Origin of the sequence: Sulfitobacter sediminilitoris (assembly GCF_010667575.1) — a bacterium.
In the GTDB taxonomy this organism is placed as follows: domain Bacteria; phylum Pseudomonadota; class Alphaproteobacteria; order Rhodobacterales; family Rhodobacteraceae; genus Sulfitobacter; species Sulfitobacter sediminilitoris.
Window position 1 is genome coordinate 111,122 of sequence record NZ_JAABNT010000005.1, and the last position, 56,058, is coordinate 167,179.

The 56,058-nt window shown below is 59.6% G+C and carries 55 protein-coding genes and 1 tRNA gene (2 of these 56 only partly in view); 33 read left to right on the plus strand and 23 right to left on the minus strand.

All coding sequences use genetic code 11. The annotated features are described in order from the left end of the window. From GV827_RS10005 to rbfA, 4 genes are all read right to left on the minus strand, one after another. A protein-coding gene (locus GV827_RS10005) for a DUF1643 domain-containing protein (protein ID WP_164353668.1) crosses the window boundary here: on the minus strand, positions 1-464 show its 5' portion. 61 nt of this gene lie to the left of the window's left edge; 464 of the gene's 525 nt are visible here — the first part of the coding sequence; the start codon lies at positions 462-464; its stop codon lies beyond the left edge, outside the window. Positions 465-579: 115 nt separating this feature from the next. Continuing rightward, positions 580-1,482 carry a tRNA pseudouridine(55) synthase TruB gene (truB, locus tag GV827_RS10010; RefSeq protein ID WP_164353669.1) on the minus strand — a complete coding sequence of 301 codons (903 nt, stop codon included), beginning with the start codon at positions 1,480-1,482 and terminating at the stop codon, positions 580-582. 78 nt (positions 1,483-1,560) lie between these two features. Then, positions 1,561-2,298: a phosphodiester glycosidase family protein gene (locus GV827_RS10015; protein ID WP_164353670.1), complete on the minus strand. Its 738-nt coding sequence runs from the start codon at positions 2,296-2,298 to the stop codon at positions 1,561-1,563. After that, complete coding sequence (rbfA, locus tag GV827_RS10020) at positions 2,295-2,711, minus strand: 30S ribosome-binding factor RbfA (protein WP_164353671.1); 417 nt, start codon at positions 2,709-2,711, stop codon at positions 2,295-2,297. The genes GV827_RS10015 and rbfA overlap by 4 nt, the downstream gene beginning before the upstream one ends. Before the next feature lie 87 nt (positions 2,712-2,798). Between rbfA and dapB the strand changes: the two genes are divergently transcribed. Next, complete coding sequence (dapB, locus tag GV827_RS10025; RefSeq protein ID WP_164353672.1) at positions 2,799-3,620, plus strand: 4-hydroxy-tetrahydrodipicolinate reductase; 822 nt, start codon at positions 2,799-2,801, stop codon at positions 3,618-3,620. 77 nt (positions 3,621-3,697) lie between these two features. Continuing rightward, positions 3,698-4,054 (plus strand): dihydrodipicolinate reductase, encoded by a 357-nt coding sequence (locus GV827_RS10030; RefSeq protein WP_164353673.1) that lies wholly within the window; start codon positions 3,698-3,700, stop codon positions 4,052-4,054. A gap of 15 nt (positions 4,055-4,069) precedes the next feature. On the opposite strand, the gene GV827_RS10035 is transcribed toward GV827_RS10030, so the two are convergent. Continuing rightward, the gene (locus GV827_RS10035; RefSeq protein ID WP_164353846.1) at positions 4,070-4,225 is read right to left on the minus strand and encodes a DUF1674 domain-containing protein; all 156 of its coding nucleotides are present in this window, start codon (positions 4,223-4,225) and stop codon (positions 4,070-4,072) included. Between the two features lie 251 nt (positions 4,226-4,476). Here GV827_RS10035 and GV827_RS10040 point away from each other — a divergent pair, with 251 nt between their 5' ends. Beyond that, positions 4,477-5,751: an RsmB/NOP family class I SAM-dependent RNA methyltransferase gene (locus GV827_RS10040; RefSeq protein WP_164353674.1), complete on the plus strand. Its 1,275-nt coding sequence runs from the start codon at positions 4,477-4,479 to the stop codon at positions 5,749-5,751. On the opposite strand, the gene GV827_RS10045 is transcribed toward GV827_RS10040, so the two are convergent. Further along, a complete protein-coding gene (locus tag GV827_RS10045; RefSeq protein WP_164353675.1) occupies positions 5,752-6,504 on the minus strand; it encodes a phosphate/phosphite/phosphonate ABC transporter substrate-binding protein in 753 nt (250 codons plus the stop codon). A gap of 175 nt (positions 6,505-6,679) precedes the next feature. Between GV827_RS10045 and GV827_RS10050 the strand changes: the two genes are divergently transcribed. From GV827_RS10050 to GV827_RS10075, 6 genes are all read left to right on the plus strand, one after another. Next, positions 6,680-8,428, plus strand: coding sequence for a heparinase II/III family protein (locus tag GV827_RS10050; RefSeq protein ID WP_164353676.1), 1,749 nt, complete (start codon positions 6,680-6,682; stop codon positions 8,426-8,428). 16 nt (positions 8,429-8,444) lie between these two features. Then, entirely contained in the window at positions 8,445-10,031 is a 1,587-nt protein-coding gene (purH, locus tag GV827_RS10055) for a bifunctional phosphoribosylaminoimidazolecarboxamide formyltransferase/IMP cyclohydrolase (protein ID WP_164353677.1), read from the plus strand. An 8-nt stretch (positions 10,032-10,039) separates the two neighbouring features. After that, positions 10,040-10,528: a signal peptidase II gene (gene lspA / locus GV827_RS10060; RefSeq protein WP_164353678.1), complete on the plus strand. Its 489-nt coding sequence runs from the start codon at positions 10,040-10,042 to the stop codon at positions 10,526-10,528. A 52-nt stretch (positions 10,529-10,580) separates the two neighbouring features. Then, the gene (locus GV827_RS10065; protein ID WP_164353679.1) at positions 10,581-11,084 is read left to right on the plus strand and encodes a DUF3035 domain-containing protein; all 504 of its coding nucleotides are present in this window, start codon (positions 10,581-10,583) and stop codon (positions 11,082-11,084) included. Between the two features lie 102 nt (positions 11,085-11,186). Further along, positions 11,187-12,530, plus strand: a complete 1,344-nt coding sequence (locus tag GV827_RS10070) for a M16 family metallopeptidase (protein ID WP_164353680.1) — start codon at positions 11,187-11,189, stop codon at positions 12,528-12,530. Beyond that, complete coding sequence (locus GV827_RS10075; protein WP_164353681.1) at positions 12,527-13,843, plus strand: M16 family metallopeptidase; 1,317 nt, start codon at positions 12,527-12,529, stop codon at positions 13,841-13,843. Before GV827_RS10070 ends, GV827_RS10075 begins: the two co-directional genes overlap by 4 nt. A 167-nt stretch (positions 13,844-14,010) precedes the next feature. Here GV827_RS10075 and GV827_RS10080 read toward each other — a convergent pair whose 3' ends face one another. Next, on the minus strand, positions 14,011-16,353 hold the full coding sequence (locus GV827_RS10080; RefSeq protein ID WP_164353682.1) for an aldehyde dehydrogenase family protein: 2,343 nt from the start codon (positions 16,351-16,353) through the stop codon (positions 14,011-14,013). 51 nt (positions 16,354-16,404) lie between these two features. Further along, a complete protein-coding gene (gene deoC, locus GV827_RS10085) occupies positions 16,405-17,418 on the minus strand; it encodes a deoxyribose-phosphate aldolase (RefSeq protein WP_164353683.1) in 1,014 nt (337 codons plus the stop codon). A gap of 405 nt (positions 17,419-17,823) precedes the next feature. Here deoC and GV827_RS10090 point away from each other — a divergent pair, with 405 nt between their 5' ends. The 4 genes from GV827_RS10090 (at position 17,824) to GV827_RS10105 (ending at position 22,638) form a co-directional block, all read left to right on the plus strand. Continuing rightward, a complete protein-coding gene (locus tag GV827_RS10090) occupies positions 17,824-18,444 on the plus strand; it encodes a rhodanese-like domain-containing protein (protein WP_164353684.1) in 621 nt (206 codons plus the stop codon). Beyond that, a complete protein-coding gene (locus GV827_RS23370; RefSeq protein WP_204325827.1) occupies positions 18,441-19,412 on the plus strand; it encodes a LysM peptidoglycan-binding domain-containing protein in 972 nt (323 codons plus the stop codon). The genes GV827_RS10090 and GV827_RS23370 overlap by 4 nt, the downstream gene beginning before the upstream one ends. 146 nt (positions 19,413-19,558) lie before the next feature. Beyond that, positions 19,559-21,400, plus strand: coding sequence for a DNA mismatch repair endonuclease MutL (gene mutL, locus GV827_RS10100; RefSeq protein ID WP_164353685.1), 1,842 nt, complete (start codon positions 19,559-19,561; stop codon positions 21,398-21,400). After that, positions 21,397-22,638, plus strand: coding sequence for a DNA recombination protein RmuC (locus GV827_RS10105; RefSeq protein ID WP_164353686.1), 1,242 nt, complete (start codon positions 21,397-21,399; stop codon positions 22,636-22,638). Before mutL ends, GV827_RS10105 begins: the two co-directional genes overlap by 4 nt. Before the next feature lie 40 nt (positions 22,639-22,678). On the opposite strand, the gene GV827_RS10110 is transcribed toward GV827_RS10105, so the two are convergent. Together GV827_RS10110 and GV827_RS10115 are read right to left on the minus strand one after the other, a co-directional pair. Beyond that, positions 22,679-23,317, minus strand: a complete 639-nt coding sequence (locus tag GV827_RS10110; RefSeq protein ID WP_164353687.1) for a ChrR family anti-sigma-E factor — start codon at positions 23,315-23,317, stop codon at positions 22,679-22,681. A gap of 9 nt (positions 23,318-23,326) precedes the next feature. Beyond that, positions 23,327-23,833 (minus strand): sigma-70 family RNA polymerase sigma factor, encoded by a 507-nt coding sequence (locus tag GV827_RS10115; protein WP_386331319.1) that lies wholly within the window; start codon positions 23,831-23,833, stop codon positions 23,327-23,329. Positions 23,834-24,106: 273 nt separating this feature from the next. Here GV827_RS10115 and GV827_RS10120 point away from each other — a divergent pair, with 273 nt between their 5' ends. The 5 genes from GV827_RS10120 to GV827_RS10140 are packed head-to-tail and all read left to right on the plus strand — an operon-like array spanning position 24,107 to position 28,704. Beyond that, complete coding sequence (locus tag GV827_RS10120) at positions 24,107-25,423, plus strand: NAD(P)/FAD-dependent oxidoreductase (RefSeq protein WP_164353689.1); 1,317 nt, start codon at positions 24,107-24,109, stop codon at positions 25,421-25,423. Then, positions 25,423-26,178 carry a DUF1365 domain-containing protein gene (locus GV827_RS10125; RefSeq protein WP_164353690.1) on the plus strand — a complete coding sequence of 252 codons (756 nt, stop codon included), beginning with the start codon at positions 25,423-25,425 and terminating at the stop codon, positions 26,176-26,178. Before GV827_RS10120 ends, GV827_RS10125 begins: the two co-directional genes overlap by 1 nt. Beyond that, positions 26,175-27,413 (plus strand): MFS transporter, encoded by a 1,239-nt coding sequence (locus GV827_RS10130; RefSeq protein ID WP_235930315.1) that lies wholly within the window; start codon positions 26,175-26,177, stop codon positions 27,411-27,413. Before GV827_RS10125 ends, GV827_RS10130 begins: the two co-directional genes overlap by 4 nt. Next, positions 27,413-27,976 carry a DUF3833 family protein gene (locus GV827_RS10135; RefSeq protein WP_164353692.1) on the plus strand — a complete coding sequence of 188 codons (564 nt, stop codon included), beginning with the start codon at positions 27,413-27,415 and terminating at the stop codon, positions 27,974-27,976. The genes GV827_RS10130 and GV827_RS10135 overlap by 1 nt, the downstream gene beginning before the upstream one ends. After that, positions 27,973-28,704: an SDR family NAD(P)-dependent oxidoreductase gene (locus GV827_RS10140; RefSeq protein WP_164353693.1), complete on the plus strand. Its 732-nt coding sequence runs from the start codon at positions 27,973-27,975 to the stop codon at positions 28,702-28,704. The genes GV827_RS10135 and GV827_RS10140 overlap by 4 nt, the downstream gene beginning before the upstream one ends. On the opposite strand, the gene GV827_RS10145 is transcribed toward GV827_RS10140, so the two are convergent. From GV827_RS10145 to GV827_RS10155, 3 genes are read right to left on the minus strand one after another with little or no spacing between them, the layout of a single operon-like run. Next, positions 28,697-29,767: a saccharopine dehydrogenase gene (locus tag GV827_RS10145; protein ID WP_164353694.1), complete on the minus strand. Its 1,071-nt coding sequence runs from the start codon at positions 29,765-29,767 to the stop codon at positions 28,697-28,699. The two genes, GV827_RS10140 and GV827_RS10145, sit on opposite strands and share 8 nt — an antisense overlap. Continuing rightward, a complete protein-coding gene (locus GV827_RS10150) occupies positions 29,764-30,381 on the minus strand; it encodes a glutathione S-transferase family protein (RefSeq protein ID WP_164353695.1) in 618 nt (205 codons plus the stop codon). Before GV827_RS10150 ends, GV827_RS10145 begins: the two co-directional genes overlap by 4 nt. A 14-nt stretch (positions 30,382-30,395) precedes the next feature. Beyond that, a complete protein-coding gene (locus GV827_RS10155) occupies positions 30,396-31,049 on the minus strand; it encodes a histidine phosphatase family protein (protein ID WP_164353696.1) in 654 nt (217 codons plus the stop codon). Between the two features lie 210 nt (positions 31,050-31,259). On the opposite strand from GV827_RS10155, the gene fdhF reads away from it, so the two are divergent. Together fdhF and GV827_RS10165 are read left to right on the plus strand one after the other, a co-directional pair. Then, a complete protein-coding gene (gene fdhF, locus GV827_RS10160; protein ID WP_164353697.1) occupies positions 31,260-34,028 on the plus strand; it encodes a formate dehydrogenase subunit alpha in 2,769 nt (922 codons plus the stop codon). A gap of 107 nt (positions 34,029-34,135) precedes the next feature. Next, positions 34,136-35,335, plus strand: a complete 1,200-nt coding sequence (locus GV827_RS10165; RefSeq protein ID WP_164353698.1) for a Zn-dependent hydrolase — start codon at positions 34,136-34,138, stop codon at positions 35,333-35,335. Here GV827_RS10165 and GV827_RS10170 read toward each other — a convergent pair. Genes GV827_RS10170 through GV827_RS10180 form a run of 3 tightly spaced genes read right to left on the minus strand, consistent with a single transcriptional unit; the run spans position 35,324 to position 38,393 of the window. Further along, a complete protein-coding gene (locus tag GV827_RS10170; RefSeq protein ID WP_164353699.1) occupies positions 35,324-35,794 on the minus strand; it encodes a GNAT family N-acetyltransferase in 471 nt (156 codons plus the stop codon). The genes GV827_RS10165 and GV827_RS10170 overlap by 12 nt on opposite strands. Further along, complete coding sequence (locus GV827_RS10175; protein WP_164353700.1) at positions 35,785-36,486, minus strand: response regulator transcription factor; 702 nt, start codon at positions 36,484-36,486, stop codon at positions 35,785-35,787. The genes GV827_RS10170 and GV827_RS10175 overlap by 10 nt, the downstream gene beginning before the upstream one ends. Then, positions 36,483-38,393 carry a hybrid sensor histidine kinase/response regulator gene (locus GV827_RS10180; protein ID WP_164353701.1) on the minus strand — a complete coding sequence of 637 codons (1,911 nt, stop codon included), beginning with the start codon at positions 38,391-38,393 and terminating at the stop codon, positions 36,483-36,485. Before GV827_RS10180 ends, GV827_RS10175 begins: the two co-directional genes overlap by 4 nt. A gap of 213 nt (positions 38,394-38,606) precedes the next feature. On the opposite strand from GV827_RS10180, the gene GV827_RS10185 reads away from it, so the two are divergent. From GV827_RS10185 to GV827_RS10225, 9 genes are all read left to right on the plus strand, one after another. Further along, a complete protein-coding gene (locus tag GV827_RS10185; protein WP_164353848.1) occupies positions 38,607-40,565 on the plus strand; it encodes an AMP-binding protein in 1,959 nt (652 codons plus the stop codon). A gap of 79 nt (positions 40,566-40,644) precedes the next feature. After that, entirely contained in the window at positions 40,645-41,463 is an 819-nt protein-coding gene (locus tag GV827_RS10190; protein ID WP_164353702.1) for an ABC transporter ATP-binding protein, read from the plus strand. Positions 41,464-41,553: 90 nt separating this feature from the next. Then, positions 41,554-42,561 carry a branched-chain amino acid ABC transporter permease gene (locus tag GV827_RS10195; protein ID WP_164353849.1) on the plus strand — a complete coding sequence of 336 codons (1,008 nt, stop codon included), beginning with the start codon at positions 41,554-41,556 and terminating at the stop codon, positions 42,559-42,561. After that, positions 42,558-42,782: a hypothetical protein gene (locus tag GV827_RS10200; protein WP_164353703.1), complete on the plus strand. Its 225-nt coding sequence runs from the start codon at positions 42,558-42,560 to the stop codon at positions 42,780-42,782. Before GV827_RS10195 ends, GV827_RS10200 begins: the two co-directional genes overlap by 4 nt. A 20-nt stretch (positions 42,783-42,802) precedes the next feature. Next, on the plus strand, positions 42,803-43,915 hold the full coding sequence (locus GV827_RS10205; protein ID WP_164353704.1) for a branched-chain amino acid ABC transporter permease: 1,113 nt from the start codon (positions 42,803-42,805) through the stop codon (positions 43,913-43,915). 74 nt (positions 43,916-43,989) lie between these two features. After that, complete coding sequence (locus tag GV827_RS10210) at positions 43,990-45,273, plus strand: ABC transporter substrate-binding protein (protein ID WP_164353705.1); 1,284 nt, start codon at positions 43,990-43,992, stop codon at positions 45,271-45,273. A 74-nt stretch (positions 45,274-45,347) separates the two neighbouring features. Next, a complete protein-coding gene (locus GV827_RS10215) occupies positions 45,348-46,184 on the plus strand; it encodes an ABC transporter ATP-binding protein (protein ID WP_164353706.1) in 837 nt (278 codons plus the stop codon). 1 nt (position 46,185) lies between these two features. After that, positions 46,186-46,887: a VIT1/CCC1 transporter family protein gene (locus GV827_RS10220; RefSeq protein WP_164353707.1), complete on the plus strand. Its 702-nt coding sequence runs from the start codon at positions 46,186-46,188 to the stop codon at positions 46,885-46,887. A gap of 54 nt (positions 46,888-46,941) precedes the next feature. After that, on the plus strand, positions 46,942-48,114 hold the full coding sequence (locus GV827_RS10225) for a phenylacetate--CoA ligase family protein (RefSeq protein ID WP_204325829.1): 1,173 nt from the start codon (positions 46,942-46,944) through the stop codon (positions 48,112-48,114). Between the two features lie 238 nt (positions 48,115-48,352). On the opposite strand, the gene GV827_RS10230 is transcribed toward GV827_RS10225, so the two are convergent. Continuing rightward, the gene (locus GV827_RS10230; RefSeq protein WP_164353709.1) at positions 48,353-48,820 is read right to left on the minus strand and encodes a DUF305 domain-containing protein; all 468 of its coding nucleotides are present in this window, start codon (positions 48,818-48,820) and stop codon (positions 48,353-48,355) included. 128 nt (positions 48,821-48,948) lie between these two features. Here GV827_RS10230 and GV827_RS10235 point away from each other — a divergent pair, with 128 nt between their 5' ends. After that, positions 48,949-50,613, plus strand: coding sequence for an ABC transporter permease (locus GV827_RS10235; RefSeq protein WP_164353710.1), 1,665 nt, complete (start codon positions 48,949-48,951; stop codon positions 50,611-50,613). Between the two features lie 20 nt (positions 50,614-50,633). On the opposite strand, the gene GV827_RS10240 is transcribed toward GV827_RS10235, so the two are convergent. Together GV827_RS10240 and yghU are read right to left on the minus strand one after the other, a co-directional pair. Beyond that, positions 50,634-51,197 (minus strand): GNAT family N-acetyltransferase, encoded by a 564-nt coding sequence (locus tag GV827_RS10240; RefSeq protein ID WP_164353711.1) that lies wholly within the window; start codon positions 51,195-51,197, stop codon positions 50,634-50,636. Between the two features lie 70 nt (positions 51,198-51,267). Continuing rightward, positions 51,268-52,155 (minus strand): glutathione-dependent disulfide-bond oxidoreductase, encoded by an 888-nt coding sequence (yghU, locus tag GV827_RS10245; RefSeq protein WP_164353712.1) that lies wholly within the window; start codon positions 52,153-52,155, stop codon positions 51,268-51,270. A gap of 276 nt (positions 52,156-52,431) precedes the next feature. Between yghU and GV827_RS10250 the strand changes: the two genes are divergently transcribed. Beyond that, the gene (locus GV827_RS10250; protein WP_204325830.1) at positions 52,432-53,169 is read left to right on the plus strand and encodes a hypothetical protein; all 738 of its coding nucleotides are present in this window, start codon (positions 52,432-52,434) and stop codon (positions 53,167-53,169) included. Positions 53,170-53,224: 55 nt separating this feature from the next. Here GV827_RS10250 and ykgO read toward each other — a convergent pair whose 3' ends face one another. Both ykgO and GV827_RS10260 read right to left on the minus strand, forming a co-directional pair. Further along, entirely contained in the window at positions 53,225-53,350 is a 126-nt protein-coding gene (ykgO, locus tag GV827_RS10255; RefSeq protein WP_005850168.1) for a type B 50S ribosomal protein L36, read from the minus strand. A gap of 93 nt (positions 53,351-53,443) precedes the next feature. After that, a tRNA-Val gene (locus GV827_RS10260) sits at positions 53,444-53,518 on the minus strand. 150 nt (positions 53,519-53,668) lie between these two features. On the opposite strand from GV827_RS10260, the gene GV827_RS10265 reads away from it, so the two are divergent. Continuing rightward, positions 53,669-54,529, plus strand: a complete 861-nt coding sequence (locus GV827_RS10265; protein ID WP_164353714.1) for an N-formylglutamate amidohydrolase — start codon at positions 53,669-53,671, stop codon at positions 54,527-54,529. Between the two features lie 2 nt (positions 54,530-54,531). Here GV827_RS10265 and GV827_RS10270 read toward each other — a convergent pair whose 3' ends face one another. Beyond that, positions 54,532-55,029 (minus strand): anthrone oxygenase family protein, encoded by a 498-nt coding sequence (locus GV827_RS10270; RefSeq protein ID WP_164353715.1) that lies wholly within the window; start codon positions 55,027-55,029, stop codon positions 54,532-54,534. 118 nt (positions 55,030-55,147) lie between these two features. On the opposite strand from GV827_RS10270, the gene GV827_RS10275 reads away from it, so the two are divergent. Next, complete coding sequence (locus tag GV827_RS10275) at positions 55,148-55,720, plus strand: TetR/AcrR family transcriptional regulator (RefSeq protein ID WP_235930316.1); 573 nt, start codon at positions 55,148-55,150, stop codon at positions 55,718-55,720. A 70-nt stretch (positions 55,721-55,790) separates the two neighbouring features. On the opposite strand, the gene GV827_RS10280 is transcribed toward GV827_RS10275, so the two are convergent. Then, positions 55,791-56,058: the 3' end of a DNA polymerase IV gene (locus tag GV827_RS10280; RefSeq protein ID WP_164353717.1), read on the minus strand. It continues 986 nt past the right edge of the window; only the last 268 of its 1,254 coding nucleotides appear in the window; its start codon lies off the right edge, out of view; its stop codon occupies positions 55,791-55,793.

Consider the following 56,058-nt stretch of genomic DNA (forward strand, 5'->3'; position numbering starts at 1 on the left):
GGGTGTTTCGGATGGCCTGCTTTGGACAGGCCAAGGTGAAAGACGGGCATATCCAGACTTTCAAGCAATTGCGCGACCTCTGGTCCGCGCCCTTTATGCGCCCCATGCACACCCCACGCGGCAATGATCTCATCCGCCCAATCTGCCGCTTCCGTTAAGGCCGCGTCATTCTCTGGCCCTACCGGATCATCTGCGGCCCGCATGTCACGGGGGTCGGTTGCGCGCCACGCAAAGATATTGGTCACGCGAAACGCGCCGAACCCCAGATGCCTTGCTCGACGCTCACAGCGTTCGACCGTGGGGTCGTTTTCCACCTCTGTCGCGGTCGATGGGTTCAGCATGACAAACAGCACCCGCTTGCCCGCCGGGTTCCATACCCGTGTCAGGCTATAGCGATATCGCTCACACTCCGAATAAACGGCAGTTGATGGCGCATCGCCCTTTGTATGGCTCCGGGTGATCATGCGCTGCTGTCTGCCAGTGCAGGTGATGCGGTGCAATTGGAAAAGCCGTCAGCGGCCAGTCCTGCGGAAGGTACCTTGCTTGCGGCTCAACATCGTCACCAAACCGTATGAGGTATCAGTTGAACACCCGACTTGGATGCAACTCGCCTGCCTTGAAACGCCCGACAGCGACCGCTTGCCCGTCAAACGACGCCCAGCATTCATCGCCGTATTCCACATCATGGCCGATCACCATGCCGGGGTTCCCGTTGCGCAGCCGCGTTGCCCCTTCTGCGGTCGCCTTGACCTCTGGCAAGTCCGCCAGCCCCTGCTCCAATGGCAACACATGGGCGTCCAGTTCAGGCGTCCGCGCCAGCGCGTCGATCTGATCCAGCGTCAGCCCGTCGGCGGCGTCGAAGGGTCCCGACCAGATCCGGCGCAGTTCCCGCACATGCCCGAAACACCCCAAAGCGCGCCCCAAATCCCGCGCGATTGACCGCACGTAGCCGCCCTTGCCACAAACCATCTCAAGCGTGACGTGATCTGCATCGGGCCGGTCGACCAGCAACAGGCTTTCGACATACAAAGGCCGCGCTGCCAACTCCATTTCCTCGCCATCCCGTGCGCGTTTATAGGCGCGTTCGCCGTCAATCTTGACGGCTGAGAATTGCGGCGGCACCTGTTCAATGTCGCCGATGAACTGCGCCAGCGCGGCTTTGATTTCGTCGTCATCGGGCCGCAGGTCAGAGGTTTCCAGAACCTCGCCTTCCGCATCGTCCGTATTGGTGGCGATCCCAAGCCGGACCGTGAATTCGTAGGCTTTCAGGGCGTCGGTGATGTAAGGCACCGTTTTGGTTGCTTCGCCCAGTGCCACCGCCAAAACTCCTGTCGCCTCCGGATCAAGTGTGCCCGCGTGCCCGGCTTTCTTGGCATCCAGCGCCCAACGGACCTTGTTCACGACCGCGGTTGAGGTCGGCCCGGCGGGTTTGTCCACCACCAGCCACCCCGATATATCCCGCCCCTTGCGTTTGCGACCCATGTCAGCCTCTTTGATAAATTCCGCCCGCGCTATACTGTGATGCGCCCCGACTGCCCAGAGCGTTCTTGGCCTTCGGCGCTACTCGGCGGGTTCAACCACGCCGATGATCGGCCCCAAAGTGGTAAAGCCAGACCCGCTCCGGCCCAGATCCGGCGCGCGCATGCGCGAGATATTGCCGTCGAAATACAATGCATTCTTCAGCCCCAGATGGTCGCGGAACAGCGATCCGAATTCGTGAAAGGTGACGGTGGTATCGGAAATTGCAAAGACGGCGCGGGTGCCGTCCTCAGAGGTGCCAACGCCATTTCGGATGTACCTCGATGTGCTGTCCACCAAGAATCTTGGGTGTAGCTCCCCACCGATCACCAGCATCGGCCCGGATTGCGTGGCATCGCGGCATGCAGGCGCTTGATCCAGATAGTCTGTTGTTTCAAACACATCGGCCCTGCCATCCCGCAGACACAGGACACCGTTAGGTAGCAATCCAAAGTTGCCGGGGCCTGCGTTCGGTATCACCCGCTGCACTTCGATACCGTCCTCGATGTAGTGGCCCACCGGACGGCGATCCTCATGGTACATCCCCGCGTTCGTCGCAAAGCCAAGCCGCTGGCCGTTTTTCGCCAAAGCGGCATCGATGTTGCCGAAATGACCAAAAACCGCGCCATTCTCATCCGCCAGAAAAAGCTCAAGCCGCTCGTACATCGCATCAACTTCGCAGATTGCGTAGACATTGTTCTGATACGTTTCTTGCCGACATTCCGTCGCTGCCGCTGGCAGGGCCAGCAGTGCCAAGCAGACAGCAAGGCTTCGCATCATCCCTCGGTTGCTCCGTCCGGAGCTTCGGCGTCACGGCGCACGCGGTCCTCTGACAGCATCCGCCGTGTCTCGTCCATCTGGTCAAACGTCTCGTCCAGCCGGAATCGCAGATCGGGCGCAAACTTCAGCGTTAGCTTTTTGGCTACCAGCCGCCGCAGCTCGCCCTTGTTGCGCGCAAGCAACTCAATCACCTCGTCCTGACCCTGACCGCCCAAGGGCAGCACGTAGGCCGTGGCGATCTTGAGATCGGGAGAGGTGCGGACCTCGCCTACGGTGATCGACATGCGATTGAGATCGGGATCGTGCACATCGCCACGCGCCAATACCTCGGACAGCGCCCGCCGGATTGTCTCGCCCACGCGCAGCTGGCGTTGCGACGGGCCTGCGCCCTCATGAAACTTGTTCTTAGCCATAACCCCTACCTAAGCGCTCCCATTCTCTTTGCCAAGCGGGGGCGCGCGGGGTAAAGCAGGCGGAACTTTGTTGAAGGAGAGCCCCGGATGTCCCAATCCATACGCGTTGCCGTGACCGGCGCTTCAGGCCGCATGGGCCAGACACTGATATCGCTGGTAAACGCCTCTGACCGCATGCACCTCAGCGGCGCGATTGAACGTCCGGGCCATGACTGGATCGGCCGTGATGTGGGCGAGGCGATGGGGGGCTCTGCCTTGGGAATCAGCGTAACCGACGACGCGCAAGCCGCGATCGCAGGGGCGGACGCCGTGATCGACTTTACCGCCCCTGTGGCCACGATTCAGTTTGCCGAATTTGCGGCTAGCGCGGGCATCGTGCATGTGATCGGCACCACGGGTATGACGGATGATGAAATTGCGGCACTTGATCCCTTTACCTCCAAAGCGACCATCATCCGCGCCGGTAACATGAGCCTTGGCGTCAACCTGCTGACCCAGCTGACCAAGCGGGTCGCCGCCGCCCTCGACGATGACTACGACATCGAGGTGATCGAAGCGCATCACAACCAAAAGGTCGACGCCCCCTCAGGCACGGCTCTGATGCTGGGAGAGGCCGCTGCCGAGGGGCGCGGCGTCAAACTGTCCGACGTGGCGGACCGGGGCCGGGACGGCATCACGGGCGCACGCAAGAAGGGCGACATCGGTTTCACTGCCATCCGGGGCGGCGACATCATCGGAGAACATGATGTGATGTTTGCCGCCGCAGGCGAGCGGATCATCCTGCGCCATGTTGCGTCGGACCGAACTGTCTTTGCACGCGGCGCGCTCAAGGCGGCACTTTGGGGGCAGGGTCGCGCGCCGGGGCACTACGACATGCTGGATGTGCTGGGTCTTTCTGACCCTGCGTAACTTTTTTTCAGGTGTGCTGAAACCAAAACGGCACTTCGTGCGTATATCTTTGTAATCGTCCGCAAAGGAGACTCACGATGACACGTGTTGCAATGACTATCTTTGCTGCCACTCTTGCGTTCGCAACGCCCGCATTTGCAGAGTTTCAACAGGTGACGTCCCGCAATGATTTCGTGGCGCTGGTCGGAGGCAAGACGCTGACCCGACCTCTCGTGAAAATTCAGGTCTTGCCGGATGGTCGGATCGCCGGCAAAGGCGCGGCATGGGAAGTGACCGGCAAATGGTCGTGGGAAAACGGCTATCTCTGCCGCAGCCTCGAATGGGGCGGCGACGATCTGGGCTACAACTGTCAGGAAGTGAAAACAGACGGCGCGCGCGTGCGCATCACGTCTGACAAGGGTACCGGACAGTCCGCAGACTTCCGCCTTCAATAAGCCGTCCGGCAACGCCTAGAAATCGACGGCGATGCCCTTCTTCTCCCAATCTCCATAGCGCACGGGCTCTGGCCCGTCCCTGCCGCCCAGTTCGGGCGGCAGCTCTAGTTTCGCAGCTTTTTTACGTCGCTCTTCCGCCTCGGCCAGCGCACGCTGTGCAGCAGGTGGAATGGGGTTGGGGTCCGGCCCCGGATCAGGTGCCGGATCGGGAAGCGGGCGCGGAGCCGGATCAGGGCTCGGTGTGCCCGGCAGATCAGGTTGCGGCGTCGGTGCGGGTTGTCCGGGTGTGTCGGGGATCGGCCTTGGTCCCGGTGCGCCGCTCGGGGTGTTCTGCGTCTCTTCGGTCATTGCGTCCTCTTGAGGCATTGTTGCCTTTGATATACGTCGCTTCTCATTGCGGGCAACCCGGATAGGAACTTCAGATGTCACAAACCGGCGTTCAGGCGCGCAGGGGGGCTGTGTCCCTTCTTGATCAGATCTTGGGTGATGAACCACGCCTGATGTCGGAATTGCTGGCTGGTGGGGTGCTTGAAAAACTGCCCCCTGATGACCGCGCCCGCGCCCAGCGTTTGGCGACAGAAACCCTGCGTGGTCTGGAACGTGCCGACCGTCTGCTGCAAAAACACCTCAAGAAATATCCACCGCTGACTATTCACAATGTTCTACGCGTCGGCACCATTGAGCTGTGCCAAGGCGGTGCGGCACATGGTGTCGTCAACGCGATGGTCAATCTCGTGGCCCAGCATCCGCGCCTCAGCCATCTGAAGGGTCTGACCAACGCGGTTCTGCGGAAAATCGCCGCCGAAGGACCCGATGCGTGGGATGCTCTCCGCGCGCCGCGTCTGCCCAAATGGCTGCGCGGCCCGCTGATTGAAGCATGGGGTGCTGACGCGATGGCCGCAATGGAGATTGCGCATTTCAAAGGTGCGCCGCTGGACCTCACCGCCAAGACCGATCCGCAGGCTGTCGCTGAGGCGACCGGCGGCACACTTCTGCCCACAGGAACGGTGCGCATCACCAACCCCGGTCAGGTCTCCACCATGCCCGGCTATGAGGCAGGCGACTGGTGGGTGCAGGATGCGGCCGCAGCCTTGCCCGTGCGCATCCTTGACCCCAAGCCCGGTGAAGCGATCCTTGATCTCTGCGCCGCACCAGGCGGCAAAACGATGCAACTTGCCGCTGCGGGGGCCGATGTGACGGCGGTGGACGATTCCATTCCGCGCATGGTCCGCGTGAAAGAGAACCTGTCGCGCACCGGCCTTGCCGCCAAGACGCTGACCAAGGACGCGCGCGCCGTCAAAGGCAGCTTTGATGCCATCCTTCTGGACGCGCCATGCTCAGCCACTGGTACGATCCGTCGCCACCCTGACCTGCCCTATGCCAAGGATGGATCCGAATTCGGCGCGCTGATCGAACTGCAGACCGAGTTGATTGACCATGCCTGGACATTGCTGAAACCCGGTGGCCGCATGGTCTTTTGCACCTGTAGCCTGCTCCCGGACGAGGGCGAAGTGCAGGTGGACGAGGCGCTTGAAAAACATCAGGACATGCAGGTGGACAGCAGCGTCCTTAGCCTGCCGGGCATAGACAGCAGCTGGATCACCACCGAAGGTGGGCTGCGCCTGCGCCCAGACTACTGGTCAGACTTTGGCGGGATGGACGGCTTTTACATCGCCTGTTTGCGCAAGGCAGGTTGATCAGTTGTCGCGCATTGGCGGGTTTGCGATGGCAAGGTAGTCTGCCGCCTCAATGCTCACCAAGCCCCGCAGGGACAGGGTTTCCCTGTCGTCCGTAGCCAGTTGGGCAATCGCGTCAGAGACAGCGTCGAAAATCCGTGCCGCGTTCATGTTCAGTGCGGTGATATAAGGCAGACCCGGCGTGGCCGGTGTCCATTCCAGAACCCGCAGATGTCTTGCAAAATCGTCATACCGCTCGATGAACCGCCACGTCACAGCGTCAATCGCAGCGATGTCCGCGTGCCCCTCGGCCACAGCCTTGGCCGACTTGATGTGCCCGCCGCTCTGTTCCCGGTTGGCGAACCAGAACCCATGCCTTTGCGCGACCGCATAAGGTGCTGCGTATCCGGATTGCGAGATTGTCTGATTATATGCAAACCGCGCATCCCGAAACGCCGCCAGATCAAGGCGCGCATCATCTGCCCGCACCACAATTGCGCTTCGATAATACCCCTGCGGGCATCCTTCGACGCCGAAATCAGGGGTGCCGACCAACTGAACCTTGCCATGCAGGCTCAAGCGGTAGGGCATCCCACAGGTTTGGCTCAGGATCAGATCGGGCGCCTCCCACACCGCGAACTCTTCAATGTCGTTCGACAGGGTCTCATGCGCATCAATCCCGCGTGCGGCCAATGAGTGCCGGATCAGCGCCCAATACCGCCTGTGGGCGGCCTCAAGCTCTGGTCTGGCGTACATCATCAGGCTGGCGATCATCCGGGCCTCATCGGTTTCACTGCGTCGAAACCTAGCTTCAGGCGGGGTCAGACAACAGACGCAATACGACCAATCCCGCCGATTCTGTTTCTGGTCACCAAAAACCGGTGACTCCCACTTGCACCCGGTCTATGATCCCGCCAAACGCCAAAAGAGCGTCAAGGGCAGTCGATTTATGGTCAACCTAACCACCCTGAAAGCGCGCCAGGCGCGGATTTTGAACGCGGTCCACGCGCGTCTTGCGACGCGTGCCAAGGCCAGCGTCAAGGGTTTCGTCTCGTCGCCAGAGCCGCGCACAATCGGATCTTTTGCACGTGGTCGGCAGCTGATTGCGGGCAATTATCTGTTTGCTGGCACGCTTATCAACGCACCCGGCCACAGTCTGTGGGACGTGACCCCGCCTGACACTGCCTATGCGGCTGAATTGCAGGGGTTTGCATGGCTCGATGACCTCGCCGCCGTGGGTGACATTGCCGCAAGACAGGCGGCACAGACATGGCTCTGGGAATGGATCGACCGCTTTGGCAAAGGGCGCGGACCGGGGTGGAGCCCGGATCTGACCGGTCGCCGTCTCATCCGGTGGATCAATCACGCGATTTTTGTACTGCGCGGTCAGGAATCCGAACAAAGCAGAGCCTTCTATCGTTCGCTGGAACAGCAAACCCTTTTCCTGTCGCGCCGCTGGCGGGGCGCGGCCCCGGGGTTGCCACGTTTCGAGGCGCTGACGGGATTGATCTACGCGGGCCTTTCCCTTGAGGGACAAGAAGCGCTTGCCGGCCCCGCGATCAGGGCATTGGCCCGCGAATGCAAAAGCCAGATTGACGCGCAGGGCGGTTTGCCTACACGCAACCCCGAAGAACTGCTGGCGGTTTTCACGCTGCTGACCTGGGCGGCGGCGGCGCTTAGTGACGCAGGGCGCGGCACGCCCACCGAGCACCTTGAAGCCATTGAGCGCATCGCGCCCACCCTGCGCTCCCTGCGGCACTCGGATGGGGCGCTGGCCCGTTTCCACGGTGGCGGACGCGGCATCGAAGGGTGGCTGGATCACGCGTTGGCAGCCAGCGGCGTCAAGGGCGGTCAACCCAGCGGGCTGGCGATGGGATATGCGCGCCTGTCGGGGGGGCGTACCAGCATCGTCGTTGATGCCGCTGCTCCTCCGACCGGGCCCGCCTCTGCAAACGCCCACGCCTCGACGCTCGCGTTTGAACTGACGTCCGGTCGTCGTCCGCTGATCGTGAACTGCGGCTCAGGCTCTTCTTTTGGTCTGGACTGGCGCAGGGCAGGGCGCGCCACCCCGTCGCACTCCACGCTCAGCCTTGGCGGCTATTCCAGCGCCCGGCTGGCTGACCCGGACCCGGCAACCGGCTATGAGGCGTTGATCAACACGCCAAAACACGTGCCTGTGGAAATATCGCCCATCACGGACGGCATTCGCTTTCAGGGCGGGCATGACGGCTACGTTCCTTCCCATGGCCTGACCCACGCGCGTACCTTGGAACTGACGCTTGATGGCCGGGGCCTCGCGGGCGAAGACATGCTGTTTGCCATGGAAGATGCCGACAAACGCCGTTTTGACGCGGCGCTTGACGCGGGCAAGCTCAAGGGAATCCGGTTCGATATCCGCTTTCATCTGCACCCGGACGTGGACGCAACACTGGACCTTGGCGGCGCGGCCGTCTCGATGGCGCTCAAAAGCGGTGAGGTCTGGGTGTTTCGCCACGACGGTGTCCACAACCTGACTCTTGAACCGGGCGCCTATCTTGAGACGACACGTCTGAAACCCCGAGCCGCGCAGCAGATCGTGCTGTCTGGCATGGCCTTTACCTATGCCACCCGTGTCCGGTGGTCCTTGTCCAAAGCGCAGGAAACTGCGATTGGCGTGCGTGACTTGTCCATGGACGAGCCGTACCTGGAAGAAATCTGACCGAAGGACCCGAAAAATGCCCGATCTCGTAGCCGTCAAACGCGCCCTGCTTTCCGTTTCCGACAAGACCGGACTGGAGGGTCTGGGCAAGGCGCTGGCCGGTCACGGCGTCGAATTGCTGAGCACCGGGGGCACGGCAAAGGCACTGCGCGACGCAGGGCTTGAGGTCAAGGACGTGGCCGAGGTCACAGGTTTTCCCGAGATGATGGATGGTCGCGTGAAAACGCTGCATCCGGTCGTCCATGGCGGTTTGCTGGCGTTGCGTGACAACGATGACCACGTGGCGGCGATGAACGAACATAACATCGGTGGCATCGACCTTGTTGTGGTCAATCTCTATCCCTTCGAGGCGACGGTGGCCAAAGGTGCGGCATACGACGAGGTGATCGAAAACATCGACATCGGCGGTCCGGCCATGATCCGCTCAGCAGCCAAGAACCACGGTTTCGTCAACGTTGTTGTTGACGTCGAAGACTATGCCGCCGTGATCGAGGAAATGTCCGCCAACGATGGCGCGACAGCCTATGCCCTGCGCCAGCGCCTTGCCCAAACCGCCTATGCCCGGACCACGGCCTATGACACCGCTGTCAGCACCTGGATGGCGGGGCAGGTCGATGGCACACCGCGCCGCCGCACCTTTGGCGGCACGCTGGCGCAAACGCTCCGCTACGGCGAGAACCCGCATCAGTCTGCTGCCTTCTACACCGATGGCTCGAACCGCCCCGGCGTGGCCACAGCAAGGCAGCATCAGGGCAAGGAACTCAGCTACAACAACATCAACGACACCGACGCGGCCTTTGAACTGGTCAGTGAATTCGCCCCCGATGCTGGTCCCGCCTGCGCGATTATCAAACACGCCAACCCCTGCGGTGTGGCAACAGGCAAGACCCTGACCGAGGCCTATACCCGCGCCTTCGACTGCGACCGCACCTCCGCCTTCGGTGGCATCATCGCATTGAACCAACCCCTTGACGGTGAAACCGCCGAGGCCATCTCGGGCATCTTTACCGAAGTCGTCATCGCTCCCGGTGCGGACGCCGACGCGATCGAAGTCTTCTCCAAAAAGAAAAATCTCCGCCTGCTGACCACCGACGGTCTGGCCGACCCCACCGCCGCGCAGCTGACAGCGCGGCAGGTGTCCGGCGGCTGGCTGGTGCAGGACAAGGACGTGGGCCGCATCACCCGCGACGATCTCAGGGTCGTGACCAAGCGCGCGCCTTCCGAGCAGGAACTGAACGACATGCTGTTCGCATGGACCGTCGCCAAACACGTCAAATCCAACGCCATCATCTACGTCAAGGATGGTGCCACCGTCGGCGTCGGTGCCGGACAGATGAGCCGCGTGGACAGCACCCGCATCGCCGCCCGCAAGGCACAGGACATGGCCGAAGCGATGGGCCTGCCCGCACCGCTGACCCAAGGGTCCGTTGTCGCGTCTGACGCGTTCTTCCCCTTTGCCGATGGCCTGATCACCGCTGCCAAGGCCGGGGCGACCGCGCTGATCCAACCGGGCGGCTCCATGCGCGACGACGAAGTGATCGCCGCGGCAGATGAGGCAGGACTGGCGATGGTCTTTACCGGCATGCGCCATTTCCGGCACTGATCACCGCGATGCGTCTTCTTACCATCTCAGCCATTGCGGCCTTTCTGATCGACCAGATCAGCAAATATGTGGTGATCCACATGTGGCAGCTTTGGCGGGTGCGCGAGATCGACGTTCTGCCCCCGGTTCTGAATTTTCGCTACGGCGAGAATCGGGGCATCAACTTTGGGCTCGGTGACGGCATCAGCGTCTGGGTGTTGATCATCCTTGCCGTCGTCATCTCACTTGGCGTGCTGATCTGGGCGTGGCGCGCCAAGCTGCGCCGCATCGCGATGATTTCTGCCGGTTTGCTGATCGGCGGTGCGATTGCCAACGTGCTTGACCGTCTGATCTATGGCTACGTGCTCGACTTTCTCAACAACTCCTGCTGCGGGTTCAACAACCCGTTTGTCTACAATGTTGCCGATGTCTTTATCTTCGCCGGAGCAATCGGTCTGATCTTCTTTGGCGATGACACCCGAAAGCCCGCCAAAGCAGGTGGCAAAAAACCTAAGTGACATTGCCCGTCCGACTGCGATATCACGGGGGCAACCGGAACGGAGACGATACATGCGCCGCACCCTTTTGCTTCTCCTGATCCCGCTGGTCCTTGGGGCCTGCGCCAACAAGGGTCTGCGGGACTTGCAGAACACTTCGGACGGGCCGGATGAATTCATGATCCAGCCGTCCAAGCCGCTTGAAGCACCGCCCAGCTACAAGGAATTGCCGACCCCTACACCGGGACAGGCAAACCTGACTGATCGCTCCGCGCTAAACGAAGGCATCACGGCATTCGGTGGCCGGGTTGAGGCGGCAAATGGGGGTATCCCTGCAAGTGACGGCGCGCTGGTGCAGCACGTCAGCCGTCTGGGGGTCGCGGCCAACATCCGCGAGGAACTCGCTGAACGCGACGCACTGTTCCGCAAGCGCAAGGCGCGTTTCACACAGATCCGGATCGTGCCCGTGGACCGCTACAATCAGGCTTACCGCCGCGAAGCATTGGATGCCGACCTCGAAGCGGCGCGCTGGCGCCGTGCAGGGGCACGCACACCTTCGGCACCTCCGGCGCAGTAGGGGCGGGACGCAATACCGCACCTTACAAATTTGTCATTTGCCTTGAATGTCGCGGGCCTGCACGTACCTCTTTGCAAGATGCGACAACCTAAAGGACGAACCATGTTCAGATTGCCGAAACTGACGGCCCTTTTGGCGTTCCTGCTTGCGCCCGTTGCGGCGCTTGCCAGCGATAACGAAGCGGTTACGTACTTCAAGCTAGATAACGGCATGGAAGTCGTCGTGGTCGAAGACCACCGCGCGCCTGCCGTACAGCAAATGGTCTGGTATCGTGCCGGATCAGCGGATGAGCCCAAGGGATCGTCCGGCGTGGCGCATTTTCTTGAGCACCTGCTGTTCAAAGCCACCGACAAGATGGAAGCCGGTGAATTCTCGGCCACTGTTGCCCTGAATGGCGGACGCGATAACGCATTCACCAGCTATGACTACACCGCCTATTTTCAGCGTGTCGCCGCCGACCGGCTTGAGCTGATGATGGAAATGGAAGCGGACAGGATGAAAAACATCCGCCTGACGCCAGAGAATATCCGAACCGAACGCGATGTGATCCTTGAAGAGCGCAACCAACGGACCGACAATTCCCCCGGTGCCCTGTTTAACGAACAGGTGAACGCGGCGCAGTACCTGAACCATCGTTATGGCACGCCGGTCATCGGCTGGCGGCACGAGATGGAGGAACTTGACCTGGACGACGCGCTGTCGTTCTACGAGACCTACTATTCACCAAACAACGCGATCCTTGTTGTTTCTGGCGATGTGGACCCCGAAGAGGTCCGCACACTGGCAGAAAAGTATTACGGCGTGATCCCGGCAAACCCCGACTTGCCAGAACGCATTCGCACGCAAGAGCCACCTCAGACCGCTGAGCGTCGCTTGGTTTTCCGTGATGCGCGGGTCGCTCAACCCTATGTGACGCGGTCTTACCTCGCGCCAGAGCGTGATCCGGGCGATCAGGAAAAAGCTGCGGCGCTCACGATCCTTTCGGAGATACTGGGCGGCGGCACCACGTCATACCTTGCTGAAAAGCTTCAGTTTGACACCCAGATCGCGACCTATACCGGTGCGTTCTACAACGGCGGGTCGCTTGACGACACGACGTTTGATTTTGCGGTCGTCCCTGCCGCTGGCGTGACGCTGCAAGAGGCCGAAGATGCGCTGGACGCCGCCTTGCAAAGCTTCCTCGAAACCGGCGTTGATGCCGACCAGCTTGCCCGTATCAAACTGCAAATACGTGCAGACCAGATCTATGCCCGTGACGATGCGGAACGTGTTGCCAACCGCTATGGCCGCGCGCTTGCCATCGGGCTGACGGTGGCGGACGTGCAGGCATGGCCGGGTATTCTGGATGCGGTCACAGCGGACGACATCATGCAGGCTGCGCGTGATGTTTTTGACAGGCGCACGTCCGTTACCGGATGGCTGATGAAAGAGGAGGTCACGCAATGAGACTGATCTACGCCCTTATCCTGACATGCCTTGCCAGCCTGCCTGCGCGGGCCGAGGTCGACATTCAGGAAGTCACCAGCCCCGGCGGCCTGACCGCATGGTTGGTCGAAGAACCGTCGATCCCGTTTGTTGCCCTCGAAATCCGCTTTCGCGGCGGCGCATCGCTGGATGATCCTGAAAAGCGTGGCGCCATCAACCTGATGACTGCGTTATTGGAAGAAGGGGCCGCCGATATGGACGCACGCGCCTTTGCCCAAGCGCAAGAGGAACTGGCGACCAGCTTCGGCTTTGACGTTGACCGCGACGCGGTTTCGATCTCTGCCCGTTTTCTGACCGAAAACCGCGATGCATCCATCGACCTGCTGCGCGATGCGCTGACGCAACCGCGCTTTGACGCCGAAGCCATCGAACGTGTGCGCGGGCAGGTGCTGTCGATCATTCAATCCGACCAGAAAGACCCCAACGACATCGCCAGCGAGACCTTTGCCAGGATCGCCTATGGCGATCATCCTTACGCCTATTCGATAAATGGAACGATCGACAGTGTCACTGCGCTGACCCGTGACGATTTGATCGCGGCGCACAAGGCAGTCTTGGCACGCGACCGCATCTACATTGGCGCGGTTGGTGACATTACCCCCGAAGAACTCGGGCCGCTGCTGGATGACTTGTTAGGTGCATTGCCGGAAACCGGCGCGCCGATGCCACCGCAGGCCAATGTCACCATTCCGGCAGGTATTACAGTCGTGGATTTCCCCACGCCGCAGTCCGTCGCGCTCTTCGGACAGCCTGGCATTGCGCAGGACGACCCTGATTTCTTTACCGCTCTGGTCCTGAATCAAGTCCTGGGCGGCGGTGGGTTCGAAAGCCGCCTTATGGATGAGGTTCGCGAAAAGCGTGGCCTGACCTACGGCGTGTATTCCTATCTGGCGAGCCGCGATCTGGCGAATGTCTACATGGGGTCGGTCAGTTCTTCGAACGACCGCATCGCCGAAGCCATCTCCGTGATCCGCGAAGAATGGGAAAAGGCGGCGGCCGAAGGCCTGTCAGAGAAGGAACTGCAGGACGCCACGACCTATATCACCGGGGCCTATCCGCTGCGGTTTGACGGAAATGGTCCGATTGCCAACATCCTTGTCGGAATGCAGATGCTGGGCCTGCCCATCGACTATATCGCCACCCGCAATGACAAGGTCGAAGCGGTGACGCTGGACGACGTAAAGCGGGTCGCGGATGAACTGCTTGACCCCGAAGGTCTGCATTTCGTGGTCGTGGGTCAGCCCGTGGGCCTAGAGACAACTGTGGGTGAATAGAAGGTAAATGGGTCCATCAAGACCTTGAGAAGTAACAAGTTAGAAGGGCTGTCCCCGCAGGGACAGCCCTTTTTTGATTGTCTTTCAAAGAAACGGAAGCGACGCAGCGGCGGTTGTCCAAGTGGTCCATCGGCAAGCGTGATAACGCCCAGACGGCCCCTTGTCCGTCATTCGCCATAAGGCACCCAGATATTCTTGACCTCTGTTGCTGCCTGCAGAAACGCATGTCCCTCGCCAGCCGCGCCCATCCAGTCGCGGGCGTGTCCGTTGTTCACCCAAGTCCGCTTGAGATTTGTGGCCGATCCCTTTTCGATCACTGCGCTCAACGCGCTCGCCCCGAAAGACCAGACTGCGTCAACGTCCATGTGCCGCGCCAGCGGATCGGCAATATCGGACTGCGGTCCGGTCAGGATGTTCACCACGCCCGCAGGCACGTCCGAGGTTTCCAGCACCTGAATAAAGTCAGTTGCGGCCAGCGGAAACGGCTCAGACGCAGACAGGATCACGCGGTTGCCCATCGCGATGGCAGGCGCCATGCAGGAGATCAACCCCAGCAGGGGTGCCTCTGCAGGGCACAGCGCACCGATGACGCCCACGGGTTCCTTCATCGCAATGGCCACGCCGCGGATCGGCACACCATGGACCTGACCGTCGTATTTGTCGGCCCAAGCCGCATAGGTGAACAAACGTTTGACGCACGCCGCCACCTCTTTCGCACCGGTCTTGCCGCCCTGCATGGCGTCGAGCCGTGCTGCGAATTCATCTGCCCGCGCATCAAGGTTCTCTGCAATATAATAGAGGATCTGCGCACGCAGGTGTCCCGTTGTCTTTGACCATCCTTTTGCGGCATGTGCTGCTTCGACAGCGTTGCGCAGGTCCTTGCGGTTTGCGATGCTGGCGTGCCCCAACAGCTTGCCTGCCTTGCCGTAGACCGGCGCGGAATAGCCGCCGTCGGGGCGCGCTTGCTTGCCGCCGATATACAGCTTGGCAGTGCGGTCGACGCCATCTGCCGGTCCACCCTCGCCAGTGAACGGTTCAATTTCCTTGAGCGGCTTGGTGGTCCCTTTTGGCTTGGTATAAGCCGCCAGTCCTTCCCAGCCCCCTTCACGTCCAAAGCCGCTTTCGCGAACGCCGCCAAACCCGGCAGCGGCGTCCATCATGTTGGTCCCGTTGACCCAGACCACGCCCGCCGCCAGCTTGGGCGCGATATCAAGGGCGAGGTTCACGTTCTCGGACCAAACGGTCGCCGCCAGCCCGTAGCGCGAGTTATTGGCAAGCTCTACGGCCTCGGCCGGAGTGCGGAAGGTGGTTGCGACGAGGACGGGACCGAAGATTTCTTCCTGCATCAGCGTATCGGCAGGGTTCAGACCGGTGATCAGCGTCGGCGGATAAAAGCACCCCTGCTCGGGCAGGGGCGTGTCGGCAACATGGGTATGCCCCGCCGTGTTTGCCGCCACCATTTCCGTGACGCTCTGCAATTGCACAGGATCGACCAGCGTGCCGACGTCAATGCTCTTGTCCAGCGGTGAGCCCATGCGCAGCTTGTCCATCCGGTGCCGCAGCTTGGCGTAGAACAGATCGGCCACCGGTTCCTGCACCAGAAGGCGCGAGCCTGCGCAACAGACCTGTCCTTGGTTAAACCAGATCGCGTCGACCAGCCCCTCGACAGCTGAATCCAGATCGGCATCGTCGAAAACGATGTAAGGAGATTTGCCGCCCAGCTCCAAGGTCAGCGCCTTGCCTGAGCCTGCGGTCGCCTCGCGGATACGCCGCCCGACTTCGGTCGAGCCGGTAAAGGCGATCTTGTCCACCTCCGATGCCACGATCATTTCGCCAACGGAACCATCGCCGGTGACGATGTTGACCACCCCTTTTGGCACACCTGCCTGCTGGCAAATGTCGGCAAACAAAAGCGCAGTCAGAGAGGTGTATTCGGCAGGCTTCAACACCACAGTATTGCCCATGGCGAGCGCGGGAGCGACCTTCCATGCCAGCATCAGCAGCGGGAAGTTCCACGGGATGATCTGCCCGCAGACGCCCAGTGCCTGCGCGTCCGGCAGTTCGCTTTCCATCAGTTGCGCCATCCCGGCATGATAATAGAAATGCCGCTGCGCCAGCGGCACGTCGATGTCCCGCGCTTCGCGGATCGGCTTGCCGTTGTCGAGCACTTCGAGCACCGCGAAAAGGCGGCTGTGTTTCTGCAACAGCCGCGCGATGGCATAAAGCACCTTGGCCCGCCCGTGACCGCCCAGCTTCTCCCACCTCGGCTGCGCCTTGCACGCCGCTTTCACGGCGGCGTCCACATCGGCCTGTGTCGCCTGCGTCAATGTCGCCAGAACTTCACCCGTCGCCGGATTGCGGCTCTCGAACCCGTCCCCCGGCGCGGTGAAGGCACCATCGATGAAATGGCCGAACCGGTCCCCCTGATCGACCAGCCAGGCCAGCGCCTCGGCGGCGGATTCAGGGGCGGGGCCATAGTCCATGCTGTCGAAAATATCCGCGATGCTCATCTCTTCATCTTTCCAATACAATTCATATTCCGACGGTCTCCACCACGCACCTCAATGCGCGGCATGGCGATACCCCGCCGAATAGGCCCCGGTGACATGATGCTCCAACTGCCGCTCGATATCGCCCAAAAGCGATGACGCGCCAAAGCGGAAGAGGTCCGGCTGCAGCCAGCGGTCGCCAAGTTCCTCTTTGACAAGCGCGAGATAGGTCAGCGCGTCTTTTGCCTTGGAAATGCCGCCTGCCGGTTTGTAGCCAACGCGGATCCCCGTGCGGTCATAGTAGTCCCGGATCGCGCGGATCATCACAAGGCTGACGGGCAGGGTGGCATTCACACTTTCCTTACCGGTCGAGGTCTTGATGAAATCCGCGCCCGCCATCATGCACACCAGCGAAGCGCGCGCGACGTTGCGCAGGCTGCCAAGCTCACCCGTGGCAAGGATGGCCTTCACATGAGCCTCGCCGCAGGCCGCACGCATCTGGGCCATCTCATCATAAAGCGCCTGCCAGTTGCCGGACAGGACATGGCGGCGCGAAATCACGATGTCGATTTCGGTGGCACCGGCGGCCACGCTCATCTCGATCTCCTTGAGGCGAAGCTCGAACGGGGAAAGCCCCGCCGGAAAGCCGGTAGAGACAGCGGCGATCGGGATGTTGGTCCCTTTCAGCGCATTGACCGCGGCAGGGATCATCTCATGATAGACACAGACGGCCCCGGTGGTGATCGGGCCTACGCCCAGCGCTTCCAGAATGGCTGGTGCGACAGGTTGCCGTGCCTTGGCGCAGAGACGCTCGACCCGGCGTGACGTATCATCGCCCGACAGTGTCGTAAGGTCGATGCAGGTCACGGCCTTCAAAAGCCATGCCGCCTGATAGGCCTTCTTGACCGACCGGCGCGCACCGATGGTGCCTGCGAGACGCTCAATCGCCGAGGTGTTGGCTTGCGCGCTCAGCACCCAGTTAAGATCAAGCGGCATGCCCGGATTGCGCGGCTCCGTCACCTGCGGCAGGTGTGCGTCGTCGGTTTGCGGCGTGCGGGCGTGGACGTGGGGTGAGGGGGTAGCCATCGGCATCTCCGGTCAGGTCAGAGCGCACAAAGTGCCATGCGCGTGACTGTTTTGGCAAGCGGGGCTGACGTGGGGTGATTGGAGGCTATGATCGTGTTCGGCAAAATCTGCACCGATCATCGCTGCGACCGGAGTGAGGAGATTACGACGGCCAGCAATCTTTGAACGCAGGTGGCGCTGCCCTTGGATATATGCGCCACTATTTATGAGGCAGTCGGGTTCTGAACCCTGATGAAAACCGCAAAAGCGAATCAATCTCGCACCGATTCGCAGGTTTTTTGAAAAGTGATTCGTTTTTGCTTTGACATGGGCGAATCATCCTTTGCATATATGGACAAAACACCCAATGCGTGTGGAGCCTGCCAGCCAAACACACTAAATCGGGTATGATGTCTGGGGGACAATATGCGAAGGTGGACCGCTCAAGCGGCGATAGTCCTTTTCCTTGCGGCGACGGCAAGCAGTGCCGAAGAGCGTGCAGTCGCGATGAAGGCATCCTTCATCTTTGACGGCGAACGCGTTGAGATACGCCGCGACAACCGTGATGCACTCCGCTTTGTGACCCATTTCGTCTCGGCCTCAGAACTATGTCTGAACGCATGTATTGCCCCCATGAAGGCGGCTGATGGTGTTGATACGGTGGATGAGGCGCAGGTGCTGGCGTTTCTGGAGACCAAGGTCGGCACCAACATCGGGTTGGCGCTGGATGCGCGTGCATCACAGGACCGCGTCGGAGGTTTCATTCCCGGCTCCGTTATGTTGCCGCCCCGCGTGGTCGATCCCCGAAACCTTGGCCGAGATGACGTACTTCGCGCACTTGGCGCGCGGGAATTCGACGGTGTCTTCAATTATGCGGATGCAAAGCACCTGCTGATCTATGATCAGGGTCCGGCAACCGACGATGCAGGGCTATTGGTCCGCCATCTGATTGCGGCAGGCTATCCACCTGAAAAAATCAAATACTATCGTGGGGGCATGCAGGTTTGGTCTGTTCTGGGCTTCACGATTGAAGAGGGATTGGGATGAGTACCAAGAACCTTCAAGATCCGGTGCAGCCACATGTGACATTCGACAGTTATGTCTTGCCTGAAACCGTCCAGTACCACACCGCGCAGAGCACCGGCTTGACGGTCAATGGGACAATCCTTGCAGTGGCATCTATTGGCACGCTGACTTTTGTTTTGGGTATCCTGGTTGCCCTGCAGCTTGCGGGCCCGCAACAGGTTGAGACGGTTGCAAAGGTCTCATCAGAAACGCAGCAGGCAATGCCGGTGTCGGTGACAGAAGGGATGGACGATCAGACGGTAACGCGCCTTCGTCCTGCGGACCTTCTGACTCCTGTCTCTGGTGGTCAGTCTGCCTCCGAAGACATTGAGGCGCTACAGGCAGCAGTGCTCAAAGGACTTCAACCCAAGCGCACTGTTGGCAAGCTGACAGAGCAGGAGTTGGCCGAAAAAGCCCGCGAGGCACAAGCCATCGTCAACCGCAACAAGTTGCGCATGTTGCGCGAGGGCGTGTTGGCAGGTGTCTATACCGTCAAGGCCAGGGACGACGGTAACGGCAAACGGCTGGTGCTTGAGATGATCAACGCGGAAATGACTCGCCAGAGCATGGGTAATCTGCTGCTTGAGGCCGCGCGGAAGGGCGAGCTTGAGATTCCAGCCTCACTCAACACGGCGGATGGCAACGTTGACCTTGATACGCTGCTGTTCAACCTGATCCAGACGTCATTGGCCGAAGACGGCACGCCCGAAGGGGCCGAAGCCGCCCGCGAGATGAGCCGCCGTGCCTTTGCCGCGTCAGATGCCAATACCCAACAGGTGAAGGGTGACCGCATCTATACCGTAGAGCCGGGCGACAGCCTTGCCTACATTTCCCTACAATTCTATGGCCGCCCAAATGCGTACTTGCGCATTTTCGAGGCCAACCGGGAGAAACTGCGTTCTCCTGACCTGATAAAGATTGGCCAGCGTCTAATAATTCCGAAAGCATAACAATAAACACAGTCGCCGCAGTCAATCTGGCAACGGGCCGTCTCCCCAGTGACGGCCCGTTCGCTTTTCTGCAAGCTGGTACGCTTGCACGTCTTGCCGTCCGAATCGGGTTCAGTCTTGGTCCGCCGCATGCTAGGTTTTGCGGCATGGCTTACCCGCACCCCAACATAGGCGATAATCGCCCTGTCATTCGACAACTGGACGAGGCCGCGATCAACCGGATTGCGGCGGGCGAAGTGGTCGAGCGGCCAGCCTCGGCAGTCAAGGAACTGGTCGAGAACGCCATCGACGCCGGTGCGCGGCGTATCACGGTGGAATACGCGGATGGCGGCAAGACCCTGATCCGGGTGACGGATGATGGCTGTGGCATCGCGCCGGATGATTTGCCGCTTGCCCTGTCACGGCACGCGACCTCCAAGATCGACGGCACGGACCTGCTGAACATTCACACCTTCGGTTTTCGCGGTGAAGCTTTGCCGTCTTTGGGGGCGGTGGGACGACTGACCATTGCCAGTCGCTGCGCGGGGCAGGGCGGGGCAGAGATTATCGTCAGCGGCGGCAAGGCCGAAGCGGTACGGCCCGCCGCGCTGAATGGCGGAACGGTCGTCAGCCTGCGTGATCTGTTCTATGCGACGCCTGCGCGGCTGAAGTTCCTGCGCACGGACCGGGCCGAGGCGCAGGCGATCGGCGACGTCATCAAGCGGCTGGCCATGGCCGAACCTTTCGTCAGTTTCACGCTGCGCGATGTCTCGGGTGACGGTCCGGGGCGTGAGGTGTTTGGCGTCGGTGCCGAACAGGGCGATCTCTTTGATGCGCTGCATGGCCGTCTGGCGCAGGTACTGGGCCGCGAGTTTGCCGAGAACGCCCTGGCCATCGACGCCACGCGCGAGGGGCTTCATCTGACCGGTTTTGCGGCCTTGCCCACCTATTCGCGGGGCTCTGCCGTGGCGCAGTACCTTTTCGTCAATGGGCGTCCGGTTCGCGACAAGCTGTTGGTCGGCGCGTTGCGCGGTGCATATTTCGATTTCCTCAGCCGGGACCGGCATCCGGCAGCGGCATTGTTTCTGGACTGTGACCCCAATCTGGTGGACGTGAACGTCCATCCGGCGAAATCAGAGGTGCGGTTCCGTGATCCGGGTCTGGCGCGGGGGCTGATCGTTTCGGCCCTGCGCCACGCGCTGGCAGAGGCGGGACACAGAGCATCAACAACGGTGGCGGGCGCGACCCTGGGCGCGATGCGGCCGGAACCTTCCGGCGCAAGGGTCTACCAGATGGACCGCCCCTCGGCCGGGGCACGCACCGCGTCTTATCAGGCGCAATCACCGGGGTTTGCAGAAACGGCGGGCATGTGGGGGCGTGTCGATGTACCGGCGGAGCAGGTCGTTGAGACAAGCGAAGAGCCGCAAGACTATCCATTGGGCACCGCCCGCGGGCAGGTGCATGAGAATTACATCATCGCCCAGACAGCAACGGGGATGGTCATCGTCGATCAGCATGCCGCGCATGAACGGTTGGTGTACGAAAAACTCAAGCGCCAGATGGCAAAGAACGGCGTGGCCGCGCAGGCCCTGCTGATCCCCGAGATCGTGGAGTTGTCAGCCTCAGATTGTGCGCGGCTGCTGGAGCTGGCGGATGAGATGGCCCGCTTTGGGCTGGGAATCGAAGCCTTTGGCGGAAGCGCGATTGCGGTGCGCGAGACACCGGCGATATTGGGTGAGGTGAACGCGCGAGCCCTGCTTTTGGATATTCTGGATGAACTTTCCGATCAGAACGACAGCAACCTTTTGCAGGCCAAGATCGAGGCAATCCTCAGCCGGATCGCCTGTCACGGGTCGATCCGATCAGGCCGCTGGATGCGCGCCGAGGAAATGAACGCGCTTTTGCGCGAGATGGAGGCGACGCCGCATTCGGGGCAGTGTAACCACGGGCGGCCCACTTACGTTGAACTCAAGCTGGCCGATATCGAGCGGCTCTTCGGGCGCACATGATCGAAATCGGCGGCGTGACATATCAACTGAATGATCCCATCGTGATCGCAACGCTTGTCGCGGGGGCGGTCGTGCTGCTGATACTGGTCCTGCTTATCATGGCGGTGCGCGGGGCGGGGCGTTCGGCGCAAATGGTCGCGCCGCTGGGCCAGCAGATGCAAATGCTGGGAGGGCAGGTTCAGCAGTTGGGTGCCAATCAGGCGCAGTTGCAGGGCAGCATTCAGGTGGTCTCGGACACGCAGGCGACTGCGCAGGCGCAGATGATCCAGACCGTTGAGGCGCGGCTGGCGCATGTGCAACAGCAGATGCAGGACCGGCTGGCCGATAATGCGGTGAAATCAGCGCGGTCCTTATCCGAGATGCAAGAGCGGATGAACCAGACGCTGCACGGCACCTCCAAACAGACGACAACCAGTCTGACCCAGTTACAGGAACGGCTGGCGGCCATCGACAAGGCACAGGACAATATCACCAAGCTGAGTGGCGACGTGTTGAGCTTGCAGGACATTCTGAGCAACAAGCAGACGCGCGGGTCCTTCGGTGAAATCCAGTTGCACGATATCGTGTCAAAAGCGCTGCCCGCGAACAGCTATTCGCTGCAATCCACCTTGAGCAATGGCAAACGGCCGGATTGTCTGATCCACCTGCCGAACCCGCCCGGCCCCATCGTGATCGACAGCAAATTTCCGTTGGAAGCCTACGAGGCGTTACGGCGGGCCGAAACGGAGCATGCTTTGAAAGAAGCGGCGCGGGCGATGCGGATCGCGGTCAGAGCGCACATCGACGCGATTTCTGACAAATACATCATCGAGGGTGAGACGGCAGACGGTGCGCTGATGTTTCTGCCATCCGAAGCCGTCTATGCCGAATTGCACTCGAACTTTGGCGAACTGACGCGATACGGATTTGAAAAGCGGGTGTGGATCGTATCCCCGACAACCTGCATGGCAACATTGAACACCATGCGCGCCATCCTCAAGGACGCGCGGATGCGTGAGCAGGCAGGCGCCATCCGCAAGGAATTGAGCGCCCTGCACGGGGACGTTGAGCGGATGGTCACAAGGGTGGGCAATCTGGATCGCCACTTTGGACAGGCCCGCAAGGATGTGGACGAGATCATGATCTCGTCCGAGAAAGCAGCAAAGCGTGCCGGACGTCTGCACAACTTTGATTTCGAGGAACTGGAGGCGGACAAAGCGACCTCGACGGTCGTGCCTTTGACCAAGCCGGAGGGCTGAAACGGTCCCCCCGTTGGCGAGATGGGACCGTCCTTCGTATTTAGATCCGCACGAGTTTCTGGACCACTTTCGGCAGGAACCCTTTGAACTTCAGGGGGGCTTCGGTCACGGCAAGGCAGATGCAGTCTTCGCCAATGTCCGCGACGGGCGTATGTGACACGGACCCATCCGCAACCTCGATATCACCACGGGCAAAGCGGTCATCCTCGTCTTGAAATGCGCCTTTCAGGACCAGCGTCATTTCGGTGCCCTCGTGGCTGTGATCCGGAATGGCGACGCCCGCAGGGATCATCAAAAGCCGTGCCGAGGCGGTATCCGATGTCGACAGGATCGCCTGTTTTACGCCCATGCCAACAGGGCGCCAGCGCACCGCATCAAGATCGCCGCCGATGTAGTTCTGGACAGGCGCAGGCAATGTGCCGGGCCGCGGCGTACTGCGGGGTTCACGCGTTACAGTATCGAGACGCGCGAGTGTCTGCGCGAGACTGTCGGCTGACACATCGGCGACTTCGGTATTGTCGATGATTGCACCGCCAATGCTGTCGTAGCTTTCGACAACGGCGCGGCATTCGTCGCACAGCGACACATGCGCTGCAACGATCAGATTAAACGCTTCGGGCAGGTTGCCTGCGGCGTAGGCCAAAAGCGTGTCGTCTTGGAGATGATGTTTGATATTCATGTCAGGTCGTCACTTCATAAGATGGCGCAGGCGGTCCAGCGCCAGTCGGATACGGGATTTGATCGTGCCTAGGGGCAGACCGGTGAGGCTGGCAATCTCGGATTGGGTGAGATCACCGAAGTAGGCTTTTTCAATAAGGTCGCGCTGTTGCGCAGGCAGGGTCTTGAGCGCCTCTGTCAGCAAGACGCTGTCCTGCTGCAACGCAATGACGTCAGCCTGATCAGGCTCGGGCTCCGGGCCCCAGGGCAGTTCTTCCGGTTCTGGCCGGTTCTGGCGGCGCAACATGTCAATGCGGCGGTTTCGGGCGATGGTGAAAATCCAAGTCGCAACCGAAGCGCGGGTCGGGTCGAACTGGTCTGCCTTGCGCCAGAGCGTCGTCATGACGTCCTGCGCACATTCCTCTGCCATCGTGGCATCGGCACCGGATTTGATCAGAAACCCTTTGATACGTGGCGCGAAATGCGTGAACAGATCACTGAATGCGGCGCGGTCCTGATGATCCCGGACACGCTGCATCAGCGCAACCCAGTCAGGGTCTGATCCAGACAACGTTTTTTGGATTGGTCTTTGCTTATCCATCGCAATATTGAGAACAATACTTTCGCTGCCAACACGGTTTCGTGTCGGTCTGATCGAGCTTTCGCGTGATTGTATCTCAGTTAGCATAAAGATGTTACGAGGCAAATTTCGCACTGGATCAAAATTTCTTTGAGCCTTTTTTAAATCTGGCCTCGTGGTTGCATCGTATTACCTCCACAAGGAAGTAAATCTACAGGACCCTAAGCCCCTATGCCCTTCGAAGAACCGACCCTCGCACCGCGAGGCAACATCATGCGCCGCAACATTGCCGTCATTGGCGCAGGCATTTCCGGAATGGGCGCCGCCCACAAACTCGCAAGCAATCATGCCGTTACGCTATTCGAAGCTGGCAAACGGATTGGTGGTCATGCCCGCACGGTGATTGCCGGCAAGAACGCTGATCAGCCTGTGGATACCGGGTTCATTGTCTTCAACTACGCCAACTATCCCCATCTGGCCGAATTGTTCAAAGAGCTGGATGTGCCGGTGGTCAAATCCAACATGAGCTTTGGTGCGTCAATTGACGGAGGGCGGCTGGAATATGCGCTGCACGACGCCGATGCGTTTTTTGCTCAGCGTAAGAACGCGCTGAACCCGGCCTTTGTGCGGATGCTGCGCGACATCTTCAAATTCAACAAAAATGCGCTGAAGGTTGCAGAGGACAAGTCTCTGACGATTGCCGAATTCCTCGATGTGCTGGGGACGGGGCGGTATTTTCGCGACTACTATCTGTCGCCGCTCTCTGGCGCGATCTGGTCAACGCCCACGGAAAAGATCATGGATTTCCCGGCCCATGCGATGGTGCAGTTCTTTGAGAACCACGCCCTGCTGAATTATTCGGGCCAGCATCAGTGGTATACTGTGAAAGGCGGCTCTCAGTCGTATGTCACCCGGCTTGAGGCGGCGATGGTGCGCAATGGCGTTGATATTCGTTTGAACGCTGCGGTGCAGGGCGTGCGCCGGACCGCGCTGGGCGTTGAGATCAAGACATGGGGTGGTGAGTGGGAAAGCTTTGACGAAGTTGTGTTCGCCACCCATTCCGACGACAGCCTTGCCATGCTGACAGACGCGGATTCGGTCGAGAAAAAAGCACTGGGTGCCATCAAGTACCAACCCAATGATATCACGCTTCATGCGGATACGCGGATGATGCCGAAACGGCGCAAAACGTGGGCGTCTTGGGTGTATACCGAAGATCGCGATGCCGCGACTGATCGCATTGACCTGACCTATTGGATGAATTCGCTTCAGCCCATTCCGATGGATGACATGCATTTTGTCACGCTCAACACCAAGCGGACAATCCGCGAAGAGCTGATCTATGATCAGGTCACGCTGCGCCACCCGGTCTACGATCTGGCGGCCCTGGCGGCACAGAAGGACGTGGCGGTCCATAACGGCACGCGCAACACGTGGTTCTGCGGTGCGTGGATGCGGCATGGTTTCCACGAGGACGGTTTAGCCAGTGCTGTAAATGTCGTCGAACAGATTGAGGCGGCATGTTCCATGCCGATCGCGGCCGAGTAATGGAAACAATCGATCATATCGCGGGGCATACGTTTCACGGACGCAAGGGCGCCGTGCAAAACGCCTTTCGCTATTCGATCGACTACGTGCTGTGCGATGCGGAAGCGCCGCTGAAGACGCCCAGGTTGTTCGGGCGCAACAAGGCGGGTCTCAGCTCTCTTCAGGATGTGGACCATGGCGGGGCTCCGAAAGAGGGGACAGGCGCCGCTTGGGTGCGGAGGGTGCTATCAGAACATCAGATCACCGGCGTTGATAAGATTGAGCTTCTGGCGCAGCCACGGGTGCTGGGACATGTGTTCAATCCGGTGAGCTTTTGGCTTTGTCGGGATGTGGATGGTGGGCTGATCACGGTTATCGCCGAGGTGACGAACACCTATGGCGACCGCCACTGTTACCTGTGCAATCACTCTGATTTGCGGCCCATCGGCCCCCAGGATCAGCTGCACGCGACAAAGATCTTTCACGTCTCTCCGTTTCAACCGGTCGAAGGCGCCTACACGTTCCGTTTTGACATAAACGACGACCGTGTTGGTGTCTGGATTGACTATACTGCTGGCAACGGCGGCTTGATCGCGACGCTGACGGGCAAGCGCAAGGCGTTGACCAACGGCGGTATCCTGCGGGCCATGCTGCGCCGTCCGTTCGGGGCGCGTCGGGTGCTGGCGCTTATTCACTGGCAGGCGCTGAAGCTATGGTGGAAGGGGGCGACATTCAGACACCGCCCGGAACCTCCGCAAGAAGAAGTCTCCCGTTGAGTTCCGCGTGGGCGCAGCGGCTTCCGGCCTATGCGCTTTTTGCGGCCCTGCTGTCAGCGGCGGGGCTGCCCATATATATTCACGCGCCCAAGTTCTACGTCGATGAGTATAGCGTTTCGCTGGCCGCCTTGGGAGCGGTCCTTTTCGGGTTACGGTTGCTTGACGTAGTGCAAGACCCGCTGCTGGGCCGTCTGTCAGAAAAACTGCGCCATCAGCGTGGTAAGGCAGTGGCGATTGGCGCGGGCATCATGGCGGCAGCAATGATCGGGTTGTTTGCGGTGCAGCCGCCCGTGCATCCCTTGATCTGGTTTGGTGCGATGCTGACGCTTGTATTCTCGGGCTTCAGTTTTCTCACGATCTGTTTTTACGCCCAAGGTGTCGCCAAAGCCGATGCGATGCGTGGCAAAGGGCATCTGTTGCTGGCACGCTGGCGCGAGACAGGTGCGCTGCTGGGTGTTTGCGTAGCTTCGGTCGCGCCTGTGGCGCTGGGCGTGGTAATGGGCGCGCCGTTTGCGGGTTTTGCCATCGGGTTCATGGTGCTGGCGGCGGCATCGGTCCTTGCGATGAAGAGCGAATGGAAAGACACCGGTCTGCCTGCATCGACGGGCTTTGGCACGATCCTGTCTGATCCGTTGGCGCGCAAGCTGCTGCTGATTGCGCTGGTGAATGCGGCCCCCGTTGCGGTCAGCTCAACATTGTTTCTCTTTTATGTCGAAATCGCATTGGAGGCACCTGGATGGGAAGGGCCGCTTTTGCTGCTGTTCTTTTTGTCTGCTGCCGGTGCGGCGCCGTTCTGGGGCATGTTGGCCGAACGCTTTGGTGGCAAGCCTGTGCTGCTCTGCGCCATGGTCCTTGGCATCCTTGCTTTTGGCGGCGCGCTTTTTCTGGGACCGGGGGATCAATGGCTTTTCGCAGTGGTCTGTCTGGCATCGGGTGCGGTGCTGGGGGCGGACCTGACGTTGTTGCCCGCCATGTTCGCCACCCGCATGGCGAAAATCTCACCGTCTGCTGCCGAAGGCTTTGGGCTGTGGTCATTTGTTTCAAAGTTCACGTTGGCTTTGGCGGCAGTCGCACTACTTCCCCTACTTGAAAGCACAGGACTGCAAACCGGATCACAGGAGAGCCCGCCCGAAGCGGTGCGCCTGCTGATCCTTCTTTATGCTGGCGTACCCTGTGCATTGAAACTGATTGCAATCGTGCTCTTGAGCAGCATCAAAGGAATGGAGGACGCATGATGGAAACAGTGATCTTGATCTTGTTGGGCGTCCTGATCACGGGTGGTCTGGTGGTCCTGCGCCGCCGCTATGCGGAATTTTATGGGCAGTCGATTGAAGACTATGCGGACGGCTTTCCGACATTCGACATCCAGCAGCATCTGAATGGCAAGATGGTCTGCGAAGGCGTCATCTTTGGGCCACTGGGGCGGGTGACCAGCACCTTTGTTGCGGATTTCGATATCTCTTGGGAGGACGGTCGCGGTGTGATGGATGAGCTGTTTCGATACAACGATGGATCGACTCAGGAGCGCCAGTGGATCATCACGATGGGTAAAGATGGATCGTTCTCGACCGAGGCTGAGGATGTGCCGGGTGGTGGAAAAGGGGCGCAGGCCGGGCCGGCCGTGCAGATGCTTTATTCGATCAAGCTGCCTGAAAGTGCGGGCGGTTACGTGCTGAAAACAGTGGACTGGATGTATCTGACGCCCGACGGGGTCATTGTGAATCGCAGCCAGTTCCGCAAATTCGGATTCAGGGTGGCAGAGCTTGTTGCCACGATCCGCCCCAGGGAGGCTGCATGAAAAACTGGCAATCCAAACGCTACTGGCTTGTCGGGGCCAGCGACGGTCTGGGTGCGGCACTAGCCCACAAGCTGAGCCGGGCGGGCGCGGAAGTCATCGTCTCGGCCCGGTCAGAGGACAAGCTGAAGGCGCTGGTGGATGAATTACCGGGCAAGGCAAGCTACCAGACGGTTGATGTCTCTGACAACGACAGCGTGATCGAAGCGGCAAAGGCCGTGGGCGACGTTGACGGAGTTGTTTTCCTTGCCGGTGTCTATTGGCCGTTCGGTGCCAAGGAATGGGATGCGGACCAGGCCAATGCCATGGCCGACATCAATTTCACCGGTGTCATGCGGGTCATGGGGCAAGTGGTGCCAATGATGGTCGCGCGCGACAAAGGTCACATCGTCATCACCTCAAGCCTTACGGGGTTCCGCGGCTTGCCCGGCTCCATTGGCTATACCGCGTCCAAGGCGGGCACGATGTCTCTGGCCGAATGCATGTATGCAGACCTGCGCAAAACCGGCGTGCAGGTGCAGGTCATCAATCCGGGCTTCATCAAGACGCAGTTGACCGACAAGAACGATTTCAAGATGCCCTTTCTGATGGAGCCGGATGACGCCGCACAGGCCGTGTTCGAGCACATGAGCACGGACAAGTTCAAAAAGAGCTTCCCTTGGGCATTCTCGCTGGTCTTCCGGCTGAGCCAGTTTCTGCCGGACTCACTTTATTATCGGATATTCAGCTAGGCCCGACCGCCTGCACGTGCTGCGCGAACAGGGCTTCTGCCCTTGCCCAGACACCCTGCGGATCAGTCTGAAGTTCTGCAAGCGTCGGAAATAGTTGCCCTGCGTAATCTTGCGAGCTTTCCAGTGGCAGCATGGAGGGCAGGTTGTCGATCGCCATCACATCCATAGGCGGAGTTTCGAAGACCCGGAGTGCAGGAGCCTCCCATGTGGTCGCGCGGTCATAAACGGGGACCGGGTTGAAATCACTGTCTGGATCGCAGGCGATGTCACCGATCACGGTCAGTTTGCGTTGTGCTTTCAGGGCTGTCCTGGGGACGAACATGGGCGTTTCAGGCCCGGCGAGGATACAGTTGAGAAATATCTCGTGATCGAGGATTTCTGGGAAGGGGCCACCATGGGCCGTTTCTGCCATGTCCCAGCCCGTCACCGGGACATCCATCGCGCGGCACAGGTCCGCCGCACCCGTCCCCACCCGTCCAAGCGCACCGATGATCAGTGCTGTCGGGCGTGCGGTGCCAGTATCACGCAGTTCATCGGCCAGTGCGGATTTCAGCGCTTGGGCATTCGCGTAGGGCGCGACCGGTCCCGCAATTCCGCCGTGCTGCTGTGCGGCCCAGCATTTCAGCGCGACCGCTGCCCCGGCAAAGCCTGCCCAGTATCCAAAGGCGGCGACCCGACGGCCAGTGTCGTCGGTCAGGTACTCCAGATCAAGCAGTGTTCCCCCGCCCGCCTTGAAGCGTTTCAGCAAGGTCTGCCCTGATGACTGACCCTTGAAGGCGTGCCCGAACATGATGTGACGATGCCGCAAAGGGGTGCCATCGTCGGGCAGTTCCTTGAGGCCAAAGATGATTGCGTCCTCAGGGGCATCCGGCCAGCTATGCGCAGGCACTATCGCGCAGCCCGTTGCCGCGAAGTCTTTTGTAGGGATGACCCGTGTCTCGGAGTCCTCAACGGACACGTCGAACCCTGCATCCAGCAATGTCTTAACACCCTCTGGCGTGATGCCGACGCGGGTTTCATTGTCGCGCTGTTCGGCGCGGACCCAAAGGTGTGGCGCGCTCATAGCATGCCCTTGGTGCGAACAGCCTTGACGCTGTCGCGCGCTTCCATGCGGGACAGGAATGCGTCAATCTTTGGGTAATCCGCTGGATCGACACCATCCCCGGCAAGCCAGTTGCAGACGACGAACAGGTAAGGGTCCGCGAGCGACAGCGTTTCTCCGGTAACACAGTCGCCGCGCAGGCAATGTGATTGCACGTAATCGGCGCAAGCGGACATCGTTTCCGGCACCTTGGCGGTCATGTCGTCCCAGCTTGACTGCTGGTCCGCCCAGCGGCTGCCGCGCATCTTGTGGGCATGGGCGACATGCATGGTCGAGGCCAGGTAATACATCACGCCGCGCATGTGGGCGGCATCGGTGGGCTGTTGCGGCACCAGGCTCGCGTCAGGCTTCAACGCCGCGATGTATTCCAGCAGTGCGCCCGTTTCGGTCAGGATCGTACCGTCATCCAGCACCAGCGTCGGCACCCGGCCTTTGGGGTTCAGGCCAAGATAATCAGGCTTGGTCTGTTCGGCGTCGGCAAAGCTGACCTTGACCGGCTCATACTGCAGTCCGGCCTCTTCAAGCGTGATGGCGACGACGATCGAAATGGTGCCGCGTGCGTAATAGAGCTTCATGGTGCGAATACCTTTTAAATATGTGTTTGAGCTTGTCTGCGGTCCGGTTTGTCCAGATGCGGGACCGCGTTGAAAAGGACCGGCGACCAATGTCCGCCGATGGGAAACAGCCGGTGCATCGACGTGTGCATGATCGCAAGTGCCATGCGTGCCTGCGCCGGGATATCAAGGGTCATGGCCTGTGCCATGGCCATCGCGATCAGTCCACCTGAGGTCACGACGAGGGCCGGACCGGGCTTCGCGGCAATCTCCTGCAAGGCGTCTTCGACGCGGGTGTGAAACTGGTCCCATGTTTCCGGGGTGCCTTCGATCTTGCCAGACCGCCAGTAATTGAAGACCAGCGGCAGGTGACTTGCGAACGCCCCCTGTTCAGAAGGAAAGCCGATGCCGTGCTGCTCTTCCAGCAAGGAGGCGAGGGTAAAATACTCAAGCTCGTTCAGGCGTTCATCGCGCACCGGCTCTATCTGCATGTCCATGCCGTTCGCCGTCTCAATATGCCGCGTCAGGGTGCCGGTGAACAGGCGGCTATGATGGTTGGCCGTATCGCGCAGGTAGTGACCCAGCCATGCAGCCTGCTGGTGGCCCAGATCGCTCAGCTTGTCATAGCTTGCCTCGTCCGTGGCTGTGGAATTGGCCTGACCATGGCGGATGAGCGTGATGTGGGACATGTGCGCCTGCTTTCTTTTGTTGCAGACTAGATAGGCCAGCCCGGTCAAAGGGGAAAGCGCGGGATTGGACTTTTTCCGGCTCTGCAGGAAAGCCTGCCGTCTATCGGAAACACGGCTTGGCGTAAAACCGGGGCAGGGTGTCGGGATTGGGCCTCCTGCGGCAGTCGCGGAATCGCTATAGGATAGGGAACGCGCTGAAGGAGTAGGGCCATGGCGGACAAGATCACATTCACGCTCGACGGGGAGAAGGTCGAGGCGGAGAAGGGTCTGACCATTTGGGAGGTCGCCAATGGGCGCGGCCTGAAGATCCCGCATCTGTGCCACAAGCCTGCGCCGGGGTACCGCCCTGACGGCAACTGCCGCGCCTGCATGGTCCAGATCGAGGGCGAGCGCACGCTGGCTGCCTCCTGCATCCGTGAACCCAGCGACGGTATGGTGGTCACGACCAACAACGCGCGGGCCGAAAACGCCCGCAAGATGGTGATCGAACTGCTGATGGCGGATCACCCCCAGAAAGAGGACGCCCACGACCGCTCAAGCCACATGTGGGACATGGCGGCGATGAACGGGATCGAGGAAAGCCGTTTTCCCAAGCTGGAAGAGGGCCACATCCCGCTTTTGGATGACAGCCATGTCGCCATGCGCGTCAATCTGGATGCCTGCATCCAGTGCGGCCTGTGCGTGCGTGCCTGCCGCGAGGTTCAGGTCAATGACGTGATCGGCATGTCGGGCCGGGGGCATGACAGTTGGCCAACGTTCGACATGGCCGATCCGATGGGCGACAGCACCTGCGTGGCTTGCGGCGAATGTGTGCAGGCCTGCCCGACCGGCGCACTGATGCCTGCAACGGTTCTGGATGCGGAGCAGCGCGGAGACAGCGCTGATTTCGATAAGGAAGTCGAAAGCATCTGCCCTTTCTGCGGCGTCGGTTGTCAGGTCTCTCTCAAGGTCAAGGACGGCAAGGTCAAATACGTGGACGGGATCAACGGCCCCGCAAACGAAGGACGTCTGTGCGTAAAGGGCCGGTTTGGGTTTGACTACATTCACCACGAACACCGCCTGACCAAGCCGCTGATCCGCCGTGACGACGCGCCGGCCAAGGGGCTGAACGTCGATCCCGGCAATTGGCAGACGCATTTCCGCGAGGCAGAGTGGGACGAGGCGCTGGATTTCGCGGCCAAAGGGCTCAAGGACATCGGCGGCACCGGCGTTGCCGGTTTCGGGTCGGCAAAATGCACGAATGAGGAAGCCTATCTGTTCCAAAAGCTGATCCGGCAGGGGTTCGGCCATAACAACGTCGATCACTGTACGCGGCTGTGCCACGCCTCATCGGTCGCTGCTTTGATGGAAAACGTCGGATCGGGCGCGGTAACGGCGACCTTTAATCAGATCGAGAATGCCGATGTGGCCATCGCCATCGGCTGCAATCCGATTGAAAACCACCCCGTCGCGGCGACCTATTTCAAGCAGTTCACCAAGCGCGGCGGCAAGCTGATCGTGATGGACCCGCGCGGGCAGGCGCTCAAGCGGTTCTCAAGCCACATGCTGCAATTCCGTCCCGGTACGGATGTGTCGATGCTGAATGCGATCATGAATGTGATCGTGGAAGAAGAGCTCTACGATCAACAGTACATCGAGGCCTACACCGAGAACTGGGAGGCCGAGAAAGAACACCTGCGCGACTTCACACCCGAAGCGATGGCGGAGGTTTGCGGGATCGAGGCGGAAACCCTGCGGGATGTTGCGCGGACCTTTGCCGGGGCCAATGCGGCGATGATCTTTTGGGGCATGGGTGTCAGCCAGCACATCCACGGCACGGACAATTCGCGCTGCCTGATTTCGCTTGCCTTGATGACAGGGCAGGTCGGCCGCCCCGGTGCCGGTCTGCACCCCTTGCGGGGGCAGAACAATGTGCAGGGTGCCTCTGATGCCGGGCTCATTCCGATGTTCCTGCCGGATTATCAGTCGGTGATGAACGATGGCGTGCGCTCCGCCTTTACCGAGGTCTGGGGATCGGAGGATTTCTCGAACCAGAAGGGCCTCACGGTGACCGAGATCATGGATGCGGTGCATGACGGCGACATTCGCGGCATGTACGTGCTGGGTGAAAACCCGGCGATGTCCGACCCCGATGTGGAACACGCACGCGATGCTTTGGCAAAGCTGGATCATCTGGTCGTGCAGGACATCTTTATCACCGAGACCGCGAATTTCGCTGATGTGATCCTGCCCGCGAGCGCCTTTGCCGAGAAGTCGGGTACAGTCACCAACACCAACCGTCAGGTACAGATGGGCCGCCCCGCCGTGCCGCCACCCGGTGAGGCGAAAGAGGATTGGTGGATCGAGGTAGAACTGGCCAAGCGCCTGGGTCTGGGCTGGGATTATGCCGGGCCAGCGGATGTGTTCGCCGAGATGAAGCTGAACATGAATTCGCTGAACAACATCACGTGGGAACGGCTGGAGCGGGAGAATGCGGTAACCTATCCGTCGCTGTCGCCAGAGGATCCGGGGCAGGCGATTGTGTTTGCCGATGGGTTTCCGCGCCCCGATGGGCGCGCGCGGTTCACGCCTGCGTCGATCATCGCGCCGGACGATGTGCCGGATCAGGAGTATCCGATGATCCTGACCACCGGTCGTCAGCTTGAGCATTGGCACACCGGGTCGATGACGCGCCGTGCGACGGTACTGGACGGGTTGGAGCCGGAGGCGAATTGTTCGCTCCATCCTTTGACGTTGCGCAAGCTGGGTGTAGCACCCGGAGAGCACGTGCGCCTGACGACCAAGCGCGGATCGATCGAGATCATGGCGCGGGAGGATCGCGCGGTGTCGCCGGATATGGTGTTCCTGCCTTTCGCCTATGTGGAGGCGGCGGCAAACATCCTGACCAATCCGGCCGTGGACCCATATGGCAAGATCCCGGAGTTCAAGTTTTCCGCAGTGCGGGTCGAGGCGGCCGCGCAAGATATCGCCGCGGAGTGATCCGATTGTGCGGGCCTTGCCCGCATGCCATTCTATTCTTGCTGATGAGGGGGCTAGCCCCCTCAAACTCCCCCGAATTGTAGGGGAAAGATGAAGGGACTGGCCGCGTGAAAGTATCATCTGAGCGATTTTTGCGGGATCTGCATGAATTGCGATCCTTCGGTGCATCCGGGATCGGCAAAGGCGTTGTCCGGCCCGCCTTTTCCGACGCGGATATCGCGGCGCGAAAATGGCTCGTCGGGCGGTTTACCGATGCCGGGCTGACACCCGCAGTGGATGCCATGGGCAATGTCTTTGGACTGGCAGATGGCCCGTCGTTGCTGATGGGCTCGCATTCGGACAGCCAGCCCGAGGGGGGATGGCTGGATGGGGCGCTGGGCGTGATCGCGGCACTGGAAGTGGCCCGCGTGGCGAAGGAAACCGGGGGTCCGGCGATTTCAGTGGTGTCGTTTCAGGATGAAGAGGGCCGGTTTGGCGGGCTGACAGGATCATCGGTCTGGAGCGGCTATTCTGACCTTGCCGAGGTGGACGCGGTTGCGGACTATGATGGTGTGACGTTGAAGGACGCCCGATCGGGCATCGCGGATATGGTGACCGGGGAGATTGATCCGGGTCAGTTCAAAGGCTTTGTCGAATTGCATATCGAGCAGGGTCTGACCTTGGACGCGGCGGACGAGCAGATTGGCGTGGTGACCGAGATCGTGGGAACCCGCGAGATTCCGATCACCTTCACCGGTCAGCAAAACCATGCGGGCACCACACAGATGCATCTGCGGCGCGATGCGTTTCAGGGGGTGTCGGCATTCAACACGCTGTTGAACGAACGGCTGCGCAACGTGGTGACGCCGACGACCGTCTGGACGATTGGTCATGTGGCGCTGCACCCGAATGCATCGTCAATCGTGCCGGGCAAGGCGTCGTTTTCCATGCAGTGGCGCGATGGGGATGCAGAGCGGCTGCGCAGAATTGAACAGATTGTTCGGGACACGGCTGAAGAAGTGGCTGAGGCGCGCGGGTTGACTGTCTATTTCGGTCCGATGTGGGAATTGGAGCCGACGGCGATGGATGCAAGGTTGCGGGGTGCGTTGGAGCGCGGTGCGGAGGCTGTCGCGCCGGGCCGGTGGCGCAGGATGCCGTCCGGGGCGCTGCATGATGCGACGAACGTCGCACGCTTGATGCCGGTTGCGATGCTGTTCGTACCCTCCATAGGCGGGATCAGCCACGCCTTCGAGGAAGATACGGATGAGGCTGATCTTGTTGCGGGTCTGCAGGTGCTGGCCGAAGCCGTAACTGCCCTAAACGACTGAGCGGCGGAAGGTGATGGAGGTGGGTGCGGCGTATCCGTGATGGGCGGTGCGCCCCACCTCGTGAAACCCCATGGCCTGAAACGCGGCGTGGTTCTCGGTCAGTTCCACGCGGCTTTGCAACTCAAGGACAGGTAATTCGTGTGATCTGGCGCGGAGGGCGGCATGCTCGATCAGACGTCGGGCCAGCCCCTGACCCCGGGCAATCCGGGCCACGCTCAGCTTTCCGATATAGAGGGCGTGAGACATTGGAGTGAATAAACCGCAGGCGGCTGGTGGCGGCCCAAGGGACCAGATTTCGCCTGTTTCTGCATGTGTCTGAAGGGTGTCAAGCGTCAGCCTGTGCATTGAAGATGGGGGATCGACCCTGCCATCCATATAGGCAAAGCTTTCGCGGATCAGCGTCAGGATTTCGCGCAGGGCGGCATCATTAGCTTGATGCCGCCGGAGGCTTAGCGCCATGTGACGTCCCCAAGAAAGATGTATCCGGCACCGTAAATCGTTTTGATCAACTGCGGGTTTTTGGGGTCTTCGCGCAGCTTCGTGCGCAGGCGCGAAATGCGGACGTCCATGGCCCTGTCAAAGCTTTCAGAGGCCGCGCCCCCCAGAGATTCCTGCATTTGCGCGCGGCTGATCAGGCGCTTGGGACTTTCAAGGAAAAGGCGCAGCACTTCGCTTTCCGCGTGGGAAAAGGGGACTTCTTCGCCGTGGTCGTCCTGCAGAACATACCGGTCAAAATGGGCGGTCCAGCCGTTGAAATGGGCCGTATTGCCGCCCTGTGTGGCGGGCTTGGGGCTGCGCAGGCGGGCGCGGATACGGGCAACGACCTCAGCCGGGTCAAAAGGTTTGATGATGTAGTCATCCGCCCCAAGCTCAAGCCCGGTCACCCGGTCCTGAACCTGTGCGCGGCCCGAGATGATGATGACGACAGCCCCCTGCTCCAAGGCAAGGCGATGCACGAGGGTCAGGCCATCGGTGTCCGGCAGGCTGAGGTCCACCAGACAAACGTCCGGTGTGCGCTTGGCGAGAGCCGCCTCAAATGATCGGGCGCGGCCGAAGCTGAGCGTTTCGAACCCGGCCTCTTCCAGCGCGTCGGCCAGCAACGTCCGGATTTCGGGTTCATCGTCCAGAATGGTGACAAGTGGTTTGGTCATTGTGCGGCCACCGAAGAGGGCGTGATCAGGGCAGCCAGATCATGCGCGCCAAAGGGTTTGCGCAATACCGGGGCGCACGCCTGCGCCGCACGGAATAGCGCATGATCGGCGGGCAGCGAGGTCATCAGGAGCAGCGGAAGCTGGTTTCCGACACGCGCAGCCAGATCAAGGCCGGTTGCTTCTCCGACAAGCTGGATATCGGACAGGATCAGCGCGATGTCTGGCAAATCTGCCAGCAGTGCGGTCGCTTCATCCGCGCTGGTCGCTTCGATCACGGAATGACCCAGCTCCATCAGCATATCGCGGACTGCTGCGCGAATGTCTCCGTCGTCTTCGACCAAAAGCACCAGACCGGTCGTGGCGGGAAGGGCGGAACGGAAAGGCAGGCGCAGGATGACTTGCGCCCCGCCTGCAGGTTTGTTGCGCAGACGCAGATCGCCACCTGCGGACTTGGTCATGTCGTAGACCATGGACAGCCCAAGGCCGGACCCTTCAGAACCCTTGGTCGTAAAGAAAGGATCGATGCCGCGATCAAGCGCAGAGGAAGAGAAACCGGGGCCATTGTCGGATACAGCCCATTCGATCCATGTGTCGTTGACACACCGCTGCTGAAGGGTGATCTGCCCCTTTGCGCCGCAGGCATCGCGGGCGTTCAGGATCAGGTTCAGCAGGCTGTCGGTCAGACGCCCCTTGTCCAGAAGAACGGTGGTGTCGGGCATCAGGTCTTCTGTTTGAAGAATGACGTCAGGCGGCAAAGTTGGTGTCGCAAGTGTGGTGAGATCTTCCAAAAGCTGTGCTGTGTCCGTCGCCACAGGACGTAGTTCACGCGGGCCGGTCACATCGGCGATTGAGGTCAGCAACGCACCGCCCCTGCGGGCCGCGGCCAAGGTGCCCTCGATTAGCTCTTTCGCGTCGGCAGTCAGGTCAGGTTGCCGTTTCAGCCGTGATTGCATCCCAAGGATAATCGTCAGCAGGTTCGAAAAATCATGTGCAAGTCCCGAGATCATTTGCGCGGCAAGCTCGCGTTTGCGGGTCTGTTGCAGGGCAACGCGGGTCTGGGTTTCCTGGGTGATGTCCATCGACAGGATATAGACGCCGCATTGGCCATCCGGCGTGAATGCCACGCGGATGCGGCGCGCGCTGGCATCGTCGGTGAACTCAAGAACCGAGGGCGTTCCGGCATACGCGTCTTTGAGCGAAGGTTCGATCCGTCCGAAAGCGGAGGCGCCAAGCGCGTCGCGAATGTTGAGACCGACAATATTGCTCGGTCGTCCGGGGATGACGCTGGACAGACGCCGGTTGGAAAAAGTGTAGTGCCCGCTCGCGTCCACATGGGCGATATGGGCGGGCATCATCTCGGTTGTCAGCCTTGTGCGGGCCTCGCTTTCGGTCAGCTGGCGCTTGGTTTCTTCCAGCGCGGTGATCATGGAGGCCAGTTCCCGGTTGGTGGCGGCCAGTTGCTCGGCATGGGCAAGGACCTGATCCGAGAGCGCATCCGAACGTGCATGCAGCAAGGTTTCCTGCTGTTTGGCCGCCGTGATGTCGGTGTAGACCGTGACCCAACCACCCTGCGGCAAAGGTGAGCCTTCGACACTAATCGTGCGACCGTTTGACCGGGTGCGTTCCATATAGTGCGGCTCAAACGCCAAAGCCGTCTCGATGCGTTCCTGCACGAAAGCGTCGATGTCCTCGACAGGCCCGTATTCGCCGCGACTTGCCAGATGGCGAATGGTTTCCTCGAATGTCGCGCCGGGCGTAACAAGCGCGTCGGGCAGGCTGAACATCTGTTGAAACGGTGCGTTGCACACGACCAGATTGAGACTGGAATCGTAAATCGTCAACGCCTGCGCGATCAGGTTGAGCCCTGCGCTGGTCATCGCCTTGGCCTGTTCATCCGTGATTTGCATGTATCCTCCGTCCATATCGCTAACATCGGGGGCGATGGCGCGCAAAGGAAGATCGGGCGCTGTTACAATTCGTTAGAATTAGGAAAACTTCAGGAAAAAGTTGACGTTCACCTTCTGACAAGCATCCTTAGCGGATGTGAGAATCGCATCAAGCGATCGACCCTGCCCTTTAGAATGGCAGGAATGGGAGGAACGATTTTGGCCACGCCTGAGATGCGCGCCGACGGAGAACAATCCGTTCCGGCGCTTTTGCACCGTAACGCGAAAATATTTGCGAACGCACCTGCGTACCGCGAAAAGGAATATGGCATCTGGCAAAGCTGGACTTGGGCCGAGACGGAAGCCGAGGTTGAAGCTTTGGCGCTGGGCCTGCTGAATCTCGGCGTGAACGAGGGCGATTTTATCGCCATCATCGGGCGCAACCGTCCCTATCTTTACTGGGCGATGATCGCGGCCGAGATGGTGGGCGCCATCCCCGTACCGCTTTATCAGGACGCCAATGCCGAAGAGATGGCCTATGTGCTGGATCACTGCGGCGCGCGCTTTGTCATCGTGGGTGACCAGGAGCAGGTCGACAAGGTGATCGAGGTGCAGGACCAACTGCACCAGTTCGAACACATGATCTACCTCGACCCGCGTGGCTTGCGGAAATATGACCACACGACCCTGCACCAGTATTCCCATGTGCAGGAACAGGGCCGGGCGGCCCATGACGAATACATCAAAGAACTGCGCGCCCGCGAAGCCAAGCTGAACTATGACAGCACCGGGGTGATGCTTTATACTTCGGGTACAACCGGCAAGCCCAAGGGCGTGGTGCTGTCCAACCGGAACATCATCGAGACGGCGAAGTCCTCGTCCGAGTTCGACAACCTGCGCCAGACGGACGACATCCTGGCCTACTTGCCGATGGCATGGGTCGGCGATTTCATCTTTTCCGTCGGCCAGGCGATGTGGACCGGGTTCTGCACGAACTGCCCCGAAAGCGCGGACACCATGGCCGTGGACCTGCGCGAGATCGGGCCAACTTACTACTTCGCGCCACCACGGGTATTTGAGACCCAGCTGACGAACGTCATGATCCGCATGGAGGACGCCAGCCGTTTCAAGAAGTGGCTGTTCGATTACTTCATGGAACACGCCCGCAAGGTGGGGCCAGCCATTCTGGATGGCAAAAACGTCAGCCAGTGGGACCGGTTCAAATACAACCTTGGCGAATTGTTCGTCTACGGCCCTTTGAAGAACACGCTGGGTTTTTCGCGGGTGCGCGTCGGCTATACTGCGGGTGAGGCGATCGGCCCGGAAATCTTTGATTTCTATCGGTCATTGGGGATCAACCTGAAGCAGCTTTACGGTCAGACCGAGGCGACGGTGTTTATCACCGCGCAGCCGGATGGCGAGGTGCGTTCGGATACTGTTGGCGTCACCTGCCCGGGTGTTGAGTTGAAGATTGCGGAGAATGGCGAGGTGTTTTACCGCTCTCCGGGTGTGTTTGTAGAGTATTACAAGAACCCCGAGAGCACCAAGGATACCAAGGACGCCGAGGGCTGGGTCGCGACGGGCGACGCGGGCTTTATCGAGGAAGATACCGGGCATCTGCGGATTATCGACCGGGCCAAGGACGTGGGCCAGATGGCTGACGGGTCTCTGTTCGCGCCGAAGTATGTTGAGAACAAGCTGAAGTTCTTCCCCAATATTCTTGAGGCTGTGGTGTTCGGCAACGCACGCGACGAATGCGCGGCGTTCATCAACATTGACCTGACCGCCGTGGGCAACTGGGCGGAACGGAACAACATCGGATATGCGTCCTATCAGGAACTGGCACGTCATCCGCAGGTCATGGATACGATTCAGAGCCATGTCGAGGATGTGAATGCCTCTGTCGCCGAGGACGAGATGTTGTCCGGGTGTCAGATCCATCGCTTCGTCGTGCTGCACAAGGAACTGGATGCGGACGATGGCGAATTGACGCGGACACGCAAGGTGCGGCGTCGGATCATCGAAGAAAAATATCACGACATCATTACGGCGCTTTATGACGGGTCCAAGACCATCTCGACCGAGACGGAAGTGACGTATGAGGACGGGCGCAAGGGCAGCATCAAGGCAACGCTGGAAATACGTGACGCCAAGGTCGTGCCGGTGGTGACAAAGAAGCTGGCGGCGGAATGATGGTCGCGCGACGCCCGGCTGCGCCGACGCCCCGCCCGCCGTCCCATTGGGATACAGACGGAATTCAGGGAGCCACCTTATGAAGGATACGGCTGATAGCTACGTAACCGAAGACGGCCGCACCATCGGTGGGGTCGTGATGGAGATGAAGAACATCACCCTTCGCTTTGGTGGTGTGGAGGCGATCAAGGATATCTCCTTTGACATCCGCGAAGGTGAAATCCGGGCGATCATCGGGCCGAACGGCGCTGGAAAATCGTCAATGCTGAACGTTATCTCGGGTTTCTATATCCCGCAGGAGGGCGAGGTCTGGTACAAGGGATCGCGCCGCCCGGCGATGAAGCCCTTTCAGGTGGCCCAGCAGGGCATCGCGCGGACGTTCCAGAACATCGCTTTGTTCGAAGGCATGAGCGTTCTGGACAACGTGATGACCGGTCGCTTGACGCATATGAAAACCGGGCTTTTCCAACAGTCACTGTGGAAGGGCAAGGCCGAGGCCGAAGAGATCGAGAACCGGGAAGTCGCTGAAAAAATTATTGATTTCTTGGAAATTCAGGCGATCCGCAAGACGCCTGTGGCGCGTCTGCCTTATGGCTTGAAAAAGCGTGTTGAACTGGCGCGGGCATTGGCTGCGGAGCCGTCAATCCTGTTGCTGGATGAGCCGATGGCGGGAATGAACGTCGAGGAGAAAGAGGACATGAGCCGCTTTATCCTTGATGTGAACGATGAATTCGGCACCACGATCGCGCTGATTGAACACGACATGGGCGTGGTCATGGACCTCTCCGACCGCGTGGTCGTCATGGATTACGGCAAGAAGATCGGGGATGGCACACCGGACGAGGTGCGCAACAATCAGGACGTGATCGACGCCTATCTGGGGGTGGCCCATGATTGATTTTGGGCCAGCATGCGCGATGCACCGGGCGTGCTCCGTCTGGACATCGCCTTCACACCGCAGCGGCGCAGCATTTTCGAGGGTTCCGAGATGAACGAACAACTGGCTTTTACCATCGAGGTTTTCGCAAACGGGCTGATGGCGGGGGTGCTTTATGCGCTGGTCGCCTTGGGTTTTGTCCTGATCTACAAGGCGTCGGGCATCTTCAACTATGCGCAGGGCGTGATGGCCTTGTTCGCGGCGATGACGCTGGTGGGCATTCAGAACGGGCAAGTACCTTTTGCCCATCTGATCAACGCGATTTTCGGCACGGATGTACACAAGTTCGGCTGGTCGGTGCACAGTTTTGCGGCGATCCTGCTGACGGTCATCGTGATGATTGCGCTGGCCTGGGCCGTGCAGAAGTTCGTGTTCAAGCATCTGGTCGGCCAAGAGCCGATCATCCTGTTCATGGCGACAATCGGTCTGGCATACTTCCTTGAAGGGGTTGCGGACCTGATGTGGGGGTCCGAGCTGAAGGCGCTGAACGTCTGTGCGTCAGAAGGCAATTGCCTGCCACAGGGGATGAACGTCTGGCTTGAGGGCACGACCTATGAAGTGCTGGGCTATGGGTTCTTCATCGACAACCTGGATATCGTTGCCTCACTGGTGGCTGCGGTCCTCGTGATCGGACTGGTCATGTTCGCACAGTACACCAAGCAGGGCCGCGCGATGCGCGCCGTGGCCGATGACCATCAGGCGGCGCTGTCCGTTGGTGTGTCGCTGAATTTCATCTGGGTGCTGGTGTGGTCGCTTGCAGGGTTTGTGGCCTTGGTGGCGGGGATCATGTGGGGCGCTAAATCGGGCGTGCAGTTCTCGCTGTCGCTGATTGCCCTCAAGGCGCTGCCGGTGCTGATGCTGGGCGGGTTCACGTCCATTCCGGGGGCCATCGTGGGTGGCCTGATCATCGGTGTGGGTGAGAAACTTTTCGAGTTCCTGATTGGTGCGCCATACCTTGGCGGGGCCACGGAGAACTGGTTTGCCTACATGCTGGCGCTTTTGTTCCTGGTGTTCCGTCCGCAGGGGTTGTTTGGGGAGAAGATCATTGAACGGGTTTGAGCGAGATCTCGAAGGGCAGAAAGACGATCATTTGGGGGCTAGTGATTGGATTTCTGATCAACGCATTTGTTTTCTATCTGCTCATTTTTGCCGGAGGCAATTCACAGACGGATATCGACAGAGGTTGGCTCGTTTTCCTGACAGTGCCGCTACTTGGACTTTGGGGGATAATTCTCATTCTCAGCGGCATGATGCCTATTTGGCGGGACGAAAACCAATGATAGTCCAGGAGTTCGTGTAAATGTTTTACCGTGAAGCAGGCGATTTCAGCACGACTTACGCGCAAGATCAGCAGACCTTTCCGATCAAGTTTGACCGGTATCGCTATTACTTGGTGCTGTTCATCGCGATTGTTGTCGTGCCGTTCATCATCAATGACTATTGGGCGAACAGCCTTTTGCTCCCCTTCCTGATCTACGCGATTGCAGCGATCGGGCTGAACATTCTGGTGGGATATTGCGGGCAGGTGAGCCTTGGCACCGGCGGTTTCATGGCGGTGGGGGCCTACTCCTGCTACAAGTTCATGACCGGTGTGGACATCTGGTGGGGCGGCGAACTGCTGTTCCGGTTGCCGGAGTTCAACATCTTTCTCTCGGTCATCATGGGCGGGGTGATGACGGCGCTGGTGGGCGTTCTTTTTGGCCTGCCATCCTTGCGGATCAAGGGGTTCTATCTGGCGGTGGCAACGCTGGCCGCGCAGTTCTTTCTTGTCTGGCTCTTCAACCGGGTGTCGTGGTTCTACAACTACTCCGCCTCCGGTCAGATCAGTGCGCCAGAGCGCGAGTTTTTCGGCGTCCTGATCACCGGACCCAGCACGCCAGCATGGGCGACCTATCTGTTCTGCCTGTTCTTCACGATTGTCTGCGCGGTGATTGCGCGGAACATGACGCGGGGCGCGTCGGGGCGTAAATGGATGGCGATCCGCGATATGGACATCGCCGCTGAGATCATCGGCGTGAACCCGCTGCGGGCGAAACTGACGGCATTTGCGGTTTCCAGCTTCTTTATCGGCATCTCGGGTGCGTTGTTCTTTTCTGTGTATCTCGGCGCTGTTGAAGTTGGCGAAGCCTTTGGCATCCAGAAGTCATTCCTTGTGCTCTTCATGATCATCATCGGCGGTCTGGGCAGCATCTTTGGTTCTTTTGCGGGGGCTGCGTTCCTTGTACTTTTGCCGGTCGCGCTCAAGGTCGTCGGCGTGGATTGGCTCGGCTGGCCCACCGATATCGTGGCGCATTTGCAGTTGGTGATCGTTGGCGGGCTGATCGTAATCTTCCTGATTGCGGAGCCGCACGGCATCGCGCAGCTGTGGCGTGTTGCCAAAGAGAAATTAAGATTGTGGCCCTTCCCGCACTGACGCGGAGGTCACTGAAGAAAGGCGGGGCAAACCCGTGAAACCAAATCGGATAAAATCCAAGGGAGGAAACACCGATGAAATATAAACTGGGAACAATGGCGATTGCCGCGATGATGGCAGGCGCACCTGCGATGGCAGATCTTGTCTTTCCATCAATGAGCTACCGGACGGGTCCATATGCAGCGGGTGGTATCCCATTCGCGGATGGTTACGCGGACTATTTCACAATGCTGAACGCCCGTGACGGCGGCATCGGCGGCGTGATGACCCGCGTCGTAGAATGCGAGACCGGCTACAACACGGAAAAAGGTGTGGAATGCTATGAGGCGACCAAGGGTGAAGGGTCGCTGGTGTATCAGCCCCTGTCCACAGGTATCACCTATCAGCTGATCCCCAAGACAACGGCTGACAACATCCCGATGCACACCATGGGTTATGGCCGGACGTCCGCCGCGAACGGCGACGTGTTCAGCCACACGTTCAACTATCCTGCGAACTACTGGAACGGTGCGTCCGGTGCCATCAACTATCTGCTGAGCGAGAACGGTGGATCGCTCGAGGGCAAGAAGATCGCGCTGGTCTATCACAACTCCGCTTACGGCAAGGAGCCGATCCGCACGCTTCAGGAACTGTCCAAGAAGCACGGCTTTGAGTTCAAGGAAGTTCCTGTTGACCATCCCGGTCAGGAGCAGAAGTCCCAGTGGCTGCAAATCCGCCGTGACAAGCCTGACTATGTGATCATGTACGGCTGGGGCGTAATGAACCAGGTTGCGGTTCAGGAAGCTGCGAACATCCGTTTCCCGATGGAGAACTTCATTGGCATCTGGTGGTCGGGTTCCGAGAATGACGTTCTGGCGGCAGGTGCGGCAGCGGACGGCTACAAGGCGCTGACGTTCCACGGTGTCGGCAGCGACTTCCCCGTGTTCGACGACATCCAGAAGCACGTTGTCGACGCAGGCAATGCGGCGGGTGCTGGCGACCAGATCGGTACGGTTCTCTATAACCGTGGTCTCTATGCGGCGATGCTGGCGGCGGAAGCCGTGAAGACGGCGCAGGAAATCCACGGTGTCGCAGACATCACGCCCGCGCAGATGCGCGACGGGATGGAAGCGCTGGAGATCACAGAAGCCAAGATGGCGGCTCTTGGCCTGCCGAACTTCGGTCCTGAGTTCAGTGTCTCTTGCGAGAACCACGGTGGCACCGGTCTTGTCGGCGTGACCCAGTGGGACGCGGACACCAAGTCATGGTCGCTGATCTCTGACTTTGCAGAGACAGACATGGATGTGATTGGCCCGCTGATCGAAGAGGACTCTGCTGCCTACGCGGCTGAGAACAACATCGAAGGCAACTGCGGCTAAGCGCTGTATGTCTTCCCGGTCGCGGCTTTCGCCGCGACCGGGGCACTTGAGATTTTGTATTAGGGTGATTTCCCATGCTGGATGACGCGACGCAGGCCCAGACGCAGGTAGAGAACGTTCTGGAGGTCAACAACATCGAGGTGATCTACAATCACGTGATCCTTGTGTTGAAGGGCGTGAGCCTGAACGTGCCCAAAGGTGGCATCACCGCGCTGCTGGGCGGTAACGGTGCGGGCAAGACCACGACGCTCAAGGCGATCTCTGGATTGCTGGCTTCGGAACGCGGTGAGGTGACCAAGGGGTCAATCAAATATCGCGGGGCGGATATTGCTCATGCAGACCCTGCAGAGACCGTCAAAAAGGGCGTCGTTCAGGTGATGGAAGGCCGTCATTGTTTCGAACACCTGACGGTAGAAGAAAACCTGCTGACAGGGGCGTACACGCGCACCGACGGATCGGCAGCGATTCAGCGAGACCTTGAAATGGTCTATGATTATTTCCCGCGTCTGCGGGAACGTCGCAAATCGCAGGCGGGCTATACGTCGGGTGGTGAGCAGCAGATGTGCGCGGTTGGCCGCGCCCTCATGTCCAGACCAGAGACGATCCTGCTGGATGAACCGTCGATGGGGCTGGCCCCGCAACTGGTTGAGCAGATTTTCGAGATCGTAAAGACGATCAACGAAAAGGAAGGCGTGACCTTCCTGCTGGCTGAACAGAACACAAACGTCGCGCTGCGCTTTGCCCATTACGGGTACATCCTTGAATCCGGGCGCGTGGTGATGGACGGCCCCGCTGCCGACCTGCGCGAGAACCAGGACGTCAAGGAATTCTACCTTGGCATGTCGGACGAAGGGCGCAAGTCGTTCCGCGACGTGCGGTCTTACCGGCGGCGCAAGCGCTGGCTTTCCTGAGATGGAGCCATCGAACCATAGTGATGATCCCCATCTGATCGATCGTGTGGGGTGGCTGCGTGCGGCGGTGATGGGGGCGAACGATGGCATCGTTTCCGTGGCGTCGATCATCGTGGGTGTGGCCGCGGCGGACCCAAGCATGCGTGCGATTCTGATTGCGGGTGCTGCGGGTCTGGCGGCGGGCGCGATGTCGATGGCGGCGGGTGAATATGTCAGCGTTTCATCTCAGGCGGATCTGGAAGCGGCGGATATCGCGCGCGAAAAACAGGCTCTGGTGGATGATCCGGCAGGCGAGGAGGCGGAACTGGCCGCGATCTACGTGGCGCGCGGGCTGTCCGAGAACACTGCCGCGCTGGTTGCCCGCGAACTGACTGAGAAGGACGCATTGGGTGCGCATGTGCGCGACGAACTGGGTCTGACCGACGAACAGGCCGCTCAACCTCTGCTGGCGGCGGTGGCATCGGCCTTGACCTTCAGCCTGTTTGCGGCTGTGCCACTGATAGCGGCGCTGCTTGCCCCTGCGGGTCTTCTGATCCCCGTGGTGGTGGGTGTGACGCTGGTCGCGCTGACAGCCCTTGGGGCCTTGGGTGCTGTCGCGGGCGGTGCGTCCATCGGTCCTGCGGCCCTGCGGGTTGTGGTCTGGGGCGGCATGGCAATGGCGGTAACCGCCGGTGTTGGCTGGTTGTTCGGTGTGTCCGTCTGACGGCGGAGTGGAGACAGGCGGGCGCAGCCCCGCCCATGAAAATGAGTGATTGATATGAGCAATTTCGACGATCTGGAGACCCGTAGTGCCGACGCGCGTGCGGCGGATCAGCTTACCGCGCTGCGCGCGCAACTGGAGCGCGCCGGGATCGAGGCCGAGCTGACGGGTCTGGAAGATCTGTCCAAGCAGCCGGTGCTGCGCAAATCCGACCTGACGGAATGGCAAAAGGCCAAACCGCCCTTCGGCGGCATCAACGTGCAAAACATCACCCATGTCTTTCAATCACCCGGTCCGATCTATGAACCCGGCGGATCAAGCCACGACTGGTTCCGCATGGGGCGCTTTTTACATGCCGCCGGATTAGGTGCAGACGACATCGTGCAGAATTGCTTTGGCTATCACCTGACTCCGGCCGGCCATATGTTTGAAAGCGGTGCGCGGGCTGTAGGAGCCAAGGTGCTGCCTGCGGGTGTCGGCCAGACGGAATTGCAGGTCACCGCAGCGCGGGATGTGGGTACGACCGCCTATGCCGGGACGCCTGATTACCTCAAGATCATTCTGGAAAAGGCGGATGAGATGGGGGTGACGCTGAACATCACCAAGGCCGCGGTCGGCGGTGGTGCCTTGTTCCCGTCCTTACGGCAATATTACATCGACCGGGGTATTTCCTGCCTGCAGTGCTATGCCACTGCTGATATCGGTAATATCGCCTATGAGAGCGCCGCGATGGAAGGGATGATCATCGACGAAGGTGTGATTGTTGAGATCGTGACACCAGGTACCGGTGATCCGGTAACCCCCGGAGAGGTTGGCGAAGTTGTGGTAACGACATTGAACCCCGACTACCCACTAATCCGTTTTGCGACTGGTGATCTTTCCGCGATCATGGAGGGCGCGTCACCCTGTGGCCGGACCAATATGCGGATCAAAGGCTGGATGGGCCGGGCCGATCAGACGACCAAGATCAAGGGTATGTTCGTGCGACCTGAACAGGTGGCCGCACTGGTCGCGCATCACGCAGAGGTCAGCAAGGCACGTGTTGTGGCCAGCCGCGCAGGCGAACAGGACGTCATGACCGTACATATTGAGAGTGCGGGTGGCGACAAGGACGCTTATGCCCAATCAGTGGCGCAGTTGTTGAAGCTGAAGGGCGAGATCGTGGTGGTTGACCCCGGTACGCTGCCAAAAGACGGCTTGGTTATCGAGGATCAGCGCACTTACGACTGATCTGGCTAACCTTTATCTTGAGCAGGGGCCATTGCGACGTGCCGCTTTGAACGCGTCAGTCGGTTGGCGTCGCTCCTATCATTTGACATCTACGCAATCGGTTATCCTGTGAAGCAGGTCTGTGTTCTGAAGACCTGCGGTCCAAGCTTGGTCTGTCACTCCCATCCGATAGAGAATGGAGATTTTCATTTCTTACGGGGGGCTGCCTGTCTGACATGGGATCACACAATCAGTAACCTCATTGGCCCGGGGGGCTCGTCCGGCCTTCCAGCTCAGCGATCAGGCGCTGCATTTCATCAATCTCGCGCCGTTGTGCCTCGATGATTTCATTGGCGAGTGCTTGCACCCGAGGATCGCTAAGGTTTGCCCGCGAGGAGGTGAGGATCTCAATGGAGTGGTGCGGAATCATCGCTTTCATCCACGTCACGTCGGCAATGGGGTTCTGTGACCGGACTGCGAAAAGGGAGCCTGCGAAAACCAGTGTGGCCACCAGAATAATGCCAACATTGGCAAAAGTGTTTTTATACATGCCCCACATAAAGGCCAGCATCACGACAGTCATGACCGCACCCATATAGAGGGCCATGTAGGCCCGCGTCTCACTGAAATAGACGTGATCCAATGAGAAGGTGTTGAGATACATCAGGCCGTACATGATGATTGTGGATGTACTGATCATAGTCAGAAAGCGGGTATAGCTGGGCATTGAACCTCCTACGGTGCGCGATTTTCATTTCATTCAAAGGTCTAACAAGATTCCAGTGCGGGAAGGTTCCGAGAAATGCAGATTTGACCGGCTCTGGCATTCCCGACAGAAATGGTCGAAATAGAGGCATGAGCCTCGAGTCGACCTCCCTGCCACGTACGCGCGCAACCCGTGATGGGCTGCGCGGGTTGTCGGTGTTAGCCCTATTGGCGGCCATGATCTGTGCCCTGCCCATGGTTGCGGTGCTGATCGCGGCGTTGAGTGGCGGGACAGAGACAGTACGCCATTTGATGGAAACCGTGCTGGGGGAATACACCCGAACCACGATGCTACTTGTGTTGATGGTGTCGGTAGGAACCTTTGTCATCGGGGTGGGTACCGCGTGGCTGGTGACAATGACGCGCTTTCCCGGTGTGCGCATTCTTGAGATTGCATTGGTGCTGCCATTGGCCTTTCCGGCCTACGTTCTGGCTTATGCGTACACAAATATACTGGATCATCCGGGCATCGTGCAGACAACACTGCGCGATATTACTGGCTGGGGGCCACGGGACTATTGGTTTCCCGATATCAGGTCACTTGGTGGTGCGGCACTGATGCTGACGCTGGTGCTATATCCTTATGTCTACCTGCTGGCGCGTGCTGCGTTTTTGCAGCAAAGCGGGACAACCTTTCTGGCTGCGCGCGCCTTGGGATCATCAGCATGGGCGGCGTTTTTCAAGGTCAGCCTGCCACTGGCCCGGCCCGCCATCGCAGGGGGCGTGTTGCTGGCCGTGATGGAGACAATCGCAGATTTCGGTACGGTAGCCTATTTCGGCGTTCAGACATTTGCGACGGGGATCTATACGTCGTGGTTTTCCCTCTTCGACCGGGTCGGGGCAGCGCAACTTGCCCTGTGTCTGCTCAGTTTTGCGCTGTTGCTTGCGATGTTGGAGCGGGTTCAGCGTGGCCGCGCCAGGTACCATGACCCGGCGCGTCGGGCGCAGGCGATGCCACCAGCAGAATTGAAGGGCTGGCAGGCGGGCTTTGCGATGTTCGCCTGTGGAGTGCCGGTTCTGTTCGGTGCGCTCTTGCCGATCTTTGTGCTGTTCACCATGGGCCTTGGATCAGAGCAGAATCTGCTCAGCCCGCGGTACCTGAGTTTTATCCGGAATTCTGTGACATTGGCGGGTATTGCTGCCGTCGTGACAGTCACGGCGGCGGTGGCGATCGGTTTCTTCCAGCGGTTGCGACCCAGCCGATTGTCGCGGGGGGCAGGATATGTTGCGCGTCTGGGATATGCGGTACCGGGGGGCGTGATCGCGGTCGGATTACTGGTGCCGTTCGCGGCCTTCGACAATGCGCTGGACGCCTGGATGCGCGATACATTCGATGTCTCAACAGGGTTGCTGATCACAGGCTCAATCTGGTTGCTGATCGCGGCATATCTGGTGCGTTTCCTTGCGGCGGCGCTGGGTGCGTATGAGGGCGGTCAGGCGATGGTGCATCAGAACATGGATGCGGCTGCGCGGTCGTTGGGTCAGACGCCCATCGGCACATTGCGCCGTGTGCATCTGCCAATACTCGCGCCCAGTTTGCTGACGGCCTTGCTGATCGTTTTCGTTGACGTGATGAAAGAACTGCCCGCGACACTGATCATGAGGCCTTTCAACTTTGATACTCTTGCGGTGCAGGCCTACCGGCTTGCCTCTGACGAGCGGCTGAATGGCGCTGCGGTGCCGTCGCTTGTGATTGTCGCGATGGGCCTGTTGCCGGTGATCCTGATCTGCCGTCAGGTCGGACGCGGGAAGTAGGGCTGCGTTGCCCGCATGGATCAGATGCGCGCCCACACGTCCTGATCAAGCCGCCAGCTTTGCCAGATCCCCCGTTTGCCGCCGAGGGTCAAAGGCCCTTCCTTGACCAAGACCGCACCCAATTTTGCCGTGGCTTTCTGAGACCGAATGTTCATCGGGTCGATATGCAACCAAACCGTATCGACACAGTCATAGGCATGCGCCAGCATCAGCGATTTCATCGTATGATTGGTCTGTCCGCCCCAGAACGCACGGCCCAGAAAAGTGTATCCGATGGAAATGCTTTCAGGGTGATCTGGCGCTTCGTAATAGCGCGCGCACCCAATGATTTCGCGGTCCGTTGTGCGACAAACCGCAAGTGTATCACCTGAAGCCAGCAGCGTGTCGAAGTGAGGCTCAAAAACCTCACGCTTGTAGCGGTCTTTGGCCGGGTGCCCTGCCCAGACTGCTGGATCCTTGGCGACTGCAAAGAGAGGCTCCAGATCACCCGCTGCAAGCGGTCTGAGCAAAAGAGAACCATCCTGAAGTGTTGGTTGAGGGTCAAAATCGGGGCGCATGAGACCATCCAAAACAAAAAGGCGCACCACATCGGGTGCGCCTTTGGTTTTGCGGCATCTGTGCAAAGCGGTCTATGAATTCATTGTACCCATACGCTTATTCGGCACTCTCTTCTTCTGCCTGCAGTTTGTCTTGTGTCTTGGTCTCAAAATCAGACGCATCATGGCGTTCGTGGAGCTGCATGGACAGATCGTCACCAAAGGCACGATTCACCATGCGGCCGCGTGTGACGGCCGGACGGGCGTCAATCTTTTCAGCCCAGGCTAGAACGTTCTTGTAGGATGTGACGTCGAGGAATTCAGCGGCGCTGTACAAACGGCCCAGCACAAGCTGGCCGTACCATGCCCAGATCGCCATATCCGCGATAGAGTATTCGCCCGCCATCCAGTCGTTTTCGGCCAGATGCCGGTCAAGCACGTCAAGCTGGCGCTTCGCCTCCATGGTGAACCGGTTGATGGCGTATTCGTCCTTGTGAGGTGCGTAGGCGTAGAAATGGCCAAAGCCGCCGCCAAGGTAGGGGGCGCTTCCCATCTGCCAGAACAGCCAGCTCAGCGCTTCGGTCCGCTGGCTTGGGTCTTTGGGGATGAACGCGTCAAACTTCTCGGCCAGATGCAGCATGATTGAGGCGGATTCGAAAACGCGCTGCGGTTTCTCCCCGGAATGATCCATCATCGCGGGGATTTTTGAGTTGGGATTCGCCGCAACGAAGCCGCTGGAAAACTGATCGCCTTCCATGATGTTGATGATCCAGGCGTCGTATTCCGCGCCCTTGTGGCCTGCGGCAAGCAATTCCTCAAACAGAACGGTGACCTTGACGCCGTTGGGCGTGGCCAGCGAATAAAGCTGGAACGGGTGCTTGCCGACGGGGAGTTCCTTGTCATGGGTGGGGCCTGCGATGGGGCGGTTGATGTTGGCAAACCTGCCACCTGACTCTGCGTCCCATGTCCAGACTTTCGGTGGCGTGTATTCGGGCGTGTCGGTCATGATGCTGTCCTTTTGATTTGTAGCGATGCCGCAGGCTTCGCTATTCCAGTTGGGAACAAGGTGGAACTTTGTGGCACTGACTTCCAGTGCAAAGGTTCGCAGGTCCGCAATCTGTGAAATTCATTTCAATTCAAGACGACCGCCAGAAACGGGGACCACCGGGTTTTTGGCGCGGATATGTGGCATTGGGCCGCTTGGGTGCCTAGATCAAAGGCATCGACATGGTGGAATGCGGCAATGCAAAGAATACTGAGCTTTTGGACACTGCGATGGGTAATGGCAATTGCCATCGGACTGATTGCCTTTGGCGCCGCTGCGCGGGAAGCCGAGCGTGTTCGGCCGGGGCTGATGTGGAACAAGACCGGTTTGCCCGCGGTCTTTCCCTTGCAGGTCAAGACAGCACTGGGGCTGGATTACTACCTCACTTTGACCGACGCGAAGACCGGCGCGCCAGCACTGGCGGCCTACATCGAGGGCGGCACTTTCTTCAAAGTGCTGGTGCCACCGGGCAAGTTCACTGTCCGTTTTGCAGCCGGGGAGGACTGGCAAGGTGAAGACGCATTGTTTGGCGCCGAAACGGAGCAGTTTGAGATGTCTCAACCGCTGTCTTTTGCAGTCACAGGCTTTAATACCAAATCAGGGCATGTTCTGGATTTGACGAAAACCATGGGGCGAGAAGCGTCCAATGTAGTGGTTTCGCCGCAGTCGATCTGCCAGACCTACAGCATGGTTTCGTGGCCGCTGGCGTTTGGATCAGATGCGATGCGCCATACCAGAAAATACATTGATGTGCTTGAACACGATGAGCGGCAGGTGTGGCAACCCAAATACAGACCACAGGACGAGGAGCCATTTGCGCAAAAGGTGGAGAGCCCGCTGAGACGCCCAAAGCCAACAGGCACTTTGTTAGAATCGCCTCGCGATGAATTTGCCTACAAGTGGGATGATCCATCTTTATGGCTACAGCCGCGGTTCGAAGTACGCACGCGACCCTGTCCCGATCCTGACCGCTGAAAACGAAAAAACCGCCCCGAAAGGAGCGGCTCTTTATTGCTGATGCGTGCGAGGTTCAGCCCTGACGGGCTTTGAACCGACGCTGCGTTTTGTTGATCACGTAAACGCGGCCTTTGCGACGCACAACGCGGCAATCACGGTGCCGGTTCTTGAGCGAGCGGAGCGAATTGCGAACTTTCATGTTCTTATCCTTCCATCTGTGGCCCCGCCCTCTTGGTGAAAGAAGGACCAGCGCCGGGTTACGGTCGACCCCGAATGGGGCCAGTGAATTTCGTGGTGGGCGATACTGGGATCGAACCAGTGACCCCTTCGATGTCAACGAAGTGCTCTACCGCTGAGCTAATCACCCACTTTTCCAGCTTATTTTGTCAGGCCCCAAACAAAAATGGGGCGCGAAAAGACGCGCCGGTTGGGCTGCTATAAAAGGAGTCGGGAAAGGGATCAAGGGGCTTTTGGCATTACCCTAAACTGCGCTATATCTGATGCGAAGGGGAGGCACATGCCCAAATCAGCCTACGAAGTGATCAATTCACAAAACATGCGGTCTTGCGTTGTGTTTGCGTCGCCCCATTCGGGCCGGGACTACCCGTGGACATTCCTGCGCAGCACGGTTTTGGATGAACATGCGATCCGGTCGTCCGAGGATGCTTTCGTCGATCAGCTGTTCGATTGTGCGCCGCAATTCGGGGCATCCTTCATCAAGGCAGGCGCGCCGCGCGCCTTTGTCGATCTGAACCGCGCCTGCGATGAACTGGACCCGGCCCTGATTGAAGGGGTGCGGCGCAAGGGGCACAACCCGCGTATCGCATCCGGGCTTGGGGTGATCCCGCGGGTGGTCGCGAATGGCCGGGCGATTTATCAGGGTAAGCTGACGCGCGCTGAGGCGGATCGCCGGATCGATCTGTATTGGAAGCCCTATCATGACAAGCTTCAGTTGCTTTTGGACAACGCGCATCAGCGTCATGGACAGGCCGTTCTGATTGACTGCCATTCGATGCCACACGAGGCGATGGATGGCGTATCGCGGTCGGGCATCAAGCGCCCGGATATCGTGCTGGGCGATCGCTTTGGCGCGGCCGCCAGCGGTGATGTCGTGGACCGGGTTGAGGCGGCTTTCGCCAGCGCGGGTTTCGTGGTCACGCGGAATACGCCCTTTGCCGGTGCCTATATCACTCAAGCCTACGGGCGTCCGTCGCGGGGACAGCATGCGGTCCAGGTTGAGATTGACCGTTCGCTTTACATGAATGAAACGCTGATCCGCCCCAACGGTGCTTTTGAGGATGTGCAACGCGCCCTGAGACAGGTTATCGCGGAAGTGGCACAGATCGGTCAGGGCCGGGTGCCACTCGCCGCTGAGTAACCTCAGGCACGCTTCATTTTCAAGAACGCGATTCCGATGCACAGAACGGCAAGTCCTGTTGCGATGGTCCGCGTCTGATTCCAAATTTGCCAGTCCGTGGAATAGGCCATCCAGATTTGGCGCGCTTCCTCAATATCTGCGGGTACCTCAATCAGAGCCAATGCCTCGTTCATCGGCACGTTCACCGCCATGGTCAGGAACACGCCCAGCACTGCGACAAGCAGGGTTGCGATGCCGAACCAGACAGCTGCCGTGTGTTGTGCACTTAATGCAAGCGCGATGGTGGTGATTAGACACGCGATAGAGGTTCCAAAGAACGCGGGCGCAAAAACGGCGTTTCTGACAGAGGCGTTCATCGCCTGCATGGCGGTGATGGCGACACGCGGGTCTGCTGCATCCAGTCCCCACATCGTTGAGCAAACCCAAGCATAGAAAAAGCCGAAAAGGGCGCTGGCAAGCAGCAGGCTGATCAGGGCGAGAGGGCGGGTAAGGGCTGTCATGTCGTTTCTCCGAATATCGTACACTTATGTACGCCTTTACATATCCGTATATGAGTGTACGGATATGTGTCAAGTGGTCTGGAGGTCCAAGTTGCGAGAAGAGAAAAAGCAGGCCCGCATGGCCGAGATCGAAACCGCGGCCTATGCGCTCTTTGCGCAGAACGGGTTCGAAGGCACATCGATGCTGGCCGTGGCCAAACAGGCCAAGGCATCGAACGAGACGATGTATCGGTGGTACGGAGATAAAAACGGGCTGTTCGACAGCATGGTCAAGCGCAACGCCGCGCACGTCCGGACAATGCTGGAGAAGGCGATAAAAGAACGTGTCGCCCCACTGCCGACCTTGGAAAAACTGGCGCCGGTTCTGTTAAGTATGTTGCTCAGCGATAAGGCGATCCTGCTTAACCGGGCGGCTGCATCTGATCCGACAGGGGGCCTTGGACAGCTTTTGGCAAAGAGCGGCCGCGAGGATGTGCTGCCGTTGATAAAGGAGTTGCTGCAGGATGCGATCCAAAGTGACGCCCTAAAACCGCCGGATGACGGTGATATTGGCGCGTTGTTTATGCATCTTCTGGTGGGGGATCAGCAGATCAGACGGGTGATTGGCACGATGGCGGAACCGACGCAAAGCGATGTCAGGGCACTGGCAACCCGTGCGATAAGGCAGTTCGTGGCGCTTTGCAGAAAGTGAGTGACGGGCGCGATTGAACCTCGTCTAGTTCGCAGCCTTCTCCGGAGCCGAAGTATTGCAGTGCAACGACCTACCGCAAGGCGCGCCCCTTGACGATGGCCTTGCTGCCGTACCGTGTGCGGATGCTGTCGGTGGCGCGTTCGGCACGGCTGCGCTGTTCAGCGTTGGGGTCCAGAAGATCCCCCTCAAGGTCGGCGCCGTCGGCATCGCTCAGATCAGAGATGCCGCAGCCGATCAGCCGAAAGGGGCCGGGATCCTGGAGTTGATCGAACAGTGCACGGGCGTGCCGATAGATTCGATCAGCCAGTTGCGTTGGATCGTGCAGCGATACGCGGCGT

Excerpts from the sequence above, each read along its gene's own strand:
- GV827_RS10090 (WP_164353684.1), top strand. The coding sequence starts at position 17,824 with ATGCGAAGGTGGACCGCTCAAGCGGCGATAGTCCTTTTCCTTGCGGCG.
- GV827_RS10185 (WP_164353848.1), top strand. The coding sequence starts at position 38,607 with ATGCGCGCCGACGGAGAACAATCCGTTCCGGCGCTTTTGCACCGTAAC.
- GV827_RS10170 (WP_164353699.1), bottom strand. The coding sequence starts at position 35,794 with ATGGCGCTAAGCCTCCGGCGGCATCAAGCTAATGATGCCGCCCTGCGC.
- GV827_RS10075 (WP_164353681.1), top strand. The coding sequence starts at position 12,527 with ATGAGACTGATCTACGCCCTTATCCTGACATGCCTTGCCAGCCTGCCT.
- GV827_RS10210 (WP_164353705.1), top strand. The coding sequence starts at position 43,990 with ATGAAATATAAACTGGGAACAATGGCGATTGCCGCGATGATGGCAGGC.
- truB (WP_164353669.1), bottom strand. The coding sequence starts at position 1,482 with ATGGGTCGCAAACGCAAGGGGCGGGATATATCGGGGTGGCTGGTGGTG.
- GV827_RS10105 (WP_164353686.1), top strand. The coding sequence starts at position 21,397 with ATGATCGAAATCGGCGGCGTGACATATCAACTGAATGATCCCATCGTG.
- GV827_RS10030 (WP_164353673.1), top strand. The coding sequence starts at position 3,698 with ATGACACGTGTTGCAATGACTATCTTTGCTGCCACTCTTGCGTTCGCA.
- GV827_RS10065 (WP_164353679.1), top strand. The coding sequence starts at position 10,581 with ATGCGCCGCACCCTTTTGCTTCTCCTGATCCCGCTGGTCCTTGGGGCC.
- GV827_RS10270 (WP_164353715.1), bottom strand. The coding sequence starts at position 55,029 with ATGACAGCCCTTACCCGCCCTCTCGCCCTGATCAGCCTGCTGCTTGCC.
- GV827_RS10110 (WP_164353687.1), bottom strand. The coding sequence starts at position 23,317 with ATGAATATCAAACATCATCTCCAAGACGACACGCTTTTGGCCTACGCC.
- GV827_RS10115 (WP_386331319.1), bottom strand. The coding sequence starts at position 23,833 with ATGCAGCGTGTCCGGGATCATCAGGACCGCGCCGCATTCAGTGATCTG.
- GV827_RS10015 (WP_164353670.1), bottom strand. The coding sequence starts at position 2,298 with ATGATGCGAAGCCTTGCTGTCTGCTTGGCACTGCTGGCCCTGCCAGCG.
- GV827_RS10150 (WP_164353695.1), bottom strand. The coding sequence starts at position 30,381 with ATGAAGCTCTATTACGCACGCGGCACCATTTCGATCGTCGTCGCCATC.
- GV827_RS10140 (WP_164353693.1), top strand. The coding sequence starts at position 27,973 with ATGAAAAACTGGCAATCCAAACGCTACTGGCTTGTCGGGGCCAGCGAC.
- GV827_RS10070 (WP_164353680.1), top strand. The coding sequence starts at position 11,187 with ATGTTCAGATTGCCGAAACTGACGGCCCTTTTGGCGTTCCTGCTTGCG.
- GV827_RS10135 (WP_164353692.1), top strand. The coding sequence starts at position 27,413 with ATGGAAACAGTGATCTTGATCTTGTTGGGCGTCCTGATCACGGGTGGT.
- GV827_RS10225 (WP_204325829.1), top strand. The coding sequence starts at position 46,942 with ATGAGCAATTTCGACGATCTGGAGACCCGTAGTGCCGACGCGCGTGCG.
- GV827_RS10080 (WP_164353682.1), bottom strand. The coding sequence starts at position 16,353 with ATGAGCATCGCGGATATTTTCGACAGCATGGACTATGGCCCCGCCCCT.
- GV827_RS10250 (WP_204325830.1), top strand. The coding sequence starts at position 52,432 with ATGGCAATTGCCATCGGACTGATTGCCTTTGGCGCCGCTGCGCGGGAA.
- GV827_RS10275 (WP_235930316.1), top strand. The coding sequence starts at position 55,148 with ATGGCCGAGATCGAAACCGCGGCCTATGCGCTCTTTGCGCAGAACGGG.
- fdhF (WP_164353697.1), top strand. The coding sequence starts at position 31,260 with ATGGCGGACAAGATCACATTCACGCTCGACGGGGAGAAGGTCGAGGCG.
- dapB (WP_164353672.1), top strand. The coding sequence starts at position 2,799 with ATGTCCCAATCCATACGCGTTGCCGTGACCGGCGCTTCAGGCCGCATG.
- deoC (WP_164353683.1), bottom strand. The coding sequence starts at position 17,418 with ATGGCTACCCCCTCACCCCACGTCCACGCCCGCACGCCGCAAACCGAC.
- lspA (WP_164353678.1), top strand. The coding sequence starts at position 10,040 with ATGCGTCTTCTTACCATCTCAGCCATTGCGGCCTTTCTGATCGACCAG.
- GV827_RS10145 (WP_164353694.1), bottom strand. The coding sequence starts at position 29,767 with ATGAGCGCGCCACACCTTTGGGTCCGCGCCGAACAGCGCGACAATGAA.
- GV827_RS10050 (WP_164353676.1), top strand. The coding sequence starts at position 6,680 with ATGGTCAACCTAACCACCCTGAAAGCGCGCCAGGCGCGGATTTTGAAC.
- GV827_RS10265 (WP_164353714.1), top strand. The coding sequence starts at position 53,669 with ATGCCCAAATCAGCCTACGAAGTGATCAATTCACAAAACATGCGGTCT.
- GV827_RS10175 (WP_164353700.1), bottom strand. The coding sequence starts at position 36,486 with ATGACCAAACCACTTGTCACCATTCTGGACGATGAACCCGAAATCCGG.
- GV827_RS10215 (WP_164353706.1), top strand. The coding sequence starts at position 45,348 with ATGCTGGATGACGCGACGCAGGCCCAGACGCAGGTAGAGAACGTTCTG.
- GV827_RS10040 (WP_164353674.1), top strand. The coding sequence starts at position 4,477 with ATGTCACAAACCGGCGTTCAGGCGCGCAGGGGGGCTGTGTCCCTTCTT.
- GV827_RS10205 (WP_164353704.1), top strand. The coding sequence starts at position 42,803 with ATGTTTTACCGTGAAGCAGGCGATTTCAGCACGACTTACGCGCAAGAT.
- GV827_RS10125 (WP_164353690.1), top strand. The coding sequence starts at position 25,423 with ATGGAAACAATCGATCATATCGCGGGGCATACGTTTCACGGACGCAAG.
- GV827_RS10230 (WP_164353709.1), bottom strand. The coding sequence starts at position 48,820 with ATGCCCAGCTATACCCGCTTTCTGACTATGATCAGTACATCCACAATC.
- yghU (WP_164353712.1), bottom strand. The coding sequence starts at position 52,155 with ATGACCGACACGCCCGAATACACGCCACCGAAAGTCTGGACATGGGAC.
- GV827_RS10120 (WP_164353689.1), top strand. The coding sequence starts at position 24,107 with ATGCCCTTCGAAGAACCGACCCTCGCACCGCGAGGCAACATCATGCGC.
- purH (WP_164353677.1), top strand. The coding sequence starts at position 8,445 with ATGCCCGATCTCGTAGCCGTCAAACGCGCCCTGCTTTCCGTTTCCGAC.
- ykgO (WP_005850168.1), bottom strand. The coding sequence starts at position 53,350 with ATGAAAGTTCGCAATTCGCTCCGCTCGCTCAAGAACCGGCACCGTGAT.
- GV827_RS10180 (WP_164353701.1), bottom strand. The coding sequence starts at position 38,393 with ATGCAAATCACGGATGAACAGGCCAAGGCGATGACCAGCGCAGGGCTC.
- GV827_RS10220 (WP_164353707.1), top strand. The coding sequence starts at position 46,186 with ATGGAGCCATCGAACCATAGTGATGATCCCCATCTGATCGATCGTGTG.
- GV827_RS23370 (WP_204325827.1), top strand. The coding sequence starts at position 18,441 with ATGAGTACCAAGAACCTTCAAGATCCGGTGCAGCCACATGTGACATTC.
- GV827_RS10235 (WP_164353710.1), top strand. The coding sequence starts at position 48,949 with ATGAGCCTCGAGTCGACCTCCCTGCCACGTACGCGCGCAACCCGTGAT.
- mutL (WP_164353685.1), top strand. The coding sequence starts at position 19,559 with ATGGCTTACCCGCACCCCAACATAGGCGATAATCGCCCTGTCATTCGA.
- GV827_RS10195 (WP_164353849.1), top strand. The coding sequence starts at position 41,554 with ATGAACGAACAACTGGCTTTTACCATCGAGGTTTTCGCAAACGGGCTG.
- GV827_RS10045 (WP_164353675.1), bottom strand. The coding sequence starts at position 6,504 with ATGATCGCCAGCCTGATGATGTACGCCAGACCAGAGCTTGAGGCCGCC.
- GV827_RS10155 (WP_164353696.1), bottom strand. The coding sequence starts at position 31,049 with ATGTCCCACATCACGCTCATCCGCCATGGTCAGGCCAATTCCACAGCC.
- GV827_RS10190 (WP_164353702.1), top strand. The coding sequence starts at position 40,645 with ATGAAGGATACGGCTGATAGCTACGTAACCGAAGACGGCCGCACCATC.
- rbfA (WP_164353671.1), bottom strand. The coding sequence starts at position 2,711 with ATGGCTAAGAACAAGTTTCATGAGGGCGCAGGCCCGTCGCAACGCCAG.